At 60.6% G+C, this 55,959-nt stretch carries 53 protein-coding genes and 1 riboswitch (2 of these 54 cut by a window edge); of the genes, 29 read left to right on the forward strand and 24 right to left on the reverse strand.

Features of this window, described 5'->3' with window-relative positions; all coding sequences use genetic code 11:
* On the reverse strand, window positions 1-489 hold the 5' portion of the coding sequence (locus Q1K31_RS13685) for a flagellar hook-length control protein FliK (RefSeq protein ID WP_300380645.1). Its footprint begins 1,107 nt before the window's first position; the window shows 489 of its 1,596 coding nt (coding positions 1-489); the start codon lies at window positions 487-489; its stop codon lies off the left edge, out of view.
* Window positions 490-601: 112 nt separating this feature from the next.
* Between Q1K31_RS13685 and Q1K31_RS13690 the strand changes: the two genes are divergently transcribed.
* The 6 genes from Q1K31_RS13690 (at window position 602) to Q1K31_RS13715 (ending at window position 4,406) form a co-directional block, all read left to right on the forward strand.
* On the forward strand, window positions 602-919 hold the full coding sequence (locus Q1K31_RS13690) for a hypothetical protein (RefSeq protein ID WP_300380648.1): 318 nt from the start codon (window positions 602-604) through the stop codon (window positions 917-919).
* Window positions 916-1,299, forward strand: a complete 384-nt coding sequence (locus Q1K31_RS13695; RefSeq protein WP_300380651.1) for a hypothetical protein — start codon at window positions 916-918, stop codon at window positions 1,297-1,299. The genes Q1K31_RS13690 and Q1K31_RS13695 overlap by 4 nt, the downstream gene beginning before the upstream one ends.
* Window positions 1,300-1,443: 144 nt before the next feature.
* Complete coding sequence (locus Q1K31_RS13700) at window positions 1,444-2,691, forward strand: flagellin (protein ID WP_300380653.1); 1,248 nt, start codon at window positions 1,444-1,446, stop codon at window positions 2,689-2,691.
* Window positions 2,692-2,757: 66 nt separating this feature from the next.
* Window positions 2,758-3,132, forward strand: a complete 375-nt coding sequence (locus Q1K31_RS13705) for a flagellar biosynthesis regulator FlaF (RefSeq protein ID WP_300380656.1) — start codon at window positions 2,758-2,760, stop codon at window positions 3,130-3,132.
* Window positions 3,132-3,566 carry a flagellar biosynthesis repressor FlbT gene (locus Q1K31_RS13710; protein ID WP_300380659.1) on the forward strand — a complete coding sequence of 145 codons (435 nt, stop codon included), beginning with the start codon at window positions 3,132-3,134 and terminating at the stop codon, window positions 3,564-3,566. The genes Q1K31_RS13705 and Q1K31_RS13710 overlap by 1 nt, the downstream gene beginning before the upstream one ends.
* 3 nt (window positions 3,567-3,569) lie before the next feature.
* Window positions 3,570-4,406, forward strand: a complete 837-nt coding sequence (locus Q1K31_RS13715; RefSeq protein WP_300380662.1) for a DUF1217 domain-containing protein — start codon at window positions 3,570-3,572, stop codon at window positions 4,404-4,406.
* Window positions 4,407-4,412: 6 nt separating this feature from the next.
* On the opposite strand, the gene Q1K31_RS13720 is transcribed toward Q1K31_RS13715, so the two are convergent.
* The gene (locus tag Q1K31_RS13720) at window positions 4,413-5,714 is read right to left on the reverse strand and encodes a FliI/YscN family ATPase (RefSeq protein WP_300380665.1); all 1,302 of its coding nucleotides are present in this window, start codon (window positions 5,712-5,714) and stop codon (window positions 4,413-4,415) included.
* A 76-nt stretch (window positions 5,715-5,790) separates the two neighbouring features.
* On the opposite strand from Q1K31_RS13720, the gene Q1K31_RS13725 reads away from it, so the two are divergent.
* Genes Q1K31_RS13725 through Q1K31_RS13760 form a run of 8 tightly spaced genes read left to right on the forward strand, consistent with a single transcriptional unit; the run spans window position 5,791 to window position 11,441 of the window.
* Complete coding sequence (locus Q1K31_RS13725) at window positions 5,791-6,162, forward strand: flagellar biosynthesis protein FlgB (RefSeq protein ID WP_300380668.1); 372 nt, start codon at window positions 5,791-5,793, stop codon at window positions 6,160-6,162.
* An 11-nt stretch (window positions 6,163-6,173) separates the two neighbouring features.
* Window positions 6,174-6,557, forward strand: a complete 384-nt coding sequence (locus Q1K31_RS13730; RefSeq protein ID WP_300380671.1) for a flagellar basal body rod C-terminal domain-containing protein — start codon at window positions 6,174-6,176, stop codon at window positions 6,555-6,557.
* Between the two features lie 16 nt (window positions 6,558-6,573).
* On the forward strand, window positions 6,574-6,867 hold the full coding sequence (locus Q1K31_RS13735; RefSeq protein ID WP_300380674.1) for a flagellar hook-basal body complex protein FliE: 294 nt from the start codon (window positions 6,574-6,576) through the stop codon (window positions 6,865-6,867).
* A gap of 9 nt (window positions 6,868-6,876) precedes the next feature.
* Window positions 6,877-7,140, forward strand: coding sequence for a flagellar biosynthetic protein FliQ (locus Q1K31_RS13740; RefSeq protein WP_300380676.1), 264 nt, complete (start codon window positions 6,877-6,879; stop codon window positions 7,138-7,140).
* Window positions 7,141-7,148: 8 nt separating this feature from the next.
* A complete protein-coding gene (locus Q1K31_RS13745; protein ID WP_300380678.1) occupies window positions 7,149-9,230 on the forward strand; it encodes a flagellar biosynthesis protein FlhA in 2,082 nt (693 codons plus the stop codon).
* Between the two features lie 18 nt (window positions 9,231-9,248).
* Complete coding sequence (locus tag Q1K31_RS13750) at window positions 9,249-10,004, forward strand: flagellar biosynthetic protein FliR (protein ID WP_300380681.1); 756 nt, start codon at window positions 9,249-9,251, stop codon at window positions 10,002-10,004.
* A gap of 9 nt (window positions 10,005-10,013) precedes the next feature.
* Window positions 10,014-11,087 carry an EscU/YscU/HrcU family type III secretion system export apparatus switch protein gene (locus Q1K31_RS13755; RefSeq protein WP_300380684.1) on the forward strand — a complete coding sequence of 358 codons (1,074 nt, stop codon included), beginning with the start codon at window positions 10,014-10,016 and terminating at the stop codon, window positions 11,085-11,087.
* Window positions 11,088-11,096: 9 nt separating this feature from the next.
* On the forward strand, window positions 11,097-11,441 hold the full coding sequence (locus Q1K31_RS13760; protein ID WP_300380686.1) for a hypothetical protein: 345 nt from the start codon (window positions 11,097-11,099) through the stop codon (window positions 11,439-11,441).
* A gap of 18 nt (window positions 11,442-11,459) precedes the next feature.
* Here the strand turns inward: Q1K31_RS13760 and Q1K31_RS13765 are convergent, their stop codons facing one another.
* Complete coding sequence (locus tag Q1K31_RS13765) at window positions 11,460-12,521, reverse strand: diguanylate cyclase (RefSeq protein ID WP_300380689.1); 1,062 nt, start codon at window positions 12,519-12,521, stop codon at window positions 11,460-11,462.
* Between the two features lie 120 nt (window positions 12,522-12,641).
* Window positions 12,642-13,715: a GNAT family N-acetyltransferase gene (locus Q1K31_RS13770; protein WP_300380692.1), complete on the reverse strand. Its 1,074-nt coding sequence runs from the start codon at window positions 13,713-13,715 to the stop codon at window positions 12,642-12,644.
* A gap of 63 nt (window positions 13,716-13,778) precedes the next feature.
* Here Q1K31_RS13770 and Q1K31_RS13775 point away from each other — a divergent pair, with 63 nt between their 5' ends.
* Together Q1K31_RS13775 and Q1K31_RS13780 are read left to right on the forward strand one after the other, a co-directional pair.
* A complete protein-coding gene (locus Q1K31_RS13775; RefSeq protein WP_300380695.1) occupies window positions 13,779-14,561 on the forward strand; it encodes a polysaccharide deacetylase family protein in 783 nt (260 codons plus the stop codon).
* 103 nt (window positions 14,562-14,664) lie between these two features.
* Window positions 14,665-15,156: a flavin reductase gene (locus tag Q1K31_RS13780; protein WP_300380698.1), complete on the forward strand. Its 492-nt coding sequence runs from the start codon at window positions 14,665-14,667 to the stop codon at window positions 15,154-15,156.
* A gap of 9 nt (window positions 15,157-15,165) precedes the next feature.
* On the opposite strand, the gene Q1K31_RS13785 is transcribed toward Q1K31_RS13780, so the two are convergent.
* Window positions 15,166-16,602 (reverse strand): efflux transporter outer membrane subunit, encoded by a 1,437-nt coding sequence (locus tag Q1K31_RS13785; RefSeq protein ID WP_367187588.1) that lies wholly within the window; start codon window positions 16,600-16,602, stop codon window positions 15,166-15,168.
* A 64-nt stretch (window positions 16,603-16,666) separates the two neighbouring features.
* Between Q1K31_RS13785 and Q1K31_RS13790 the strand changes: the two genes are divergently transcribed.
* From Q1K31_RS13790 to arsH, 6 genes are all read left to right on the forward strand, one after another.
* Entirely contained in the window at window positions 16,667-17,902 is a 1,236-nt protein-coding gene (locus Q1K31_RS13790; RefSeq protein WP_300380700.1) for an efflux RND transporter periplasmic adaptor subunit, read from the forward strand.
* A complete protein-coding gene (locus tag Q1K31_RS13795; protein ID WP_300380703.1) occupies window positions 17,899-21,063 on the forward strand; it encodes an efflux RND transporter permease subunit in 3,165 nt (1,054 codons plus the stop codon). The genes Q1K31_RS13790 and Q1K31_RS13795 overlap by 4 nt, the downstream gene beginning before the upstream one ends.
* Window positions 21,064-21,328: 265 nt before the next feature.
* The gene (locus tag Q1K31_RS13800) at window positions 21,329-21,724 is read left to right on the forward strand and encodes a helix-turn-helix transcriptional regulator (protein ID WP_300380705.1); all 396 of its coding nucleotides are present in this window, start codon (window positions 21,329-21,331) and stop codon (window positions 21,722-21,724) included.
* Entirely contained in the window at window positions 21,725-22,780 is a 1,056-nt protein-coding gene (arsB, locus tag Q1K31_RS13805) for an ACR3 family arsenite efflux transporter (protein ID WP_300380707.1), read from the forward strand.
* The gene (locus Q1K31_RS13810; protein ID WP_300380710.1) at window positions 22,777-23,196 is read left to right on the forward strand and encodes an arsenate reductase family protein; all 420 of its coding nucleotides are present in this window, start codon (window positions 22,777-22,779) and stop codon (window positions 23,194-23,196) included. Before arsB ends, Q1K31_RS13810 begins: the two co-directional genes overlap by 4 nt.
* Window positions 23,189-23,911, forward strand: coding sequence for an arsenical resistance protein ArsH (gene arsH / locus Q1K31_RS13815; protein ID WP_300380713.1), 723 nt, complete (start codon window positions 23,189-23,191; stop codon window positions 23,909-23,911). The genes Q1K31_RS13810 and arsH overlap by 8 nt, the downstream gene beginning before the upstream one ends.
* Here arsH and Q1K31_RS13820 read toward each other — a convergent pair whose 3' ends face one another.
* Window positions 23,912-25,180, reverse strand: a complete 1,269-nt coding sequence (locus Q1K31_RS13820; RefSeq protein ID WP_300380715.1) for an adenosylmethionine--8-amino-7-oxononanoate transaminase — start codon at window positions 25,178-25,180, stop codon at window positions 23,912-23,914.
* 93 nt (window positions 25,181-25,273) lie between these two features.
* On the opposite strand from Q1K31_RS13820, the gene Q1K31_RS13825 reads away from it, so the two are divergent.
* From Q1K31_RS13825 to cobU, 3 genes are read left to right on the forward strand one after another with little or no spacing between them, the layout of a single operon-like run.
* Entirely contained in the window at window positions 25,274-26,404 is a 1,131-nt protein-coding gene (locus Q1K31_RS13825) for an 8-amino-7-oxononanoate synthase (protein ID WP_300380718.1), read from the forward strand.
* Window positions 26,401-27,048 (forward strand): dethiobiotin synthase, encoded by a 648-nt coding sequence (gene bioD, locus Q1K31_RS13830; protein ID WP_300380721.1) that lies wholly within the window; start codon window positions 26,401-26,403, stop codon window positions 27,046-27,048. The genes Q1K31_RS13825 and bioD overlap by 4 nt, the downstream gene beginning before the upstream one ends.
* Before the next feature lie 41 nt (window positions 27,049-27,089).
* The gene (cobU, locus tag Q1K31_RS13835) at window positions 27,090-27,599 is read left to right on the forward strand and encodes a bifunctional adenosylcobinamide kinase/adenosylcobinamide-phosphate guanylyltransferase (protein ID WP_300380723.1); all 510 of its coding nucleotides are present in this window, start codon (window positions 27,090-27,092) and stop codon (window positions 27,597-27,599) included.
* Here cobU and cobD read toward each other — a convergent pair.
* The 15 genes from cobD to Q1K31_RS13910 form a co-directional block, all read right to left on the reverse strand.
* A complete protein-coding gene (gene cobD / locus Q1K31_RS13840) occupies window positions 27,589-28,581 on the reverse strand; it encodes a threonine-phosphate decarboxylase CobD (protein ID WP_300380726.1) in 993 nt (330 codons plus the stop codon). The genes cobU and cobD overlap by 11 nt on opposite strands.
* Window positions 28,578-29,528, reverse strand: coding sequence for an adenosylcobinamide-phosphate synthase CbiB (gene cbiB, locus Q1K31_RS13845; protein ID WP_367187590.1), 951 nt, complete (start codon window positions 29,526-29,528; stop codon window positions 28,578-28,580). Before cbiB ends, cobD begins: the two co-directional genes overlap by 4 nt.
* Window positions 29,528-31,012, reverse strand: coding sequence for a cobyric acid synthase (locus tag Q1K31_RS13850; protein ID WP_300380732.1), 1,485 nt, complete (start codon window positions 31,010-31,012; stop codon window positions 29,528-29,530). The genes cbiB and Q1K31_RS13850 overlap by 1 nt, the downstream gene beginning before the upstream one ends.
* Entirely contained in the window at window positions 31,009-31,770 is a 762-nt protein-coding gene (locus Q1K31_RS13855) for an ABC transporter ATP-binding protein (RefSeq protein WP_300380734.1), read from the reverse strand. Before Q1K31_RS13855 ends, Q1K31_RS13850 begins: the two co-directional genes overlap by 4 nt.
* A complete protein-coding gene (locus Q1K31_RS13860) occupies window positions 31,763-32,755 on the reverse strand; it encodes an iron ABC transporter permease (RefSeq protein WP_300380737.1) in 993 nt (330 codons plus the stop codon). The genes Q1K31_RS13855 and Q1K31_RS13860 overlap by 8 nt, the downstream gene beginning before the upstream one ends.
* Window positions 32,752-33,615, reverse strand: a complete 864-nt coding sequence (locus Q1K31_RS13865; RefSeq protein ID WP_300380740.1) for an ABC transporter substrate-binding protein — start codon at window positions 33,613-33,615, stop codon at window positions 32,752-32,754. Before Q1K31_RS13865 ends, Q1K31_RS13860 begins: the two co-directional genes overlap by 4 nt.
* Window positions 33,616-33,629: 14 nt before the next feature.
* The gene (locus Q1K31_RS13870) at window positions 33,630-35,474 is read right to left on the reverse strand and encodes a TonB-dependent siderophore receptor (protein WP_300380743.1); all 1,845 of its coding nucleotides are present in this window, start codon (window positions 35,472-35,474) and stop codon (window positions 33,630-33,632) included.
* 162 nt (window positions 35,475-35,636) lie between these two features.
* A riboswitch (cobalamin riboswitch) is annotated at window positions 35,637-35,828 on the reverse strand.
* 58 nt (window positions 35,829-35,886) lie between these two features.
* On the reverse strand, window positions 35,887-36,489 hold the full coding sequence (gene cobO, locus Q1K31_RS13875) for a cob(I)yrinic acid a,c-diamide adenosyltransferase (RefSeq protein WP_300380746.1): 603 nt from the start codon (window positions 36,487-36,489) through the stop codon (window positions 35,887-35,889).
* A complete protein-coding gene (cobC, locus tag Q1K31_RS13880) occupies window positions 36,476-37,024 on the reverse strand; it encodes an alpha-ribazole phosphatase (protein ID WP_300380748.1) in 549 nt (182 codons plus the stop codon). Before cobC ends, cobO begins: the two co-directional genes overlap by 14 nt.
* Window positions 37,015-37,773 carry an adenosylcobinamide-GDP ribazoletransferase gene (cobS, locus tag Q1K31_RS13885; protein WP_300380751.1) on the reverse strand — a complete coding sequence of 253 codons (759 nt, stop codon included), beginning with the start codon at window positions 37,771-37,773 and terminating at the stop codon, window positions 37,015-37,017. The genes cobC and cobS overlap by 10 nt, the downstream gene beginning before the upstream one ends.
* Entirely contained in the window at window positions 37,770-38,783 is a 1,014-nt protein-coding gene (cobT, locus tag Q1K31_RS13890; protein WP_300380754.1) for a nicotinate-nucleotide--dimethylbenzimidazole phosphoribosyltransferase, read from the reverse strand. The genes cobS and cobT overlap by 4 nt, the downstream gene beginning before the upstream one ends.
* Before the next feature lie 43 nt (window positions 38,784-38,826).
* Entirely contained in the window at window positions 38,827-40,728 is a 1,902-nt protein-coding gene (locus Q1K31_RS13895) for an acetyl-CoA hydrolase/transferase C-terminal domain-containing protein (protein ID WP_300380757.1), read from the reverse strand.
* Window positions 40,729-40,740: 12 nt separating this feature from the next.
* The gene (locus tag Q1K31_RS13900; protein WP_300380760.1) at window positions 40,741-42,741 is read right to left on the reverse strand and encodes a 3-hydroxyacyl-CoA dehydrogenase NAD-binding domain-containing protein; all 2,001 of its coding nucleotides are present in this window, start codon (window positions 42,739-42,741) and stop codon (window positions 40,741-40,743) included.
* Entirely contained in the window at window positions 42,741-44,069 is a 1,329-nt protein-coding gene (locus Q1K31_RS13905; protein WP_300380763.1) for an acetyl-CoA C-acetyltransferase, read from the reverse strand. Before Q1K31_RS13905 ends, Q1K31_RS13900 begins: the two co-directional genes overlap by 1 nt.
* Complete coding sequence (locus tag Q1K31_RS13910; RefSeq protein WP_300380765.1) at window positions 44,066-46,327, reverse strand: acyl-CoA dehydrogenase; 2,262 nt, start codon at window positions 46,325-46,327, stop codon at window positions 44,066-44,068. The genes Q1K31_RS13905 and Q1K31_RS13910 overlap by 4 nt, the downstream gene beginning before the upstream one ends.
* 139 nt (window positions 46,328-46,466) lie before the next feature.
* Here Q1K31_RS13910 and Q1K31_RS13915 point away from each other — a divergent pair, with 139 nt between their 5' ends.
* From Q1K31_RS13915 to Q1K31_RS13930, 4 genes are all read left to right on the forward strand, one after another.
* Window positions 46,467-47,789, forward strand: coding sequence for an OmpP1/FadL family transporter (locus Q1K31_RS13915; protein WP_300380767.1), 1,323 nt, complete (start codon window positions 46,467-46,469; stop codon window positions 47,787-47,789).
* Window positions 47,790-47,944: 155 nt separating this feature from the next.
* Window positions 47,945-49,408 carry a phospholipase D-like domain-containing protein gene (locus Q1K31_RS13920; RefSeq protein WP_300380769.1) on the forward strand — a complete coding sequence of 488 codons (1,464 nt, stop codon included), beginning with the start codon at window positions 47,945-47,947 and terminating at the stop codon, window positions 49,406-49,408.
* 386 nt (window positions 49,409-49,794) lie between these two features.
* Entirely contained in the window at window positions 49,795-51,927 is a 2,133-nt protein-coding gene (locus Q1K31_RS13925; RefSeq protein WP_367187591.1) for a malate synthase G, read from the forward strand.
* A 12-nt stretch (window positions 51,928-51,939) separates the two neighbouring features.
* The gene (locus tag Q1K31_RS13930; RefSeq protein WP_300380775.1) at window positions 51,940-53,334 is read left to right on the forward strand and encodes a short-chain fatty acyl-CoA regulator family protein; all 1,395 of its coding nucleotides are present in this window, start codon (window positions 51,940-51,942) and stop codon (window positions 53,332-53,334) included.
* Between the two features lie 97 nt (window positions 53,335-53,431).
* Here Q1K31_RS13930 and Q1K31_RS13935 read toward each other — a convergent pair whose 3' ends face one another.
* The 3 genes from Q1K31_RS13935 to Q1K31_RS13945 form a co-directional block, all read right to left on the reverse strand.
* Window positions 53,432-53,662: a hypothetical protein gene (locus Q1K31_RS13935; RefSeq protein WP_300380777.1), complete on the reverse strand. Its 231-nt coding sequence runs from the start codon at window positions 53,660-53,662 to the stop codon at window positions 53,432-53,434.
* A gap of 98 nt (window positions 53,663-53,760) precedes the next feature.
* Complete coding sequence (locus tag Q1K31_RS13940; RefSeq protein WP_300380779.1) at window positions 53,761-55,350, reverse strand: isocitrate lyase; 1,590 nt, start codon at window positions 55,348-55,350, stop codon at window positions 53,761-53,763.
* A 152-nt stretch (window positions 55,351-55,502) separates the two neighbouring features.
* Window positions 55,503-55,959, reverse strand: the 3' portion of a protein-coding gene (locus Q1K31_RS13945; RefSeq protein WP_300380781.1) for an aldose 1-epimerase. It continues 449 nt past the right edge of the window; the window shows 457 of its 906 coding nt (coding positions 450-906); its start codon lies beyond the right edge, outside the window — the gene reads right to left on this strand; its stop codon occupies window positions 55,503-55,505.

Here is a 55,959-nt window from a genome sequence, read left to right on the forward strand (position 1 = left end):
CGCTTGATGGAGGGCTGTTGCTGAATCGTTAGCCCCGGCAATGTTCCTGAGGTCCGCAGGTGATGCAGGTTTCCGGGTTAAAGTCTCACCTGTCTTGGCGGGAGGCTGTATTTCCGTCTGGGACTGTTTCGCGTTTTCGGCCGTTGATTGCGTTCGCCGGTTTTCAGCCTCGGGCAGCGTTTCAGGCGGTTGTCCTGCCTCGGCTGCCAGTGTGTTTACGTCACCTTTCAGATCAGTAGACGCTCCAGCATCGCTCGCTTTGCCTGCCTTGTCCGGGATTGGCGCTTTGGATTGTGCCTTCCCCTGCTCCGGAAGCACAGACGCTGTTTCGTCTGTTGCGGCTTCCTTGCCTGTTTCAGGAGTCGTGCGGCGTTCGAGCGTCTGGCGGAATGCTTCACCCTGATTGCCTGAAGCGGCACCCTGACGCTTCGGCGAAATGGCCGGGTCATCATTCAGCCTGGTCATTGCTGGATGGAAAACGTGCGTCATTCAGCGTCCACAATTAGGGCTCCTTTAACCGAAACTGCCTCACGTCGGTAAAATATCATTTAACGCCAACTCCTTGTGAGGCGGCAGACAGGCGAGCGGACGGAGAGTTGTAATGTCTGATATCTCTAGCCCGGCCATGATTCCGGGCCAGCTTCAGGTGAAAGCGGGAACCTTCGGCAAGACCGATAGCGCTGCAGACAAGGATCTTGGTCTGCGCTTCGAAAAGATGCTCTGGGCAGAAATGCTGCGGCATTCAGGTCTGGAGAAGGCTTTTACCCAGTCCGGTGGTCAGGCCGCGTCCGCGTTTTCACAATATATGGTCGAGGCGATTGCTGAAGATATTGCCGCGCGTCACCCGCTTGGGCTCGATCCTGCAGGCAGTGCAGCAGAGCCCACCAAACAGATGCTCGATACGAAAGGCGATGAATGATGTCTGGAACACAGCTGGATAGCGCGCTCGACACGATGGAGGAAATCCTGGTGAAGGAACGTGATCTTCTTCTCACCGGACGGGCGGCTGAGACGGCGGACCTCGTAAAGGAGAAGATGTCCGCGCTCCAGGTTTTCGACTCCATGTTGATTGGCCAGTCCCAGGAAAACCTGGCGGCTGGGCAGCGGAACCGTATTGAAAAGGTTGTCTCGCTGGCGCGGGAAAACAGCCTGCATTTCTCCGCGGTGCGCAATGGCCTCAAGAGTGCGATTGGCCGGCTCGAGTCACTAACCGAGAATGCCTATGTCGGATCTTACCGCTTAGACGGCGAGCGGACTCCCTTTCCGAAAGCGACCGGCGGTTACCTGAAGAAAATGTAAGGCGATTAACCCATTATACACCCGCCACCAGTACAGCTACAGCCAACCAAGAAGGTGCTTGCCGGGGTTTCCCGGTGTCAGGATGACATGAGTTGAAAATCGGGCCGCTCAGAATAGCAGGCCTGAATATGAAGGAATAAACTGATGTCCAGTATTCTTACGAACAATAGTGCAATGGTCGCCCTCGAGACGCTGCGTGGTATCAACCGCAACCTCGAGTCTGTTCAATCTGAAATCTCCACCGGTAAGAAGATCGCGTCCGCCAAGGACAACGCTGCGATCTGGGCGATTTCAACCACAATGAAAACCGACGTCGACAGCTTCAAGCAGATCTCCGACTCGCTTAACCTCGGTGCGTCGACAGTTGGCCTGGCCAGCAAGTCTGCCGAGCAGATCACGGGCCTTGTCCAGGACGTGCAGAACCTGATTGTCTCGGCCCAGGAAGAAAACGTCGACCGTTCCAAGATCCAGAATGACATCGATACGAAAATCGACCGTATCAAGTCCATCGTCGGCGGGTCCCAGTTCAATGGCCTGAACCTCATCAACGGTTCCAGCACTGAAGATGTTTCGATCCTTGCTTCACTGGACCGTAACGCCTCAGGCGACGTCAACCCGTCCTACATCAACGTTGAGCGTCAGGATCTCTCGCTGTCGAATTCTGCGACGGCTGCGACATTCGGCGGTACCGCTGTCACCGACACGACCATCATCGACAATGGTGGCACGAACGCCGGTACAGCTGACTCCGTGGCGGCTTCTGGTACGCAGGATATCACGATCGCTTCAGTTGCTGACGGCAACAGCTATCGCATCACGCTCGACGACACGGCCGGCGACAATGCCCTCGGCAGCCGCACTTTTGAGTATGTCGCCAACGCTGATGACAGTGTGAACTCGGTTGCTGCCAACCTGTCGAACCAGATCCAGACCTACCTGGATGCAACGGGTGACGAGAACTATTCGGTCACACGTGATGGCGATACGCTGACGGTCACCAACGGTTCGGGCGGCGCCCTGAGCATTCAGGCCGATTCCGCAACAGGCGGTACGGCTGGCGTGAGTGCTGGCGGCCTGGGTAACCTGAACCTCATCGACGTTACCACGAATGATGGTGCCACGTCGGCACTGACGACCATTCAGGGTGTACTGGATACCGCCATCAGCGCAGCAGCTGAACTGGGTTCTGCCCAGAAAGGTATCGAAGACCAGGCTGAATTCGTTCAGACCATTACCGACTCGCTGACAAGCGGTGTGGGTGCACTGGTCGACTCCGATATCGAAGCGGCTTCGGCCAAACTGCAGGCCCTCCAGGTCCAGCAGCAGCTTGGTACGCAGGCACTCTCGATTGCCAACTCGGCACCGCAGCAGCTGCTGGCGCTGTTCCGGTAGTACCATAACCACGGACCGGGCGCTTTCGGGCGCCCGGCCCAATTATTAGAGTTCAAGTGAGGGGAAATGCATCAACTGGCTTTCAAGGCGTATGGCGACGTCACCCACCGCACAGCGAGTGATCAGCAGATAGAGTACGCCCTGTTTCGCGAGATAACGCACGCCCTCCAGAATGTTGCCCAGGATGATGATCCGCCTCCGGCGGTCTGGGCAGATGCGATTGACCGCAACCTCCAGCTCTGGACGCTCCTGTCTGTCGACCTGATGAATGATGAAAATCAGCTCGATGCAGGTCTCAGGGTATCTTTCATCAATCTGGCCGAATCCGTTCGTCGTATTAGCTACAGCGTACTTGGCGGGCGCGCTGAGATATCCGAGCTTGTCGATATCAATGAGACAATCATGGAAGGCCTTTCTGCCCAGCAAGGGGAGGCCGCCTGATGTCAGGCCTGGTTCTCAAACTCGCCGCGGGTGAACGTGTCGTCGTGAATGGCGCCCTTCTGGAAAACGGTGACAAGCCTTCCAGTCTCCGTGTCGCAGATACGAATGCCCGCGTCCTGCGCTGCCGCGACGCGCTCAGGCCGGAAGAGGTCGATACACCCGTCAAGCAGGTCTATTATGCGATCCAGCTTCTTATCACGGGCGATCTCGAGGAAGAGGCTGTCATACCGGCCATCCTGAAAGAGTGCGATGCACTGGAAGATGCTTTCAGGACGATTGATCCGAACCTGATCCACGTCCTGCGCTCGATGATCGACCGCAGCAATTATTACTCGGCCCTGTGCCACCTTCGCCAGGTCATGGACCTGGAAGCTGAGCTGTTGAAGCACAGCCGCCTGCGTGGCCAATACAGCGAAGAGCTCAAGGTAGCCTGAGCGATGTTCCAGCCCGCCATACCCCTGTCTGGCTATGGTGGCTGGAAAGTTCTGCAATCCACCTATTCCAGCCAGCTGGAAACCTTCGCCAACAGCCCGAGCGTCAGCAACGACCGCGAATATTTTGCCGAGAAATTTTCCAAGCCTGTCGCGCTTGAAGATTTCCTGTCGGACAGGCGCCTGTTGCGCGTTTCCCTGACCGCCTTCGATCTTGGCGGAGAGGAATGGAAAGGTGGCTTCATCAGGAAGGTCGTCGAAGAGGCTGCCGATCCTGAAAGCACCTTTCTCAAACGCCTGAACAATACTGAGTACACGAACTTTTCGAAGGCGTTTCCGCTGCAGGACGGCAAGATTGCGCTGAGCGCCCAGGCCGTCACAGAGATAGGTGACAAGTTTGAAACCGCCTCCTTCCGCGAAGCTGTTGGCGATGTCGATGAGAGTATGCGCATTAGCCTGAACTATCAGGCCAAGATCGGTAACATCGCTTCAAGCGGGGCAAGCGAAGAGGCAATCCTCTACCGCATTCTTGGAAATGTCCCGGTCAAGACAATGCTGGAAACCGCGCTCAACCTGCCCGGGGAAATGGGCAAACTGCCGGTAGAGCGTCAGGCCAGTGTCCTGAAAGAGCAGCTCCAGTCGAAGCTGGGTATCAACGATGTTTCGGAGCTGGCCAATCCCGACAAGATCGATGAAGCTATCCAGCGCTTTCATGCAATGGAATCGATCAATAACGGCCCATCGCCGACGACACCCGGTTATGCCGCGCTGACCCTGCTGAGGGGGGGCGATGGATTTGGTGCACAGGCCAGTGAGAATCTGTTCCTGAGCCTTCTCAGATAGGCTTCATCATTCTGGGTGAAGCAGCTTCCTGAGCTGCTCGAAGGCTGCGCTGATAGCTTCCGGATTCCGCATCGATACATAGCCGTCCAGATGGGGGAACAGGTCAATCGCCCGATCGCCCGCAGCGTCGTGGCCCTTTTCGTAAAGATTGGCGCGCAACATCGGCGCGATTTCCTCGTAGAGGGCAACGGTGCGTCTGTATTCACGGATCAGTTCGTTCTCTTCATGCGTGGCTGCAGCCGGCAGGCTGCGCGAGACACTGCGCAATACGTCGATAGCTGGATAGCGTCCTCGCTCGGCGATGTTCCGTGAAAGGATGAAATGGCCGTCGAGGATGCCCCGCACCATGTCTGCGACCGGTTCTTCCATGTCGGAACCAGCGACAAGGACTGAAAATATGGCCGTGATGTCACCCTGATTGTCAGTGCCCGGCCCGGCGCGTTCGGCAAGCTCTGCGATGGTGCGGACCGTGGAAGGCGGAAATGCATTGAGCGCCGGGGCTTCGCCCGCCATCAGCGCTGTTTCCCTGTGGGCCTCGGCAAAGCGGGTTATGGAATCAAACAGCAGCAGGACCTGGTGGCCTTCATCGCGGAAGTGCTCTGCGGTGGCCATGGCACAATAGGCGGCGCGCTTTTTCGCCCCCGGGGGCTCGCTGGCCGTAGCGGCCACAACCACCGTACGTGCGAGCGTTTCAGCCGGCAGGGTGCGGGTCACGAATTCATTCACTTCTCGCGAGCGTTCACCGACCAGTGCGATGACAACGCGGTCCGCCTCGATACCGTCAGCCAGCGAGCCGAGAAAGGTCGACTTGCCGACACCGGATCCGGCAAACAGTCCGAGGCGCTGGCCCCGGCTGACCGGCAGCATCGTATCCGTAATCATCCAGCCTGTATTGAGACGGTCGCCCAGGCCCTTGCGCGCCTGGCTGGCGGGCGGGGCGGCGTGCAGCCGGCGGGAGGGTAGGCCGGCTGGTTCGGGGATACTGGCATTCCCGGCAATCTCGCCGCGATAGTTGACGATCCGTCCAAGCCAGTGATCTCCCGGCTTCACACGTGCATCCTGGTCAATTTCGACCCGGTCTCCGATACGGATGGCATCAGAGTCGCGAAAAAGCAGGGCCGTGACGCGTTCATCGGCAATCGAAAGAATCTCGCCGTGGACGGGGCCCTCCGAAGTCATCAGGCGAACTTCGTTTCCCAGCCCGGCCACATGGCTGATACCGGCGATCCGGATCAGCCCCGGGGCGACATCCGTGACGGTGCCCCAGAGGCTGAACAGCCGGTCGGCCTGTATTTGTGCGGACTGCAACAAGTAAACAACTCCCGCCGATTCATTAACCTTTTGTTCAAATTACAAAGGCAGCTTTTCCAAAGAGTTAACCAGGGTGATTCTTGCGGTGATTTCGGACCTCGACATCTTCAGGATTTACAGCGCGATGGCCCGCCACTCGGCGGAAAGCCAGCGCGTCAGCGCAACGAATATTTCGCGTGCGGACCAGCCGGGCTTCAAGGCGACCGAGATCGAATCGTTTCAGGATTACCTGACGCGTACGGCCTCGACCCAGCCGACAGAGGGCATGACGGAGGGTTTCCGGATGCGTGAAGTGCTCGGTGAGGCCAAGCCGAATGGCAATACGGTCAATCTGGAAGAGCAAGTCTTCAAGGCGTCTGAAGCCGCCGGCAAGCATGAAATGGCGCTTCGCGTCTACACCAAGTCACTCGACCTCATGCGGGCCGCGCTTGGCCGGGGTGTTTAAGGGGAAGGATCATGGATTCACTTAAAGCCACAATGATGCAGGCGCTTTCGGGCATGAAATTCCAGTCCGAGCGCCTGGATGTGACGTCGCAGAATATCTCGAACGCAGACACGCCCGGCTATCAACGCAAGATGATGATGCTGGACGGCGCACAGACCGGGGCGGAGGCTTTCAAGTCGGCGCGGATGATGCTCGACCAGACCGAGGGGGAGCAGAAATATGACCCCTCACACCCAATGGCAAACGATGAGGGATACGTGACGATGTCGAATGTCTCAATCGTAACCGAAATGGCCGACATGCGCGAAGCCAATCGCAGCTATGAAGCCAATCTCAATTCATACCAGCAGGCCCGCAGCATGTACAAATCGCTGCTGGACATCCTGAGACGCTAGGGAGATGGGGACCTAAATGGCCGATGTCAGTTTCAATGCCTATGCCGCGCTGAATTCCGTCAAGTCCGCCCAGGCGAATGGGCCGGCAAAGGCGGAAGGCGACAAGAACGAGGTCGCGGAGTCCTTCGCGAACTTCAAGGATGCCATCGAGAGTGCTGAGCAGACGGCCATCGACACCGCCGTTTCCGGTGCAGATCCGCATGCCATGGTCGAGGCGCTTGCCAATGCAGAGCTTGTCCTGGATGCGGCTGTGACGATCCGCAACAAGGTTGTCGAAGCCTATCAGGAACTCCTGCGGATGCCGGTCTGACGGGCCGCCATGACCGAGCTTGCCATCTTCGAGGTCTTGCGTAGCGCACTCTGGGCGGCGGTCATGATGAGCATGCCGATCCTGAGCGTGACGCTTGTGCTGGGGCTCATGGTTGGCCTGTTCCAGGCGCTCACTTCGATCCAGGAGCTGACGCTTACCTTCGTGCCAAAGATCTTCGCGGTCGTAGTCGTGCTGTTCCTGACCCTCGGCTACATGACGCGAATCGCGCTCGACCTGTTCAATAATTCCATCCTTCCGCTCGTGGCCGCATAGGCTGACCCATGCCGAACTCGAAATACTTCGACCTTTCCAAGCCGACAGCGCTTCTGGCCATCGGCCTGATGCTGGTCATCCTGGTGATGGTGCTTCCGGTTCCGGCCTGGGTGATGGATGTCGGCCTGACGCTATCCTTTGCATTTGCCATCCTGATTTTCACCACGGCAATTTTTATTGAGCGGCCCCTGGATTTCTCGTCCTTCCCGAGTGTGCTGCTGGCGTCGCTCATCATGCGGCTGGCCCTCAACGTCTCGTCGACAAAGCTGATCATCAGTGAGGGCCATACCGGTACTGATGCCGCGGGCGGGGTGATCGAAGGCTTCGCCATGTTCATCATGGGCGGCAACCTGTTCGTCGGCCTCGTCGTCTTCGGCGTGCTCGTAATCGTCAACTTCATGGTCATCACCAAGGGTGCCGGCCGTATGGCGGAAGTCGGCGCGCGGTTTGCCCTGGACGCGATGCCGGGCAAGCAACTGGCCATCGACTCCGACCTTGCTGTCGGTGCGATCAGCCATGAGGAAGCCAAGCAGCGCCGACAGAAGGAACAGGAAGAGGCATCCTTCCTCGGCTCGCTCGATGGTGCATCCAAGTTTGTGAAGGGCGATGCGATTGCCGGGCTGCTGATTACCGCGCTCAACCTCGTGGCGGGCATCGGCTTCGGCATGTTCACCCACCAGCTCTCGTTCACTGAGGCGTTGAGCAACTACTCCATTCTGACTGTTGGTGACGGTCTCGTCTCCCAGATCCCGGCGGTCATCGTCTCCGTGTCTGCCGCGCTGCTTCTCTCCAAGGGCAAGGAAGACGGCGCCATCGACATGGCGCTCGGCAAACAACTCGCCGGGAACGCCACGACCCTGATGATTGTTGCGGGGATCCTCGCGGTCTTTGCGCTCATGCCGGGCCTGCCTTTCGTGCCGTTCATGCTGGCTGCGGCCGGCTTTGCCGTCTCATCGGTAATGATCCGCAGGGCGGCGGATGAAAAGGCGGTCAAGGACGAACAGACCGGAGAGGAAGAGGAAGCACCCAAGGGGGCGGTTATCGGCGATTCCATCTACGCGGATGAAATCCACTTGGAAGTTGCGCCAGACCTGGTCGGTCTCGTCCTGCAGGGAGCGGGCGGTTTTGAGGGCCGGATCGACAAGATCCGGCGCTATATTGCCGAGGAGTATGGCTTCGTCCTGCCGTCGATCCGCATGACGGACAATCCGACGCTGAAGAAGAATGATTACCGCATCCGTATCCAGGGTGTGAATATCGACAGCGGCACGCTGAGGCCCGGTTATGTGCTGGCCCTGCTGGAGGATGACCAGCTGCCGCATCTGCAGGGCGAGAAGGTCAAGGAACCGGTCTACAAGGCCTCTGCACGGTGGCTCCCCAACAGCAAGAAGCAGGAACTGGCGGCCTCTGGCGCCCCGGCTGTCGAAGCCACCGAAGTGCTTGCCACGCACATGCTGGAGGTCATTCAGTCGAACTTCTCGCTCGTCTTTACGCGCATGGTCATGCTCGACACACTCGATGCGCTGACCCGGATAAGTGACAGCGAGCGGGCCGCCGCCAATCAGCGCTTCCTGGATGAGTATATTCCCGGAAAGGTGTCGCCGGAACTGTTGCTTTCTGTTCTGCGCCTGCTGCTGGAGGAGCGTGTCTCGATCCGCAACCTCTTCCTGATCATCGAAACGGTGGCCGAGGTGAAAGCTCAGTCGAACTCTCCGTCGCGTATTGTCGAGATGGTTCGCCAGCGCCTCGGTTTCCAGATTGTCGACCGGTTGCAGGATGGGGAGGGCCGCCTGCCCCTGTTGCAGCTTTCGGCCAATTGGGAACAGAAATTCAGCGAGCATGAAGTGGCCAAGGATGACGGCCAGTCGGATATTGCCCTGCCACCGGATCTGTTTGGAGAATTGACCACCTCGGTTCAGTCCAAACTGAACGAGGCAGCCCAGAAGGGGATCGTTGCCGCTGTGGCGACATCATCCCGCCGGCGCCGCTTCCTCCAGACCGTGCTGGCCAGCAAGGGTATCCGCAACTCGGTTCTTGCCTACGAAGAGATTGGCGCGAAAAGCAAGCCATATATCGTCGGCGTAGTCTGATGGCCGGGGTGGGGCGCAATGCCTGACAGCAGTCTGCTCATGGCCGAACTGTCAGGGTGGATTGCCCTTTTCATGGTAATCGTCGCCCGGCTGTCCTTCGTGGTCTTCCTGATGCCGGGTATCGGTGCGCAGACAGTGCCCGCGCGTGTTCGGATTTCACTCATTCTTGCCGTTACGACCGCCTTCGCGGCTTCCGGTATTGTCCCACAGCCGGATGCTGAAGAACTGAGCGCTCTGGTCGGCCTTATCATCAGCGAAGGCGTCATCGGACTTTTCCTGGGCGTGCTGCTCCGCCTTTCGATCTGGATGCTGAGTATTGCGGGTACACTGATTGCCCAGGTTATCGGGCTCGCCCAGTTGCTCGGTATCGCGCTGGAATCGGAAGCGCAGACGATCACCGCCAACATGCTCTCACTCGCAGGTGCGGCCCTCCTGCTGACTGCTGATTATCATATTGGAGTGGTCGTGCGCCTTTCGGAACTTTACAGCGAAATTCCGGTCGGGGCGCTGTCGGATATCGATTTCACCTTTGTCGTGAAAAAAGGCTATGACGCTTTCGCTTTCGCCATACTGCTGGCCTGGCCCTTCGTAGCGATCAATCTGCTTTACAACATCTGCCTCGGCTTCATTAACAAGGCGCTGCCGTCACTGATGGTTGCCTTTGTCGGTGCGCCATTCATGATCGGTGCCGGGCTCTTGCTCCTGACGCTTTCCATCGTCACCATGCTAACGGTCTGGCAGGACAGGGTTCCGGGCCTTATCGGCTGGCTTTGAGGACAGGCAATGGCTGAAGACAACGAACAGAGTGGCGAGAAGGAGTTTGAAGCCACCGAGCAGCGCCTCCGGCAGGCGCGTCAGGAAGGCGATGTCCCGCAGTCGAAAGAGGCGAATACCTTTGCCCTTGTCGGCGGTATGATCCTCGCTGCATTTGCGTTCAGCAGCGCACTTGCCGTGCCCTTTTACAACCAGCTCTCGGGCATGTTCTATCACGCCGACAGCTACGCCAATGATATTTTCGCCGGCAGCGCGAAACAGACGACCAATACGATGTTCAACCTTGTCATCACGGTTGCCCCGGTCTTTCTGCTCGTGGTGACAGTGGTGCTGCTGGCACTGATCATCCAGCGCGCCATCGCGTTTTCGGCCAAGAAGATCAAGCCGGACATGAAAAAGCTCAACCCGGCCGAAAATCTGAAGAAGAAGTATGGGCCTAAGGGCCTGCTCGATTTCCTGAAGGACACGGCAAAGATGCTGTTTGCCGGGGTCATTGCGAGCGTTTTTCTCTACTCGTTCGCGCAGAATTATTATGCCAGCAGTGCTGTCCATGAAGGGCAGTTCTTCCAGTTCACTTTTAGCCAGGTGATGATGCTTTTCACTGTATTCGGCATCTTCTATTTCGTGCTTGCTGCCATTGACCTGCCCATCCAGAAACAGCTCCACGCCAACAAGCTGCGCATGACGCGGGAGGATATGAAGAAGGAACAGAAGCAGAGCGAGGGAGATCCGCAATTCAAGCAGACACGGCGCCAGAAAGCCCAGAAGATCACGCGCAACGAGATGCTGGGCAACGTGAAATCCTCCACCGTCGTAATGGTCAATCCGGAGCATTACGCAGTCGCGCTGAAATGGGATCCGAATGACAGCAAGGCACCGGTCTGCGTTGCCAAAGGCGTGGACCATCTCGCCGCCAAGATACGCGAGGTGGCGCTGGCCAATGATGTGCCGATACACAGGGACCCGCCTGCGACGCGTTCAATCTACCGGCTCGTCGAGATTGACGAGGAAATCCATGCTGAGCACTTCGCCGCGGTTGCGGCGGCGATCAGCTTCGCAGAACGCCTTGGCGAGCATATGTAGGAGGCTGCCATGAGTAAGTCGCATCTGGCGCTGGAAAAGCTCGTCGCCCTCCGCCAGCAGAAAGCCGAACAGGCCCTTGCCATGATCAAGGCTGAAATCAGGGAAAGTGAAGAAGCAATCTCCGCGCTTGAAGCCCAGCTTGGTGAGCTGGATGCTTCAGCTGGTGATTATGAGAGTTTCAGCCTGTCCATACGCTTCGGCGCACCGGGACGTATATCTGAACAGATCGAAGCCGCCAGAAAGGCTTTGAAGCTGAAACAGGACAGGCTTGCTGCAGCCCAGTTGGAATTGAAGAAAGCGATTCACTCGCGTCGCCAGCTGAAAACGGAATCTGCCGGGGGTCCATCGTCCTGAACGCTCAGGCCTGAACGCTCAGGCCTGAACGCGGTTGCGGCCCAGATCCTTCGCCTGATAAAGCTTTTGGTCGGCGATCTCGATCAATTCCTTCGGGTTGACACCCGGCGCGCAGGCGGCAATGCCAAAGGATGCGGTGATCCTGCCCAGGTTTTTCCCGGATTTCTTGATAACGAAACTGGTTTTCGCAAACTTGTCGCGGATCTTCTCGATGAGCAGCCGGGCACCCTCTATGTCCGTGCGCGGCAGTATGATCGCGAATTCCTCTCCGCCATAGCGCGCCACCATGTCCTGGCCCTTGATGTTCTCGGTGATGATGTTGGCGAAGATCTTCAGCACTTCATCGCCGATGCCGTGACCATGTGTGTCATTTACCTTCTTGAAGTGGTCGAGATCAGCAAGCACGAGACACATGTCGGAGTCTGCGGGTGAGAAAGCATTGATTTCGACGGCAAGTCTCGCGTCGAAGGCCCGCCTGTTTGCTACAGACGTCAAAGGGTCCTTCATGCTTTGACTGCGGACTTCCTCAAGTTCCTGATTCAGTTGTTCAATCTGTTTCTGGGAATTCTTGAGGCCGTTATTGAGCTGCTGGCTTTGCTCGCTCATGCGGCGGTTTTCCACCAGCAGGCGTGAGATAATGACGTCGATCCTGTCGGTGGTCGCCGTTTCAGGCAGGTCGTCCCCGATCTGGTCAAGTGTTTCCTGAAACCGGTCGCTATCGCTGACGCTCTGCTCGATCATCGCCAGGACTTTTGCAACCTGGGCTTCGAACTGCTGTCCGATCTTCTGTCGGGAGTCCATGGCCTGCGTTTCGCTCAGGTGCTGTCGCGAGACTTCCCTGATCTCGTAGTCGCTGGGACTGCTGCGCCGCTCGAGCAGGTCATCGACAGCTGTCGTAAGGTCGGCATCCGTACCGGAGACGTAGGCGTACCAGAGAGCATAGGTGCTAGGATAAGGGGGCGTGCCGTGCTCGCGGATCAGCTTGAAGGCCTGATCTGCGAATTCATAGACATCATGTTCCGGGTTTTCCGGAGGCCGTTGAAATGCGCGATCTGTCTTATGTGTGGCAATTGCGGTCATACTGATAGCTCACGTCCCCTTGTTTCCCTCGGGAGAGGGTATCCCCCAAGACTTTCGACATTTTGTTAATGCGCATAAGGCAATCTGTTCGGTAAGACGGAAAGTTGCTAAGGCCGAGGCTCAGGCACTTAACTTTCCGCTCATCGCCACGCGTTCGATTTTCCGGGCAACCCTGGCCGAGAATGCACCCGCACCGCGGCCTTCGGCTTCCCACCGCGCACTCCAGGCATGAAATCCAGCCAGGGCCTTTTGAGGAAGGGCGATCGCCAGCGTGCCTTGCCGGACAGGTGCCGCGAAGCTTGCCATCTGCCGCTTGTACTGCACGTTCCCCAGGCCAAGGTGAACTTCCTTGATGCCTTGGGCCCCGGCCCAGTCGAGGAGGCTGAACAGCATGGCATGGCCGGGTTTCTGGTCAGCGAACCGGTCTTCATAGCCGGGAAACCAGTAGTGGAGAACCGAAGCGGAACGCATGCAGAAACATGCTGCGACGAGTTCGCCCTCAAGACGCATGACCGAAAGGACGCCTTTGACCTCACCGCAATCGTTCTGTGCGAGTTGATGCAGCAAATGCTCAGGCCAGCCCAGCTGGAAGATGTCGAAGTGACCCGCCCGGCCATAGCCTTGTTGTTTGAGTTCAATCAGGCGCCTGAAAGCTTTCACATCGAACGTATCATGCTCGACGCTTAGCGCGGGATTGTCCAGAAAGGCGAGGACTTTCCGGTGTGTGCGCCTGAAGGAGCTGTTATAGTTGTAGCGTTCCTGGAGATAGGCTTCATAACCCTGGCTCAGGTCCACCACCTGATTGCCGTCTCCATTGCTGCCCCGGAAACCATGCCGGACCTGTTGATATGGAAGGGCTGAGAAAGCATAGCCGCCAATGCCTGCGGCTTTCAGGGCGCTTGTCATGTCGAGCCGGGTGCCCGGCATCGCTATGACCCCATGCAGGTCGCCCAGAAAACCATCGGCCGGCCGGGCAGTACCAAGCATATCGCTTCTGTAGGGCAGGAAGCCGGCCGGCGCATCGGCAGGCCCGAGTTTGAGAACCCGTATTCCCGGATAGACCGTTTCGAGCACTCCCAGATAGTCCAGAGAGAAGTACGGGCTGGCCAGCGCAGGATCGGACGCCTGAAAGCTGCGCCAGGCAGCAGCATCGGCATCGCTCAGATCAGGAAGTCGAAGTATAGTTGCGTTCATTGGCATGGTTGGCCGCTGTTTTGCATGTTAAAAACCTGCCTCTGGCGGCATTCGGGACCCATAATGGCTGATCTTGGTAATTTTTTACAAAACCCGGTCGAAAAAATTCGCAAGAGCCTTCCCCGCTTCCTGGCGAAGGATATCTCGCCATTGCCGGAGGGGCGGTATGTGTCGATCTGTTTCGACGACTTTCCCAAGTCGGCCGCGATACGTGCCAAGCACGAACTCGACAGGCGCGACTGGAAGGCCACCTGGTATGCCGTCGGAAGCCAGATGGGAACCGAGCATCCCGGATTCGGCCCGATGTATGATGCGGAGGATCTTCAGGCGCTTGTGCGGGACGGTCATGAAGTCGGCTGTCATACCTACAGCCATATAGACTGCAGGCAGGTCGACAATGGCGCTATCCTTGAAGACGTGCAGGAGAATATAGCCTTTTTTGCAAATCAGGGTCTGCCGCCCGCCAGGAGTTTTGCCTTTCCGTTCGGCAGCGTTGATGTCTCCTCCAAACGTCTTCTCATGTCTCATATGCCCGTATTGCGCGGGGTCCGGCCCGGCTTGCATCAGGGCATGGTCGATCGCGGCCTTCTGATGGCGACGGGTATTGAGGATTATAATGGTGGAACACGGCTGGCACTCCAGCAGCTGGAGCAGCTCAAGCGCGAGTCCGGCTGGCTTGTCATCTTCACGCACGATGTCCGGGAGCAGCCCGGACCATGGGGATGCAGTCCTGAGGACTTCGTTTCGCTGCTCGATGCCGTCGATGAGGCCGGTGCGGAAGTTGTCACAGTGGCGGATATGTTCGACCGCATTGCGGGTAAACAGGCGGCGTCATCCATACGGTAAGGGCCCTATTCTGTGAGCGCAGTAATTTCCGCTTCGGTGCTCGCAATTTGCGTGAGCTCTAATATCTATTGTGTATGACGTTTCCACCGGAGCAGCCGCGCCCATGACCGATGACAGCCAGACTTTCCGGGCCGCGATGGCCCAGCTCGGTTCGGCCGTATGTGTCCTGAGTACGGATGGTGAAGCCGGGCGCTATGGCATTACCGCCTCAGCCGTGACAGGCGTGTCTGACAATCCACCATCGCTGATTATCTGTGTGAACCGTTCCTCCGGTGCCAATGCCGTGATCAAGGGCAACGGCCATGTCTGTGTGAATGTCCTGTCCTGTGAGCAGGAGGCCATCAGCGCCGCATTCTCAGACAAGGAGATCATGCCTGAACAGCGCTTCGAAACCGGAAACTGGTATGTCAGCGGCCTTGGTAATCCCAAGCTCGCCGAGACCGCAGCGAGCTTCGATTGCGTGATCGACAAGACGGTCGAGTATGGCACGCATTCAGTTTTTTTCTGCCAGGTGCGCGAAATCAATCTCAGTGAAAACGAGAACTGCCTGATCTATCACGGGCGGGCCTACCACAAGATCGAGGCGTTCGGCTAAGCCAGTCTGCTAGCCACCGAACGCCCTGTAGACATCCACGCGGCGGCGCAGCGCCTCATGACGGGCCTGCACTTCTGAATCCCGCGCAGACAGTGTCTGTCTCTGGGCGTCAATCAGGCTCAGAAGGCTTTCAGCGCCTTCCTTGTATCGTATTTCAACCAGTTTCAGTGCGCGTTCTGCGGCCCCCAGCGCCTTCGCCCGTAAAGCGGCTTCTTCCACCGAGTAGTTATAGGCCTGCAATGCCGCGTCCGTTTCCGTGAGGGCCGTCAGGACGGTGCGTTCAAAGCCAGCACGCGCGGCACGGGCTTCCGCTTCGGCCTGGTCGATCTGTGCCTGTGTGAGCGGCCAGTTGAAAATCCCCCATTGAAGGCGCGGGCCGAAGCTGTAGCCAAGCGCTTCCTGACTGAACAGGTTGCCCGGCTCATTGGCGGTAAATGAGGCCTGACCGGTCAGGCTCAGGCTTGGATAGAGGTCAGCGGTTTCGACGCCGACGGCATAGGTCGCTGCGGCGAGCTGGCGTTCAGCCGCACGCACGTCGGGGCGCCGCCGCAACAGGTTTACAGGTGAACTGACCTTGATGGGAGCAAAGGCTGTGACAGGCGCCAGCTCATTGCTTTCGAAAGGTGCTAGGGCTGGATAGGCATCGATGAGTTGCGGGGCCGTCCTGCCCGTGAGCCGGGCCAGCCCGGAAAGTGTCTCGGCCCGCGTGCGCTTGACGGCAACAATGCCGGCGCGGGTCGACTCCACCAGGTTTGCCTGTCGCTCGACGTCTATGTCGGCCACCTCGCCTGCATCACGCAACTGCCGTGTCAGCTCAAGGACGTCGACCTGACGCTCAAGCGTTGCCTGGTTGACGCTGATACGTGTGTCGAGTTCACGCAATGTCAGATAGGTGCTGGCAGTCTGCGCAATGACCGCGCGGGCGGTATCTTCCGCTATGGCCTGTCGCCCGCCCAGAGAGGCTTCGGCCTGGGCGATGCTGTTGGCGACCCGTCCGAAAAGGTCCGCTTCCCAGCTGACTTCAGCGCCGGTGGAATACTGGGTCTGGGCAGGAAATTCGAAAGGGACATCGGCCCCGAAGGACGCGCTGGACTGTTTCTGGCGCGTTACGCCTGCCGACAGCGCGCCCATGGGAAAACCGCTGGCATTTGCGCTTTTGACGGTGGCCCTGGCAGCGTCGATATTGGCTTGTGCCTCAACGATGTCGAGATTGGCCGATGCCGCGTCATTGACCAACGATGCAAGCAGCTCGTCATCAAAGGCTTGCCACCATTGCTGCGTCTCCATCGCACCGGGAGACAGGACGTCACTGTCGCCTGCCAGCCACTCATCCTGATAGGATGCAAAACCGGGTTGCTCATAGTCGGGGCCTGTTGTCATGCAAGCAGAAAGCGTGATGCTGGCTAGAGCAAGAATTGATTTTTTTGCACTGGAGATTGGCATCATGAAGGTTCCGGAGTGGCGACTCGTATAAGACTTACCATGTTCAGTTCAGGCAGAGGCAGGCGATATGCCTGCTCGTATCATAACGTTCAGGAATGCCATGTCCTCTGATTCAGTAAAAGACGAAGAGACCGGTTCACGTCAGGCGCGGCCGTCACGTGCCTGGCTACTGGTCGGGTTGCTTGTCGCTGCCGTGGGTATTGTCATCATGGTCATTGCCGGATCCGGTGGCGGCGTAAGTGAAGACGCGCAGGCACGCGAAGACAGTGTGCCGCTGGTCGAGACAGCCGGGGTACAACGCGCTGAAGAAAGCTATGAAGTCCGCGCGCCGGGCCGGTTACGGGCACGGGAGCAGCTTGAAGTCGTCAGCGAGGTGTCAGGCAAGGTCACCACGATAAATCCCGACCTCGAGCTTGGCGGTCGTATTGGCAAGGGGGAGGTCATCCTTCAGGTCGATGATGGCGACCTGCAGGATGAAGTGGCACGGGCTGAGGCCCAGCTTTCGACGGCAAAGGCCCGCAGGGAACAGGCCCGGGCCGAACGCGACCGCCAGCTTCGTCTTGCCGAAATCGGTGCAGCGCCCGAAAAGGCAGCCGAGCAGGCCGTTGCGTCCTTCGAGGATGCACAGGCAGCCTTCGAACAGGCGGAAGCCCAGCTTCAGACGGCCCGCCGACGACTCGAGAAGGCAGTCATTACGGCCCCCTTCGATGCGATTGTGACGTCGGAGAATGTGGCTCCTGGCACGTTTGTCTCGCCCAGCCAGCCTCTGGCGACCCTTATTAGCGCTGGGCCGGGCGAAATACAGGCCGGGTTACCGTCTGAAGACGTTTCTGCTGTGCGTGCGGCAATCCGTGCGGCCCCGGATGGCCGTGTCGAAGTGCGTGCGGTGCCCAATAACAGCTCTCTTAGCAGCGCGACGCTGACAGGCTATCTCGCTGAGTTCTCTCCTGTTATCGATCAAAATTCCCGTACGGCTACCGTCATTGGCGTGTTTCCCGAGGCCTTCGCGCCCGAAAATGAAGGCGATGTCTTTTCTGACGACTTCATGGATATCGTGATACCCGGCCTGTCCGAGACACCTGTCTGGCAAGTGCCGGCAGGGGCTGTGCGTCAGGATTCCTTTATCTGGGTGATCGACGAGAATGAGGAAACACACCGCATCAGCGTCGCGCCTATAGACCGTAGCGGGAATACCGTCCTGCTGCACGCGCCAGACCTCTCTGGCGGGGAGCGCGTGATGACGACCGTACTTGCCGAAGAGATCGAGGGAATGCGCGTCCATGTCTCGGAGACTTCGCCTTGACGAAGATCATTGAGGGCATCCTTGCCAACCGGGTGGCGGCCAACCTGTTGATGGTGTTCATCGTCATTTCGGGAATTGCATCGCTCTCTGCGCTCAACGTGCGTGTGTTCCCGCCAATCGAGACGGGCCAGATCTCGGTAAGCGTGCCTTATCCGGGGGCCACGCCTGAAGATGTCGAAACATCAATTGTCCGCCCCATAGAGGAGCGCCTTGAAGGGCTCGAAGGCGTCGACAAGGTGACAAGCCTGGCCGCCTCCAGCGTGGGAAGCGTCATCGTCGATATCCCCGAGAGTGAAGACATGTCGGAGATGCTCGACGAGGTTAAGAACGAGATCGGCCGCATCACTGTCTTCCCGCAGGCGGCTGAAGCGCCGCAGATCAGCGAGATCGAGCCGGATGAACTTGTTACCCAGATTGTCCTGTACGGTGATGTCGAGCGTCGCGTCCTGAAGCGGGCAGCTGACCGTGTGCGACGGGAACTGGCCGGGAAGGACGGGCTGTCGCTGGTCGAGATCGGCGGCGTTCCGGACTATCTCATCAACATTGCGATCCCCGAGCAGGAACTACGCGCTCGTGACCTCAGCCTGACGGCCGTGGCGAATGTGATTTCCCAGCAGAGCCTGGACCTGTCAGCAGGTGAAATCGAGGATGACCGCCAGCTTCTCAGGGTGCGCGCCGTGGGGGAGCGCCGCAGCGGGGTGGAATTTGGCAACATCGTTGTCGGTGCGGGTGAGAATGGCTCCCCCATCTATCTGAGAGATATTGCAGACATTGATGACGGCCTTGCGGAAGATCCGATCAAGGCTGTCTACGATGGCAAGCCAGCATCGATTGTCACGGTTTACCGGGTGGGCAGCGAAAAGACGCTGGGCAATGCCGAGATTGTCCGCAAATACCTCGACACCGAAATCCGGTCCGCGCTGCCAGCCGGGATTTCCTACGATCTCTGGCGCGACGAGTCCGTGAATTTGAGCTCGCGGATCAATCTGCTTGTCAGGAATGCCGTGCTTGGCCTCTGCCTGGTGACATTGCTCCTGCTTCTGTTCCTCGACCTTCGCATCGCCTTCTGGGTCGCGCTTGGCGTCGGTGTCAGCTTCATAGGGGCATTCTTCCCGATGTTCCTGTTCGGGATCACCATCAACCAGCTCTCCCTGTTCGGCTTCATCCTCGCCATCGGGATTATTGTCGATGACGCCATCGTGGTGGGCGAGAACATCCACGCCAACTGGCGCAAGGGCTACGAACAGATGGAAGCTGCCCGGCTTGGTGCGACGCGGGTGGCGCGTCCGGTACTGTTCTCTGTTTCCACGACGATCACCGCATTCGTGCCCATCCTGCTGGTGCCGGGCCTGTTCGGCCAGTTTTTGGGGCAGGTCTCGGCAGTTGTGATCATCCTTCTCTTCCTGTCGCTGGTCGAGAGCTTTTTCGTGCTGCCGCGACATCTCTCGCATCTGACCAACAAGCCCCCTGGACGCTGGTCCCCCCGCCGGCTTGCCGATCCGGTCCGTGACAGGGTGGCGGCCCAGCTGCGCAGGTTTACCGAAGGGCCGCTGCGCAAGGTAATGAACTTCGTCGTCGTCCGCCCCCTCATGATTATCCTGATCGGTGTGGGTATCTTCTTTGCCGCCCAGTCGCTGACGGCGAGCGGCTATGTGAAGTTCATCTTCTTCCCGGCTGTGGAAGGCGATTATGTCACCGCCGAACTGGAGTTGTCCGAAGGCACATCGCAGGCCCAGACAGAGCGGTTTGCAAAACAGATAGCCGCAACCGCCGAAACGGCCGGGGGCGAGGTCTCCACCGATAAAGATGCGCTGGCGGGGGTCCTTTACCAGATCGGCTCACCGCTCGCCAGCAATGACGGCAACCCGGCCGCAGCCCCCGGCGGCGGCGCATCCGGCAACCGTGCCTTCATTGTCGCCCAGCTCCAGGAAGCCAGCACGCGGGATTTCAGCGCGGGGGAATTCGAACGCGCCTGGCGCCAGGCAGTGGGACAAATACCAGGCGCGGAAAAGCTGACATTTACCTCCGATCTCGTCAGCCCCGGCGCGCCGATCCAGTTGCAGGTCTCGGCCCGCACCGATGAAGCCACGCGTGAAGCGGTGCTGGAACTGCGCCGGGAGCTTGAGGCCCAGCCCGGTGTCTATGATGTCCGCGATGACCGCTTTCGCACCACCGAGGAAGTCCAGATCCGGCTCAAACCGCTGGCGCGCAATTATGGCGTCACCCAGAATGACATCGCCCGTGAGGTCCGCGCGGCCTTCTTCGGGGCGGAGGCTGTGCGTATCCAACGCGACCGGGAAGAGATCCCGGTCCGGGTGCGCCTGCCGGAAGATGAGCGGGAATCGCTGGAGACGCTGAAGCGCCTGCGGGTAAAGGTCGGCGAGGGCTATGTGCCGATGCACAATCTCGCCGAGCTGACGATTGCCCCGGCGCCCGCCGCGATCAACAGGGTGAATGGCCGGCGGATCTATTCGCTGAACGCCTTTGTCGACGAGGATGTCACCACTGCCGACATCGTCTCAAACCATATGTTCAACACTGTCCTGCCGCGCCTGCAGGAAGACTATGAGGGCCTGAGCATGCGGGTCTCTGGCGATCAGGAGGATCAGGCTGAGGCGCAGCCTGTACTGGCGCGTAACTTCTTCCTCGCCATGATTGTGATCTACTCGCTGCTGGCGCTCAATTTCCGCTCCTACAGCCAGCCGTTGGTCATCATGGCGGCGATCCCGTTCGGCTTTGTCGGCGCGTTGATCGGCCACGGCATCATGGGGGCGGACCTGACATTGCTCTCCTTCTTCGGGATCATCGGGCTGTCGGGCGTGATCATCAACACATCCCTGATGGTGACGGACTTCCTGAACGAGCGGCTGGAGAGCGGCGAAAGCCCCGCCAGCGCGGTCACGGAAGCGATGCTCGACCGGTTCCGCGCGATCATGCTGACGACGCTGACGACCTTTCTCGGGGTCACGCCGATCATCCTCGAGACCAGTCTGCAGGCGCAGTTCCTGATCCCGACAGCGATCTCGCTCGGCTTCGGTATCCTGTTCGGCACCTCCATGCTGATCTTCCTGCTGCCGGCCTTCCTGATGATCCACCTGAAAATCTTTGGCGTGCCCAAGCCGGACAGGGTGGAGGTGAACCGGGAAGTCTCGCCGGGGTGAGCCTCGCCTGAAGCTTGCAGCACCTTTATCCGCTGAATCGGCTCGATCAGCGGCAGGGAAACTCAATTCGGGAAAGGGGCCGCGTCAGGGTGGTTCGAGCGGGGGACGGGCATGGTGTGCCGGCGGTGTGAGGATGGTGTAGCCACGGTGTGAGAGCGGTGCACCGGGAGTCCGGCGCGAAAGACCACCGCCGAGCATGGCCCAGAGGGCGGACCCGGCCAGCGGCTATGTTGACTCATTTCCATATTTCAGCGAATATCGAAATATGAAAGCAAACAATGCCATCCTGAAATTTTCCGCGCTGGCGAATGAACGCCGGCTTGAGGTGTTCCGGTTGCTGGTGAAGGCCGGGCCATCAGGGCTGGCGGCTGGCCGGATTTCTGACGAGACCGGCATCGCACCGAACACGCTGTCGGCGCAGCTGCACCTGCTCTCGCAGGCCGGGCTGGTCACGAGTGAGCGCAAGGGCCGCTCCATCATCTATGCGGCGCGCTTCGACGCGGTCAGCGATCTCATCGTCTACCTGATGGAGGATTGCTGCGGCGGGGAGCCTTGCGTGGCAGATGATGTGCAGGCCGCATTAGCGCGGATGGAGTGTTGTGCGCCGGAGGGGCGGCAGGCCATATCCGCCCCGGCACACGGGACCGGGGAGACGGGCTAGATGGGCAATTTCGAACGGTTTCTATCGCTCTGGGTGGCGCTCGCCATCATTGCCGGGATCGGGCTGGGGCAGGTGTTTCCCGGTGTCTTCGGGGCGCTGGCGGAGCTTGAATATGCCAGTGTGAATTTCGCCGTCGCCATCCTGATCTGGGCGATGGTCTGGCCGATGATGATCGGGGTGGATTTTGGCAGTATCGCGCGCGTGGGCGAGAAGCCGAAGGGCCTCATCATCACGCTGGTGGTGAACTGGCTGATCAAGCCCTTCACCATGGCCGCGCTTGGCGTTGTCTTCTTCCGTTATGTGTTTGCCGGGCTGATCCCGCCTGCCGATGCGGAAGGGTATCTTGCGGGCCTGATCCTGCTGGGCGCAGCGCCCTGCACAGCTATGGTGTTTATCTGGGCGCAGCTCACGCGCGGGGATGCGAACTATACGCTGGTACAGGTGAGCGTGAACGATGCGATCATGGTGGTCGCCTTCGCGCCGATCGTCGCCTTCCTGCTGGGCGTGACCGAGATTTCCGTGCCGTGGGAAACGCTGCTTCTCTCTGTCGGACTTTATGTCGTGGTGCCGCTGGCGGCTGGGATCGCGGCGCGGGCTCTCCTGAAGCGCCGGGGCGGGGAGCAGGCCGTCGACGGTTTCATCGAACGGGTAAAGCCGGCGTCGATTCTTGGGCTGTTGCTGACCGTGGTGCTGCTGTTCGGCTTCCAGGGCGAGGTGATCCTGGCGCGCCCGCTGGTGATCGCGCTGATTGCGGTGCCGATCCTGATCCAGTCCTATGGCATCTTCATCATCGCCTATGGCGCGGCGTATGCGCTGAAGGTGCCGCACCGGATTGCTGCGCCCTGCGCCCTGATTGGCACGTCGAACTTCTTCGAGCTTGCCGTGGCGGTTGCGATCAGCCTGTTCGGGCTGAACTCCGGCGCGGCGCTGGCGACGGTGGTCGGCGTGCTGGTGGAGGTGCCGGTGATGCTGTCGCTGGTCGCCATCGCCAATCGCACGCGCGGGGCGTTCGCAGACAGTGAAGAGGCAAGGCCGCTGGAACAGGAAACGTCATGATCGTCATCCACCACAATCCCGCTTGCGGAACATCGCGCAATGTATTGCGCCTGATCGAGGCGAGCGGGACCGGCCATGTCGTGATCAACTATCTCGATACAGGCTGGACGCGGGCGCAACTGCTCGGCCTGTTTGCGGCCGCCGGGCTTACGCCGAGGACCGCGCTGCGCGAGACGAAATCGCCGGCCGCGGAGCTGGGCCTGCTGGAGGCGGGGGTGAGCGAGGAGACGATCCTGGAGGCGATGCTGGAGCACCCTGTGCTGGTGAACCGGCCGATCGTGTGTTCGCCCAGGGGCGTGCGTCTGTGCCGGCCGAGCGAGACCGTGCTCGAGCTGCTGGAGGCCCTGCCGCCCGGCCCGGTCTACAAGGAGGACGGGGAGTTGCTGATTGATGAAAGAGGAGAACGGGTTGGCTGAAACAGAAGACACGTTCCCGGCATTGCATACTGAAAGCTTTCGCCAGATCGACCGAGAGAGCCTGCTCTCACCAGAACCCGGTCAGCACAGGCCGCGCATCCTGCTGCTGCATGGCTCGCTGCGTGAGCGCTCCTATTCGCGGCTGCTCAATGAGGAAGCTGCGCGCATCCTGCGGGCGCTCGGCTGCGAGACGCGGGTCTACGATCCCAAGGGCCTGCCGCTGGCAGATGGCGAGGAGGCCAGTCACCCCAAGGTCGCGGAACTGCGCGAAGCGGTGATCTGGAGCGAGGGCATGGTGTGGTGCTCGCCGGAGCGCCACGGGGCGATGTCCGGCGTGATGAAGACGCAGATCGACTGGATCCCGCTGGCGCTTGGCGGGGTACGCCCGACACAGGGAAAGACGCTGGCCGTGATGCAGGTGAGCGGCGGCTCGCAGAGCTTCAATGCGGTCAACCAGCTGCGTATTCTCGGGCGCTGGATGCGCCTCATCACCATCCCCAACCAGTCGTCGGTGCCCAAGGCGTTCACCGAGTTCGAGGAGGATGGACGGATGATGGCCTCCCCGCTCTATGACCGCGTGGTCGACGTGATGGAGGAGCTGGTGAAGTTCACCCTGCTGACGCGCGACCGGGCGGACTACCTCGTCGACCGCTACAGCGAACGTAAGGAAAGCCCGGAGCAACTATCGAAACGGGTGAACCAGAAATCCATCTGATCAGGCGGGCATTTCCCCGGCAAAGCGCGTGATGGCACCTGTGAGCGTTGAGAGATCATGCGGCGCGATGGTGTAGGCGGGCGTGAGATAGACGACCGGTCCGAGCGGACGGATGAAGGTGCCCTGCTCGATGAACCAGGCGCGCGCGGCGTCCACACTGAAGCTCTCGGCGAATTCGACGGCGGCAACCGCACCGCAAACGCGGACATCCTTCACCTGCAGAAGCTCTGCGAGGGGTGTGAGCTCGTCCTTTAGCTGGGCCTCGACGGTACGGACCTGCTCAAGCCGAGGCTCGCTCTCGAAGAGGTCGAGCCCGGCATTGGCGACCGCGCAGGCGAGTGCATGGCCGGTAAAGGTCGGCCCGTGCATCAGGGCATCGTCGGCAGAGTCTGTGTGGAAGGCGGCGTAGACGCGCTTGCTGGCGATGGTGGCGGCCAGCGGGGTGACACCGCCGGTGAGGGCCTTGCCGAGGCACATGATGTCCGGCGTCACACCGGCGCGGGTGGCGGCGAACATCTCGCCCGTGCGCCCGAAGCCGGTGAAGATCTCGTCGAAGATGAGCAGGACGCCGTGGCGGTCGCAGGCTGCACGGAGGGCCTGTAGCGTTTCCGGCGTGTGCATTTTCATGCCGCCTGCGCCCTGTATGAGCGGCTCGACGAGAACCGCGGCGATGTCGTCATGGCTGGCGACGGTCTCTTCCAGAGCGGCAAGGCGCTCATCCGTGTCCGGCAGGTCGACGACATATTGTTCGGGCACAACGCCGGAGAAGAGGCTGTGCATGCCTTCTTCCGGGTCGCAGACCGACATGGTGGCGAACGTGTCGCCATGATAGCCGCCAGTGAACGAGACGAAGCGTGTCTTGCGCGCGCCGGTTTTGTTCATCGCATACTGGACGGCGACCTTCATCGCGACCTCGACGGCGACCGAGCCGGACTCGGTGAAGAAGACTTTCGAGAGGTCGCTGGGCGTGACGTCTGCGAGGCGTGCGGCAAGGCGGTAGGCCTGCTCATGGGCGATGCCGCCGAGCATGATGTGGGCCATCGTGTCGAGCTGGTCATGCGCGGCCTTCAGGAGGGCGGGGTGGTTGTAGCCGTGAACGTTGGTCCACCAGCTGCCGACTCCATCGACCAGGGAAGTGCCATCAGCCATCTTCAGGCGGGTCCCGGCGGTCGCGGCGATAGGGGCAGGCGAGGGCTGCGTTTTCATCTGCGCGTAGGGCAGCCAGATATGTTCCAGCCCTGTGGTGAACCATTCACTGTGCTCGGCCATGTGTTTTTAGCCCTCCTGATGATGGGTGTGACTTGCAGGTGCGCTGGGTGTCAGTAGGACGGGCGGCGAGCAAGGTCGAGGACTGCCAACTGCATGACGTCTTTAGAGCGACTGACAGCCTATGCCGGGGCGCGGCTGGAGAAACTGCATGCGCGCGGCCAGCACCGCACTTTAAAGCCGACCCGGCGTATGGACGGCGCACGGGCAGAGCGGGCCGGGCGGGCCGGACGCGATCTCGTCTCTTTCTGCGATAATGATTACCTGTCGCTTTCCTGTGACCCGCGGCTGGTGGCGGCCTCGCAGGAGACAGCTGCGCGCTATGGTGTGGGGGCCGGGGCTTCGCGGCTGATCACGGGTGACTGTCCGCTGAATGGACAGCTGGAACAGACACTGGCGCAGATGAAGGGACAGGAAGCGTGCCTGGTCTTCGGGTCAGGCTATCTCGCCAATGTCGGCACCATCCCTGCACTGGTGGGCAAGGGCGATACGATCCTGATGGATGCGCTTTCCCATTCCTGCATGCATGCGGGGGCGCGGCTGTCCGGTGCGGAGATCCGTGTGTTTCGCCATAATGACATGGACCATGCAGCTGAACTTATAGCGGAGGCACCGGGGCAGGTACTCGTCCTGACCGAGACAGTGTTCTCGATGGACGGCGACCTGGCGCCGCTGGAAGAACTGGGCGCGCTGTGTGAAGCACATGGTGCGTGGCTGATGACAGATGACGCGCACGGGCTCGGCATTGTCGAACAGGCTAATCCGGCGCTGGTGCAGATGGGCACACTTTCCAAGGCCGCCGGGGCGTATGGCGGCTATGTCTGCGGGCCCGCACCTGTCATCGACATGCTGGTGAGCCGGGCGCGCAGCCTCGTCTATACGACCGGGCTGCCGCCAACTGTACTCGCCTCGGCGCTGGCAGCGCTGGAGGTGATGCAAGACGAGCCGGAGCGAGCTGCCCGTGCCCGTGGCAACGCGGTGCTCTTTTGTGAACTGATGGATCTGCCATCGCCGGATAGCGTGATCGTGCCTGTGGTGATCGGAGAGGAAGCCCGCGCACTGGCCATGTCCACCGCGCTTGAAGAGGCGGGGTATCTGGTCACGGCGATCCGCCCACCGACGGTGCCGGAGGGCACATCGCGCCTTCGGATCACTTTCGCGGCCGGGCACTCGCAAGCAGATGTGCGCGGGCTGGCGGCCGCACTCAAGGAGGCTTATCGGGGATGACAGGTTATTTCGTGACAGCCATCGGCACCGAAATCGGCAAGACCTATATCAGCGCGCAGCTGCTTGAGGGCTGGCGCGCGGCTGGCAGGACGGTGCAGGCCATAAAGCCGGTAATGAGCGGCTTTGGCGAGGATGCGCTGGATGCCTCGGATGCCGGGCAGTTGCTTGCCGCCTGTGGGCGGGACGTAGCGCCGGAAACCGTTTCCGAAATCTGCCTGCATCGTTTCGAGGCTCCGCTCGCCCCGAATGTTGCCATGCGGAAGGCTGGCGTCGTGCAGGACTATGGAGCAATCCTGTCATTCGTCAGGGGCCGGATGGAAGCAGCGGGCGCGGACATCAACCTGGTCGAAGGCGCGGGCGGGGTGATGTCACCGCTGACAGACGACCGGTTACAGATCGACTTGATGGCCGACCTTGGCCTGCCCGTCATCCTGGTGGCAGCGCCTTATCTCGGCGCGGTCTCGCATACGCTGAGTGCCATCGATGTGCTGCGTGGGCGCGGGCTGGAGATAGCCCAGCTGATTATTTCGCAGCCTGACCCTGATAGCCCGCCCCCTGAGAGCCTTGGTCATGAGGTTGACCTGTTCAGGCAGGTGCCATGGCAGGGCGTTGCGCATGGCGTGAAGGTGGGACTCCTGAAATAAGGGGAATGGATACGGGGCGGCTGCTGGGTTATGCCGGGCCCATGGCAATTACCCTCATTCTCGGTGGCGCGCGTTCCGGCAAAAGCCGCCGCGCCCAGGCCCTGGCCGAAGCGGCCGGCCCGGCCCGTGTCTATATGGCGACCGCAGAAGCGCTGGATTCGGAAATGGCAGACCGCATAGCGCGTCACCAGCAGGAGAGGGGCGAGGGCTGGCGCACGATCGAGGCGCGGCTGGACCTGGCCTTTCCGCTTGAGAAGGAGATCAGGCCCGGCGAGATCGTCCTGGTCGATTGCCTGACACTCTGGCTCTCTAACCTGATGCATCATGAACGGGATGTGGAAGCCGAGGTGCAGGCATTGTGCGAGAGACTTCAGTGCACAGGCCATGACATCATATTGGTGTCGAACGAGGTTGGCCTCGGCCTTGTCCCGGAAACGCCGCTGGGCCGGGCGTTCAGGGATGCGCAGGGGCGGCTGAACCAGCAGTTGGCTGAGGTGTCAGACAGGGTGGAGTTTATTGCTGCCGGGCTGCCCCTGACACTCAAGGACTGAGCGCGGCGGCAAGCCGGGCTTCAGCGTCCGCATCCGGGGGCAGGCCGATGCGCAGGTGGCGGGCTGACCAGTCAAAGCGGCGGACATAAATTCCGGCGCGGGCGAGTTTTTCCCATAGCCCTGTGGCGTCTTCTGTCTCGATAAAACGAAAGAGATCGGTGCCGCCTGCAAGCGCAAGTCCAGCATTCTCAAGAATGATGTCGAGGCGTTGGCGAGCGGCGGCCAGCCGTGCGCGGGTTTCGGCCTGCCAGGCGAGGTCGCCATAGCAACGAGCGCCGACATCGAGGGCGGGGCCATTCACGGGCCAGACGCCGAGTTTCTCCTGCATGCCGGTCAGTATGGCGGTCGGGGCGAGCAGTGCGCCGAGACGCAGGCCTGCCAGTCCGAAGAACTTGCCGAAGGAACGCAGGACAATCAGCCCGTCACGCCCTGTGCGTGATGCAAGGCTCAGGGCGGGGTCGAGATCGGCATAGGCCTCATCCACGATCAGCCAGCCGCCGCGTACAGCGAGCCTGTCACAGGCCGCAAGAAGGTCGTCCAGGGCAAAGGTGCGCCCATCCGGATTGTTGGGCTGGCAGAGGACGATGGCGTCGGCTTCGTCTGCCGTGTCGAGCGGGTCAGCTGTCTCGATGAGTTCACATCCAGCAGCGCGCCAGACACGCGCATGATCGCCATAGGATGGCGACAGGGTGGCAACGCGCCGCGGGGCGATGATGGTGGGTAGGAGGCGAATAAGAAGCTCGCTGCCCGGCGCGATCAGGAGATGGTCCTGCGGGGCGTTGAAGGCGTGCGCCATCGCGGTGTGGCAGGCATGGTAGGCTGCCTGTGTGGGCAGGTGTTCGAAGGCTTCGGCCGGTATTGGGTCAACGGGACAGGGCCACGGATTTATACCGGTGGAAAGGTCGAGCCACGGCGCGGGAGCATCGGGAAAGTGAGCGCGCATCCGGTCCAGCGCGCCGCCATGTAACAGGTCGTCCTTCATGCGACCTCCAGCAGGAGAGCGATGGCGACGAGGAGGCAAGCACCGAGCGCCAAGGCCCGCACGTAAAGCTTGAGCCCCTGTCTTATATGCTCCGGCGCTGGATCGCCCGCGCCTTGATTGAGCCAGGGTTCGTGGCTGGTCGTCTCGCCATAGCTGCGGGGGCCGGAGAGGCGCACACCGAGGGCGCCAGCCATGGCGGCTTCCGGCCAGCCGGCATTGGGCGAGCGGTGTTTGCGGGCATCCCGCCACATAATCTTGAAGGCGGAAAGCTTTCCGGAAGCAGCCGCGACCAGCAGGCCGGTGAGGCGGGCAGGGATGAGATTGGCCGCATCGTCCAGGCGTGCAGCGAAACCGCCAAAGGCACTGTAGCGCTCATTCCGATGTCCTATCATGGAGTCGAGCGTATTCACTGCCTTGTAGGCGGCAAGTCCCGGCAGGCCGAAAATGGCCCCCCAGAACAGCGGTGCTGTGACGCCATCCGACGCGTTCTCGGCGAGGCTTTCAAGGGAGGCGCGGGACATGCCGGGGGTGTCGAGCCGGGACGGGTCGCGCCCGACAATGGCCGAAACAGCGCTGCGGGCAGCTTCCATGTCGCCTGTGGTAAGGGGATAGGCGACGCGAGCGACATGGGCGTAGAGGCTCCGCGAGGCGATGAGGCTGGAGGCAATCAGGGCTTCGACGGTAAAGCCTGCGGGTGTGTCCGGCAGTGTGAATGCGATGCAGGCGGCGAGAAGGATTGCGAGGGTGATGGCGGTGAGGCTGGCGGTGGCGCCTGCGATATAGCGCCATGTGTGTGGCCAGGTGGAGCGGTTGAGGGTGTCATCAAGCCAGCGGATGACCCAGCCGAACCAGACAACCGGATGGCGTATCAGCCTGTAGAGCCAGTCCGGCCAGCCGAAGAGGGCTTCGATGGCCCAGGCTGCAAGCATGAGGGCCGGCGCGGACATCATGGTGCAGGCTGCCAGCCGGGGGGCTGGGCCGTGGCGAAAAGGGCGTCGATGTCGACAGCCGCCTCAACCCCGTTAGCGAGTGCATCGAGCGCTTTTTCGACGGCGGCCCCATAGTCGAGCGTGGTGTGTCCGTTCCCGCCGGCGGCGGCGAGCCAGGCACGGCGGAAGCTGTCGCTTGTAAAAGCGCCGTGCAGATAGGTGCCCTGTATGCGCCCGTCCGGGCTTTGCGCGCCGTCGGTTTCGCCGCCGAGGGTGAAAAGCGGGCGGGACGTATCCGGCCCGGTGGTGCGCCCGGTGTGGATCTCGTAGCCGGAGACGGCTTCGCCCGTGCGTGTACAGGTACCACTGGCCGGGGCGACATGCTTGTCCGGGGTCATCACGGTGTCGACATCAAGCAGGCCGAGGCCATGGGCGCTTCCAGCCTCGCCATCAATGCCGTTTGGGTCGGCGATATGCCGTCCGAGCATCTGGTAGCCGCCGCAGATGCCGAGTACGTGCCCGCCTGCGCGGGCATGGGCGATGATGTCATGGTCCCAGCCTTGTGCGCGCAGGAAGGCGAGATCACCGAGTGTCGACTTGGTGCCGAACAGGATGATCATGTCGGTGTCGCGCGAAATGGGGCGGCCTGGCGGAATCCATTCGAAGTCCACGTCACTCTCAAATCTGAGCGGGTCGGCATCATCGAAATTGGCCATGCGCGAGAGCATGGGCGCGGCGACCTTCAGGCCGCTGCCGGAGCGTGTGGCTGGCTGGTCAAGGATGACGGCGTCCTCTGCGGGCAGCTGGCTCGTGGCGCTGAGCCAGGGGATGACGCCGAAACAGGGCCAGCCTGTATGGGCTTCGATGGCATCTACGCCAGCGTCGAACAGGGCCGGATCGCCGCGGAACTTGTTGATGAGGAAGCCGCCAATCATTGCGGCGTCTTCCGGCGCGAGGACGGTCTTCGTTCCGGCGAGGCTCGCGATGACGCCGCCTTTCTCGATGTCGCCAATGAGGCAGACGGGCACGCCGGCCCGGCAGGCAAAGCCCATATTCGCGATGTCGCGGTCACGCAGATTGATTTCCGAGGGGCTCCCCGCGCCTTCGACGAGGACAAGGTCATGCGCCGCTGAAAGACGCTCGAAACTCTCCATGACAGGCGCCATGAGCCGGGCGCGGCGGGACATGTAGTCTGCCGCTTCCAATGCTTCGACGGCCTGGCCATGCACGACGATCTGGGCACGGCGGTCTGTTTCCGGCTTGAGGAGGACAGGGTTGAAATCGGTGTGCGGTTCAAGCCCGCAGGCAAGGGCCTGAAGCGCTTGTGCGCGCCCGATCTCTCCTCCGTCCGGACAGGCAGCGGCATTGTTCGACATGTTCTGCGGTTTGAACGGGGCGACGCTGAGACCCCGGCGTCTGGCGATGCGGCAGAGGGCAGCGGTGAGCACGGACTTACCGACATCCGAGCCGGTGCCCTGAAGCATCAGCGCACGTGCGCTCATATCGCGCCCTCTATCTCGATATTAAGCCCGCCGATGCGGGCTTTCACGCCGTAGACGTCGGCCATGCGCTGTTCGGTCAGGGTTTCAGCGGGCGGGCCATCGGCGATGATCCGGCCTTCTTTCATCCAGACCAGACGGCTGGCATAGCGGGCTGCGAGCGGGATGTCGTGAAGGACAACGAGGGCGCCGCCGCCCCGGTCAACGAACTGGCGGACCATGTCCATGACGCGGAACTGGTGGCGCGGGTCGAGCGCGGCGACGGGCTCATCCGCGATAAGTAGCGGCGCTTCGGCGGCGAAGGCGCGTGCGCAGTGAACACGGGCGAGTTCGCCGCCGGAGAGCGTGTCGGTACGCCGATGCGAGAGGCCTGCAAGGTCACAGATGGTGATGGCGCGGTCGATGGCAGCGGCGTCTTCCTTGCTGAGCCGGCCAGGGGCTGCGCCATAGGCAAACCGGCCGAGGGCCACGACATCGCGCACCGTGTTCGGCCAGGCGAGCGGGCGCAGTTGCGGCAGATAGGCGATCTGGCGGGCGCGCTGCATAGGGGAAAGGCGTGTGCTTTCAGTGCCGCCAAGCGTTGCGTTGCCGGAGTCGGGTTTGACGAGGCCGAGCGCGGCGCGCAGGAGACTGGTTTTGCCCGCGCCGTTTGGCCCGAGAAGGGCAACCAGTTCGCCAGGGGCGAGGCGCAGTTCTGCGCCTTCGACGAGCGTGGCGTCCCCGGCTTTGGCGGTGAGGCTGGTGGTGACGAGTTCAGTCATTGACCGTGCGCCTTCGCATCGCGATCCAGACAAAGGCCGGTGCGCCGATCAGGGCAGCCACCACGCCGAGCTTGAGTTCGTTGGACGTTGGCAGGAGCCTTACCCCGATATCCGCGACAACCAGTATGAGCCCGGCGAGCAGGGCGGATGGTATGAGCGAGCGGGCCGGATCATGCCCGGTGAAGGGCCGGATCATGTGCGGGGCGACGATGCCGACAAAGCCAATGGCCCCGGCGAGCGCCACTGATCCCCCCGTGGCCAGCCCTGCGCCAAGCACCGTCCAGATGCGCTGGTTGCGCAGGTTGAGCCCGACCCCGCTCGCGGCTTCCTCGCCCAGGGTGAGTGCGGACAGCCCGCGCCGGGTAAAAAGCAGGATGGCTGCACCAGACGCGATGAAAGGTATGGCGAGGCCGACTTCCTGGAAGCTGCGATTGGCGACAGAGCCGAGCATCCAGTTGATCATGTCCGACAGGGAAAACGGGTTCGGCGCGAGATTCATGAGCAGGCTCATCGCCGCGCCTGCAAAACTGGACAGGCCAACCCCGATCAGGATGAGGGTGACGACAGATCGTGTCTGTATGGCGGCGAGCGCGATGAGGGCGGTTGCGGCCAGCGCGCCGAGGATCGCGGCGACCGGAAGGACCCAGATGGAGATTGCGGCGAGGCCGTAATAAAGCGAGAAGGTGGCTGCCAGAGAAGCCGAGGCGGAAACCCCCAGAACGCCGGGTTCGGCCAGCGGGTTACGCAAGAGGCCCTGCAATGCGGCACCACTTATGCCCAGCGCCGCACCTGTAAGGAAGGCAGCCAAGGCGCGCGGCAGGCGAATCTGCCAGATAACGAGCTGGTCGGCTGTATCGCCCGTGCCAAGAAAGGCCATCAGCACGCGGTCTGCCGGCATTGGCGTGGAACCGAGCAGGCAGGCGGCAAAGAGCGCGGCGAGTGTACTGGCCACAAGAACGGGCAGGAGGAGGGTGTTCGAATTCATGGACGGCTGTCTTCGCTGTTTGCGCCACCCACAAGCGCCTCGATGGCATCCAGGATGAACCAGCCGCCGCAAGCGGTCCATGATCCTTCCAGCTGAACGACAGTCTTGTCTTCAAGCAGGTTGCTGGCAACGGGGTGTTTCATAGGTGTCCAGGCATCGGGATGGTTTGTCAGCGTGCCAAAGAAGGCCGCAGCTATAAGGTCCGGCTGGTCATATGCCAGGGCCTCCAGCGGGATGGAGCGCCAGCCGGGTTCGGTCTGGAAGTTTTCAAGACCGGCAGCGAGCAGCATTTCATGCACCATCGAACCCGGTCCGGAGGTGACGCCGGCGGGTGTCATGTAGAGCGCGCTCTTGCCGTCCGTGCGGGCCTGGAGTTCGGTCAGGCGCGTACGGAATTCCGCGACCAGCTTGCGCCCGCGTCCAGGGTGGCCAAGCCCGTCGGCCATGTGCCGGATGATGTTCGGGATGGAGCCGACTTCTTCGCTATCGACGTTCGAGGCCCAGCCGACATTCAGGACGGGAATACCGGCGCGCTCGAAGAAGGCGGTTGCATTCGGACCGCCGCCATAGGCACGGACCACAAGATCAGGCTTCAGGATAAGCACGTCCTCTGCGACCGGGCGCACAGTGGGCAGGCCCTGGGCATGATCGCGCATATACGAGAAATCACGCGTCGCGTCCGGCGAAAGGGCGAGCACCTGTTCGCGATCAGCGAGTTTGAGGACATACTGGTCAGCACAGTAGTCGAGACTGACAATCCGCATGGGCCTGTCCGGGCCGGACACATCCTGCGACGTGCGAGGAGGGCCGCCGCAGGCAGCCAGGATGAAGGCCAGAAGGAGAATTACCAGTCTCGACATGGGCTGTGGTCTTCCTAGTAGCGGAGCCTCAGCCCAACCGAGCCGGAGAGGCCCGGTGTGCCGTAACCGAGGATCTGCTGATATTCCTCATCGAACAGGTTTTCGACCCGGCCATAAAGCTCGACGCTTTCAGAAAGCGCATAGCTTCCCGTCAGGTCCACACGCGTCCAGCCGTCCAGCGTTGTGCCGTCAGTATTGGTTTCATCTCCATTGTAACGCACAAGGACATTGCCCGAGAATGGGCCATCAGGATCGACCGAGACGGTGATATCGCCGGACTGTTCCGGCAGGCGGGTGAGTGCGTTCCCGTCCCCGTCGGTCGCGTCGATATAGGCATAGTTCGCCGATACGTTCAGCCAATCGGTAAACTGGTAAGCCCCCATGAGTTCTACGCCCTGCGAGTCCACGAATGCGATGTTGTCGTAGCCTTCGGTGAACGAGAAATCGATCATGTTCTCGGTTTCCTGGTCGAAGAAGGTGATTCCGGCTGTGGCGCGGCCATCCGTAGATCGCCATTCCACGCCGACATCGAAGGCTTCGGAGGTTTCCGGTTGCAGGTCCGAATTGGGTTCGGTGAGGCCGCAGAAAGTGCAGACATAAGTCGTCTGGAAAATGCTCGGTGCCTTGAAGCCCTGTCCCCAGCTTGACCGGATCGTGACCTGATCGGTGAGGCTCCAGGCGGCGGCGAGGCGGGCGGTGGTTTCCGATCCGAACGAGTCATGATCGTCCATACGCACACCACCTGTCAGGGTCAGCTCACTGACGGGCTTGAATTCATAGAGGGCGAACAGGCCGTCAATCGTTGCCTCTGCGTCGCCGGAGGAGGTGTCTTCGCGCTCGGCCCCGAAAGCGAAGGTGTTCATATCATTGATGTTGAGTGTGCCCTGATAGCGATAGAGCTTCCGGTCGCCCTCGGCATAGTAACTCTGGTTGCCATCGGTGAAGTTCTCGCGGGTGATATCGGAATAGCCGAGCACCAGAAGGTTCTCGAGACGGCCGTCGAAGAGCGGAGCCTTCAGGGAGAGGTTGCCGTTCAGGGTTTCGGTCTGGTTGACCTCATCGCCGTCCGCGACGCTGCCCTGTGCGCCACCGCTGAAGCTGTCGAATTCGGACTCGGTGTCATTCCACAGGACATTGGCGTCGAGACGAATGTCCTTCGGCAGGTTCAGCCCGCCCTTGGCCGATAGGGTCGTGGAGTCGTAGCCATCATCCTCTGTGTTGCCATTGGCTTCGTCTGCTTTTGAGATGCCGTCGGTCGAGATGCCATTGGCGGCAAGACGGAAGTCACCGAAATCATTGGCGTTCTCGATCGAGGCCCCGCCACGGAACGTGTTGAAGGAGCCATAATCGGCAAACACGCTGCCGCCGAGGCCGGGATCGGGCTGCTTGGTCGTGATGGAGACGACCCCGCCGATAGCATCTGTGCCCCAGAGGGTCGATTGCGGGCCTTTCAGCACTTCGATGCGGGCGATGTTGGCGGTGTCGAGGCGGGCGAAATTGTAGCCGCCACCTGTGCCCGTCGGATCGTTGACAGGCACGCCGTCGATCAGGACGAGTGTCTGGTCGCTGGAGGCACCGCGGATGCGGACGCTGGCCGAGCCGCCGAACGCGCCGTTGGAGTTGATGGTGACGCCGGGCGCCGATGCGATGGCGTCGAGCGCGAAGTCGAAGTCCAGCTTTTCGAGGTCTTCCTCTGAGATGATGCTGACGCTGGAGCCGACTTCGGTGGCCGTCTGGCCGAGGCGTGAGCCTTCGACAACAATCGGGCCGAGGCGTGTGTCTTCGGTGGTGTCCTGCGCGATGACTGGCGTGGCAAGGCCGATCGCACCTGCGCAAAGTAGGGCCGTCTTATACGACATGTGGGTTTCCCCTCGTGCACCCCGCCGCCCGGAAAGACAGGTGCGCTTCATAACGACATGCTGGCCTCATGGGTTTGCCATGCGGGCGGCCAGGCCTTTTGCGAGTGCCGTTACGAAGGAGAGGCTTGGTGCCTTCCCGCCCGCTGAGACTTTTCCCGGTCTCCGGGCGAACGACGCGATGGCAGGTCTCCTGGCTCGCCGATCTCTGCTTTCGGGCCGCCTTCCCGGAGCGGTTGGGCTCCAGTGGCATAATGGCCTTCAGCTCCTGGCTGACAGTTGCGGGTACAGCGCCGGACTTTCACCGGCTTCCCTCTTGGCCTCCGGTTGGGAGGCACCATCTGGTGGCGTCTAATGTTGCAAGTGCGAAAAAGTGTCAACAGCGTGCGGACGGAATTGGCGCGACGGGAGGGGTTCAGAAGTCGATCCCGCGCTGCGCCTTAATGCCGGCCTTGAAGGGGTGCTTCACCTCGCGCATTTCGCTGACGAGATCGGCATAGTCGCAGAGTTCCGGCTTCGCATCGCGGCCCGTGAGGACAACACTTGTGTGTTCTGAACGCGCTTTGAGGCCGTCGATCACGGCGTTGATATCGAGATAGTCATAGCGTAGCGCGATGTTGATCTCGTCCAGGACGACGAGGTCATGCTCACCGTCGCTCATCATTTCGCAGGCGCGCGCAAAGGCGGCTTCGGCCGCGGCAATGTCACGGTCGCGGTCTTGCGTGTCCCAGGTAAAGCCCTCGCCCATCGTGTGCCAGTCTACCTGGTCGGGGAAATTGGCGAAAAACTGGCGTTCGCCGGTGATCCATTTGCCCTTGATGAACTGGACAATGCCGACTTTCTGTTTCCAGCCAAGTGCGCGGCAAATGACGCCGAAGGCCGAGCTCGACTTGCCCTTGCCGTCGCCGGTGTGGACGAGAATCAGACCGCGTCCGGCATCGCGGGCTTCTGAGGTTTTCTTGCGCTGTTCGGTCTGCAGCGCCTTCATCTTCTCGCTGTGGCTTTCATCGGTGCTCATGAGAGGCTCCTTGGCGGTTGGGGATCAGGGTGACGTAACAGCCGAAACCGATTGCGGCGGAATGACTGGCAGCGGTTTCGGCGGCGGCAAGGGCGGCCTTGATGACGCCGGCATGCGTGACGATCAAGGTCTCCTGCTGGCGGTTTTCAAGCTCTGCAATGGCCTCGAGCGTACGGGCGCGCAGCATGGCGACGCTTTCCCCACCATGCGGGCGGGCATGCATGAAGTCAGATACCCATGCATTGATTTCAGCACGCGGAATATCGGCCCAGGCGCGGCCTTCCCATGTGCCGAAATCCATTTCACGCAGACGGCAATCAGTCGTGACGGGCACAGACAGTCGCTTTGACATGAAGTCCGCGAGCTGCTGGCAGCGCGTGAGTGGGCTGGTCACGATCTGCTCGACCGGGGGCAGGCCCGACAGAATGTTTTCGGCCTCCTCTGCAAAACTTTCCGCCAGGCCAAGATCCGTCATGCCGTAGCAGGTGCCGGGCGCGACAAGCGGCGTGGTATGGCGCAGCAGGCTTACAGCCATGCCAGAAGCCCCAGATAGAAGCCGGTCTCGCTGACCTGCTGGACAGCGCCCAGCGTGTCGCCTGTATAGCCGCCGAGTTTTCGTTCAAAAAAGAGGCGCATCAGGGCGTGGCCAAGGGCCAGCCCCGCCAGCGCGTAAAGCAGGGCGAAGGCGGGCTGGAACAGCAGCCAGAGGGCAATGAGCGCGCCACCTGACATGCCGGCGACCACCAAGCTCGTCACCGAGACGCCTGAGGCGACCGGCTTGCCGGTGCCTTCGTCGCGGACATAACGGCTGGTCGCGATGACCAATACCGCGGACAGACGTGACAGGCCGTGCGCGACTGGGAAAGCGAGACAGGCAATCACGACGGGCAGGGAGACCAGGGCTGCAAGTTTCAGGGCGAAGATGGCGGCGAGTCCGAGAACGCCATAGGTGCCGACACGGCTGTCCTTCATGATGGTCAGCGAGGCTTCACGCGTCAGCCCGCCGCCAATGCCGTCAAACGTGTCGGCCAGCCCGTCTTCGTGGAACGCGCCGGTCAGGATCGCGCCGAAGACAAGTGCGAGCAGGACGGCGACAATTGCCGGGAAGGCGAGTGTCGCGCTCCAATAAATACTCGCGCACAGACTGCCGATCAGCAGGCCCGTGAGCGGGTAGTAGCGCACCGATGCGGCCATGCGTTCAGGCGTGTAGGTAAACCAGTCCGGCACGGGCAGGCGGGTCAGGAACTGGATGGCGAGAGCCAGTTTTGCCAGTTCGTCCTTCATGACGGCCCGCTGACGCCTGCGCTTTCGAAACTTGCCATGTCCCGCAACATTGCCGCGGCAGCCTTGACCAGCGGCCACGCCAGCAGGGCACCTGTGCCTTCGCCGAGGCGCATGTTGAGATTGAGCAGGGGCCGAGCCTCAAGTGCTTCGAGCACGCGGCCATGCCCGGCCTCAGCCGAGCGGTGAGCGTAGATGAAGTTCTGGGCAGTTTCCGGCTTGAGCGCGCGGGCGCTGAGGGTGGCGACCCCAGCGATAAAACCGTCCACGAGGATAATCTTTCCAGCAGCTGCTGCGCCTATCATGGCTCCGGCCATGGTGACGATTTCGAAGCCGCCATACTCCATCAGGGCTGTCTGGGGTTCAAGCTGATCCGGCGTGCGGCCAGCTGCCTTTTCCAGGAGGGCAGCCTTCGCGCGCAGGCCCGCATCGTCGAGCCCGGTGCCGCGTCCGATCAGCTCTGTCACGGGAAGGCCAAGCAGCTTGGCGGCGATGAGACTGGCTGAGGAGGTATTGCCGATGCCCATTTCGCCAAAACAGGCGACCGGATGGCTGCCCTCCGCGCCGATCTTGCGGCCATTCTCAAGCGCACGGTTACATTCGGCTCCACTCATGGCCGGGCCTTCGATGGCGTTTGCCGTACCGGGCGCGATGCGGCGCGAGATGAGATTGGGGGCTTCGACAGGTTCGCCTGCGACCCCGCAATCGACGACCTGGACGTCTGCACCGAGAGACCTGGCGAAGACGTTTGCCGCCGCGCCGCCTGCGAGGAAGTTGGCCAGCATCTGGCGTGTGACATCCTGCGGATAAGCGGACACGCCGGCCCCGGCCATGCCGTGATCGCCGGCGAATATGGTCAGCCGGCAGGTGTCGGCGACCGGGTTTAGGGAATGCTGGATACGCGCGATCTGTGCGGCCAGTGTTTCGACCTCCCCAAGCGAGCCGACGGGCTTTGTCTTGAGATCGATGGCGCGGCGTAGCGTGGCCTCGAAGTCGGTGGGCTGTTGCGTCATGGCGGCTCCCCTACAGCAGGCAAGTGCCATTTGCGAAGGCTTTTTATGCCTCAACGTCGCGCAGGCTTGTGAGGACGAGGCGCCGCCACATACGTTCCTGAAAGCTTTCGGGCTTTTCCAGCCCAAGACGCTTCATATGCGCTTCATACTGAGTAACGGCCTGTTTTGACGGCCCTTTCAGGATTGCGCTTAGGAGGTAGCTGATCCGTCTCCAGCGCGTAGAGGTCCTGTCCTGGAGATGCTCAAGCGCAAGTGCCAGATCCTGTTCGGTCTCGCTGAGTTCCGTGCCGAACGGATACGCGGGCAGCGCAGTGGTGTGCGGGGCCAGCGCAGCTTTTATGACGTCGGGTGTGTTCAGGCGCCAGGCTTCCGGCACCTTGAAACCAGGTGACAGTTTACCTGCTGCGACCGCTTCTTCGACCAGCCCGTCAATGAAGCGGGCATCGGTGATCGCGAGCATCCGCTTGACGCATTCTTCATCCGGCTGGCCACGCAGGTCAGCCACGCCATATTCTGTGACAACGATGTCGCGAAGGTGACGCGGCACTGTGGTATGACCGTAGGACCAGACGATATTCGATTCCGCTTTGCCTTTGCTCTCGCGCACGGCCTTCAGCAGGATGATGGAGCGGGCGTTCTCAAGTTCATGCGCCTGAGCGACGAAATTGTATTGCCCGCCGACGCCGCTGACGACGCGGCCATCTTCCAGCGCATCTGAAGTGACCGCACCAAGGCATGTGGCCTTCATGGCGATGTTGATGAAACGGGCATGCTGGCGTTCCTTGCGGCGCACAGCCTCGTTGCCGAACAGGGCGTTCACATCATCAACGCTGGTCATGTTAATCAGGCCAAGGGTTTCGTCCGAGGCTTCGCGAAGGCCGCGATAGAAAGTCTGCGGGCCGAGGAAGAAACCCCCATCTATGGTGATGTTACGGCCTTCATGCGCGGCACGGGAAAAGACATCCGCACGCAGGAGCTCGTACATGCCGAGCGTGAACATTTCCGTGCAGCCATAGAGCCCTCGCTTGAAAGCATCATAGCCGCCTTCCTCATCTGCCGGACCTGGGGGACCGGGCAGGGCCGTGACAGCCTTCCGGAACTGGTCGGGCGCCTGGTGGCGCAGGCGTACCGACTGGGCGGCCCCATCCCCGAGCGACCCGATACCGATCTGTAAAGTCCCGCTATCCTTCACCAGACGGGCCGCGCGCAAGCCGATGGAATAGCTGGTTGTGTCCACCCGCGGGGCGGGCGGTCCGGCCAGGTCATAGGGGCCGGCATCGAGCAGCATGTCGAATTCGCCAGCCGGGACTTCGGCATCGTTCGGCATGAAGGGCAGTCGTTCGTTAAGCTCGCCGACGACGATGAAGTTTTTCCGTCCTACCTTTTCGCGCATGAGCGGGATGAGATCGAGACTGAGGTCTGAATTGCAGGACAGGCTGTAGCGTCCTTCACGGGATGAAATCATCTGGCCGAGGACGTTGGCCCGCTCGGCAATAATGCGGCGCATCGCATGGGTGTAGTTCACGCTGTTATAGTTGCGCTGGGCATAGCTGTTGGAGAGGAGTGTGCCTGTGGCGAGGAAAAACTCCTCGATCTCGATATTTGCCGGCAGCCTGCCTGCGGCCCGCGCCTTTGCGTAGGCAAGATCCGGGTAATCCCCGAACAGCTTGTCGAGCACGGGTGCGCCGAACCGTTCCTGCAATCCGCCCCCGAGAGACGGGCGCACAATGGAGAGCGCGGTGTAGATTTTCAGCGAGATGCTGCTGTCAGCCTCTGCCAGACCATAGAGCGCATTGGTGAACCGGTTCGCCTTGCCAAGACCGAGAGGCAGGGCAAGACGAATATCCTTGCCGAGCCTGTCGATGACAGCCTCTGCGCATTTTTCAGCCGTATCAAAGGCCTGCGGTCTGAAGGTCGGGTGGCCGCCAGCTTGCCCCTCTGACATTGCGTCCTCCATTCAGGCTTCACTGTTCTCAGTCGACTCGGGTGCAGGTTCAGTCGAAACCTCTTCCTGCTGGCGGCTATAGGTGCACGGGCCGCCCCGGAAGGGCGCAAAGCCTGAACCGAAGACCGCTCCGAGGTCGAGATGGTCGTGTGAGGCGACAATTTTCTCATCGAGAACCCGGCGGACCTCGTCGATAAGTGGTGTGAGGAGACGGGCCTGTAGTGTCTCCAGGGTCTGCGCATCGGGATCGACATCATCTTTCTGCGGTTTGCCGTCCTGCCATGTGTAGAAACCCTCACCGGTTTTCTTGCCGAGGTTTCCAGCGTCAGTCTTTGCAATCAGCCGTTCTGGTGGTTCCGGCACATGCTCCAGCGCTTGCGACAGGACGCGGCCAACTTCGAGGCAGATGTCGAGCCCCACAGTGTCGGCAACTTCTACAGGGCCCTGCTGCATCCCGAATGCTTCAGCGGCGGCATCGACCTCTTCCGGCTTGTAGCCCTCATCGATCAGGGTGATGGCAGCGAGCAGGTAAGGCGTCAGGATGCGGTTCACGAGGAAGCCGGGCGCGCTTTTGACTGGCAGCGGGAGCTTGTCGATCGCCTCGATGAAAGCCAGTGCGCGTTCGCGGGTTTTCTTCGATGTTTTCTCGCCGCTGACGATTTCAACAAGTGGCATCTTCGTGACGGGGTTGAAAAAGTGCAGGCCGACAAAGCAGGCCGGGTCGGGAAGTTTTTCGGCTAGTGTTTCCAGCCTGATGCTGGATGTGTTCGTTGCCAGCAGCGCATCGGGCTTCATCCGGTCAGTGAGGCCCTCATAAATCTTCTGCTTGATCTCTTCCTTTTCCGGACCGGCCTCGATGATGAGATCTGCAGACCGGATGCCATCGCCCTTCGGATCGGGGATCAGGCGGTCCATGGGATCACGGATGTCATCAGACCGGTCGTGCTTGCCGTCCATCCATTCATGGGCGCGGCCCATGGCTTTCGCGATGACGGAGGTGTCGATGTCCTGCAGGGTGACGCTAAATCCCTGCATCGCTGTCCACATGGCGATGTCGGCGCCCATCGTGCCCGCGCCGATGACATGGACGTGGGATATGCCATGGCCGTCGCTGAGACGCGCCTGACGTTTGAGGGCTTCCTGACGGGTGAAGAGGCCGATCAGGTTTCGTGCAGTTCTGGTCTGGCTAAGTTCCACAAAGGAACGCGCTTCGGCAGCAAGCACCTTTTCCTTCTCGGACTCATCCTCGAACAGGTCGATCAGGGCATAGGGAGCCGGATAATGCGCTTCGCTAAAGCGCTTGGCTGTTTCCTTGCGCGCCCGGCTGGCGATGTACTGACGACCGGGACCGGACATTTCGAGCGTGCGTCTGATGCCTGCGATAAAGCCGCGTTCCTTTTGTGCCTTTCCGGTTTCAGCAGCGGCATGGGCCGCGGCCTCAAGGTGGCGTTGGGGCACGGCATCACGTACAAGCCCCATCTCATTTGCCTTGCGGGCATTGATCGTGCGTCCGGTCAGCATCAGCTGGAGTGCGCCAGAAGGCTCAATGGCCTGCGGCAGTCTGAACGTGCCGCCGAGGCCGGGATGCAAACCGAGCTGGATTTCTGGGAAACCGAAACTGGCCGAGGTGTCTGCCACGCGATGATCGCAGGCAAGCGCGACCTCCAGCCCACCGCCGAGACATGTGCCATGAATGATTGCAACGGTCGGGCAGGACAGGGCTTCCAGCCGGTTCAACGCGGCGTGGCCCTGATCAATCAGGGACTTGAGGTCTTCTGGATCGGTTCTCGAAATTTCTTCGATGTCAGCTCCCGCCATGAACCCCGACGGTTTGCCCGAGCGCAGGAAAAGTGCTTTCGGCGGTGCCTTCTCGATCTCGTCCAGAAAGGCCGAGAACTGGTCGAGGACGGCGCGGCCAAGTGTGTTCTGCGCCTGTCCTGGCACATTGAGCGTCAGGGTTGCGTAACCGCCCGCCTGTTTTTTCAGGTGCCAGATACTTCCACTACGCGCCATCAGGCCGCCTCCGTTTTATCAGTTTCGGTGCGCGACGGGGGTGTCGATGCTGCAAGGGCTTCCAGAAGCATGCCGCCTCCCTGGCCCCCGCCAATGCACTCTGTGGCAATGCCGGTTCTGTTGCCGCGCCGGCGCATGGCATTAAGCGCGTGCAGGATGATACGGGCACCGCTGGTGCCTACGGGATGGCCAAGGCTGATCGCACCGCCATCGACATTGAGGCGCTCACGGTCAATCTCACCCATCGCGCCCTCAAGGCCGAGCTCCTCCTTGCAGAACGTGTCGCTTTCCCAGGCTTTCAGGCAGGCCAGGACCTGATGGGCGAAAGCCTCGTTTAGTTCCCAGAGATCAATGTCACCCAGACCGAGCTGATGTCGTTTGAGAATGGGAGTCACGGCATGGACCGGGCCGAGCCCCATGCATGCGGGGGAGAGGGCCGCCCAATGACTGTCGCGGATTTCGCCCAGGGGTTCCAGACCGTGCTTGTCCACAAAGCGTTCCGACGCCACCAGCATCCAGCAGGCGCCATCCGTGATCTGTGAGGAGTTACCTGCCGTGACATGCCCATAAGGACGCTCGAAGACGGGGTTCAACGTGTCCAGCTTCTCGACATTCGAGTCCGGGCGCACACCGTCATCCTTTTCGAAAACTTCGCCATCCTGACTGAAGACCGGGTCAACCTCATTGTCGAGCCAGCCATTCTCCTGCGCTCGGGCAAGGCGCTTGTGGCTCTCCACGGCGTAGGCATCAGCTTCCTTGCGCTTGATATTCCACTCGTGACGGAGGATTTCAGCGGTCTGTCCCATGCCGAGGTCGACCACGGTGTCGGTAAGCCCCTTTTCGACGCCGATAACGGGTTCGAGCATGGAAAAGCGGAACTTGCTGACGGCTTCGACGCGGTCGAGCAGGGACCTGGACGTGTTCAGGCCGGCAAACCAGTCGACCGCCTGTTCATTCAGGAGCAGGGGCGCGTGGCTGAGGCTTTCAGTGCCGCCAACCATGAGACAGTCATAATCACCTGCGCGGATATAACGAAAGGCGCTATCGACCGATTGCATGCCGGAGCCACAGTTGCGCTGTACCGTCCAGCCCGGCATGTCCTTGCCGAGGCCCATGCGCAGGGCTGCGACACGGGCCGGATTAGTCGCCTCTGCACCGGGCGAGCCGCACCCCAGAATGACTTCCTCGACCTGACTGGCGATTTCCGGGTGACGCAGCAGGAGCGTACGCCCGGCCTGCACTGCGAGATCAACGGCCGTGAACGGACCGGGTTTGCCGCGGGCCTTTATGAAAGGTGTGCGATTTCCATCGACAACATAGACCTTCATGCTGACGCCTTTTCGGGATGTTCTGTTTCGGGGTTCAGGCCGTTTTTCGAGACACGCGAGGGATCAAAGGAATCAACCTCGATGACTTCGCGGACGGCTCGATAGAGGTCGCCCAGCTGTGCATGTTCCTCAGCGGTGATAAGACCGGCCTCACGGGCTGCCTCCGGCATCTCCATGTCCTTTTCCCGCATCCGCTTGCGTAAAGGAGCGCAGGCTATGGTCAGCGCAAGCGCCCGCTCGAGCGCAGCAAGAGGGTCTGCGCCGGTGCCGGTATAGACGCCTTCGCCCAGGCGTTCGCGTGTCTCGCCGGGCTCCTGGAGAAGTTCGGCGACGGCTTTGGTCATTTTATCGGTCGGGCCGCGCCGGCGTTTCCCGCCGGTCTGGGTCAGCATCTTGATGGTCCAGCCCCAGAAACCGCTCGGGAAATTGTCGCCAACTTCGGCAAGCCGGGCGTGCATACGGGCGATGCCATCTGCGAAGACCCAGTCGAGCAGGGGTTTGTCTGCAGCAGGCTGTCCGTCGGCCTCAAAGCGTTTCAGGGCTGCGCTCAGCAGGAAAAGTTCGGCGAGGACATCGCCAAGCCGTGCAGACAGGCTCTCCTTGAACTTCAGCTTGCCGCCAAGAATGCCGAGTGAAATTTCTGAAGCTACGGCAAGGTTGGCGCTGTAACGCGATAGTTCGCGATAATACGGCTTGAGCGTTTCATCTTCCGGAACAGATGTGAACTTGCCGCCGGTCAGGCCATGGAACCAGCTGCGCCAGATATTTGCGAAATCATGCCCGACATGGCGCCAGATGAGGTCGTCAAACTTGCGCAGGGCTTCCTTGCGATCTTTCAGTGCGACGGCCTGCATCTCTTCCAGGATGTATGGGTGGCAACGGATCGAGCCCTGACCAAAAATGATCAGACTGCGCGTCATGATATTTGCGCCTTCGACGGTGATGCCGATAGGGATCGCCCTGTAGGGGGTCTCGAGATAGTTCTTCGGGCCGACGCAAATGCTCTTGCCGCCGTGAATGTCCATGGCGTAGTTCACGGTTTCGCGCATCCGTTCGGTCGCGTGATACTTCATGATGCCAGAGGCCACACCCGGATGGTGGCCATTATCCAGCCCTATCGTGATGAAGCGGCGCGCGGCCTCCAGCTGATAGGCGATGGCCCCGATGGGCGCGAGCTTTTCCTGTACGCCTTCGAACTGGCCGATCGGTATGCCAAATTGCTCTCGAATACGGGCATAGGCCCCGGTCGTCTGGGCGGATACCTGTGCGGCAGCTGTGGAAAGAGAGGGCAGCGAAATACCGCGCCCGGCCGCGAGCGCGCCCATAAGCATTTTCCAGCCCTGGCCTGTCTGTTCCTGCCCACCGAGAATCTGGTTGACCGGAATGAAGACATCGCGGCCCCAGCTGGGGCCATTCTGGAAAGCAAGACCAGCCGGGATGTGACGGTCGCCCGTATCGACGCCTGGCAGGTCTGTCGGGACGAGGGCAACAGTGATGCCGAGATCTTCCTCGCCGCCGAGAAGGCCGTCCGGGTCCTTCAGCTTGAAGGCAAGCCCGATCAGGTTCGCGACCGGGCCAAGCGTGGTATAGCGCTTTTCCCAGTCGAGCTTGATGCCGAGTGTCTTTTCACCCTCCCACTCGCCTTCGCAGACGGTCCCGGTTGCTGTCATGGCGGAGGCGTCTGAGCCGGCTTCAACGCCGGTCAGGGCGAAGCAGGGAACTTCTTCGCCGCGGGCAAGGCGGGGAAGATAGTATTTTTTCTGTTCATCTGTGCCATAGAGCATCAGGAGCTCCCCCGGGCCGAGGGAGTTTGGCACCATAACTGTCACAGCCGCTGAGACATTGCGTGTCGCGATACGTTTGACGACTTCGGAGTGTGCGGAAGCAGAAAAGCCGAGGCCGTCATACTCCTTCGGAATGATCATGCCGAAGAATTTGTTCTGTTTCATATAGGCCCAGGCCGCTTCAGGCAGGTCCATATGCTCGTGCTCGATCTCGAAGTCGTCCAGCATGGCGCAGAACTCTGCGACGGGGCCGTCAAGGAATGCCTGTTCTTCCTCGGTAAAGCCGTGGCTCTCGAAGCTCCTGAACCTTTCCCAGTCTGGTTTGCCGGAAAAGAGATCGGCTTCCCACCAGGTGTCACCGGCCTCGAGGGCCTGGGCTTCTGTGTCTGAAAGACCCGGCAGTACGCTTTTGTACCAGCCCATTAGCGGCCTGCTGATGAGGTTCCGCCTAAGCGACTTGAAGGGGTTGGCCATGAGTCGGATGCCTCTTGATAACAGAAATATAATTGGAAAGCGTCTGGGGAAGGCTTCAGGTTCCCATCAAAACCTGCGACGCGCGAACGTCCGGGGGAGCGTTCGTTTCGTGTGAAAAATGCAAGAAGGCTTTCCTCCCATGTACATAATCCGCACACTTACAATGACTCTCCTCGCCAGCTCTGCGGTGGGTCTGGCGAATGCTGACAGTTTCGCCGTGAATGAATATTCCGCATCAGACCTCGGACGGGCCAATACAGGACGGGTCACGCAGACGGACGACCCGGCTGCAGCCTTTGGTAACCCGGCACTTCTGACGGCGTTCGAGCGTCCGGAAGTGTCGCTGGGTGTAAGCGGGATATTTGGCAATGCCGAGTATGATGACAGAGGGTCTGCCGATGCGCTGGGTAATCCACTCGGAGGCGACACGAATGGGTTCCTGTTTGACGAAGCCGTCCCGTATGGCCATGCAGTATATCCCTTGAGCGAGGATGTTGCGCTCGGCCTGTCAGTAACAGTGCCGTTCGGCCTCTCGACCGACTATGAAAAGGACTGGCCGGGCCGCTATCAGGCGCTGACGTCCGAATTGCAGACGATCAACATCAATCCGAGCCTCGCCTATCAGGTCAGCGATACAGTTTCCCTGGGGATCGGTATCAATGCCCAGCGCGTCGATGCGCGGCTGACCAGCGCAATTGATTTCGGTGCTGTGTGTTTCAATCAGGCCGACCCGGCCACATGCACGGCGGCAGGTGTCGTTCCGCAAGGCGCTGACGGGGTAACGGAAATTGAAGGTGATGACTGGAGTTATGGCTGGAATGCAGGCATTTCCTGGATGCCGCATCAGGATGTCACGGTTGGGCTGCACTATCGCTCACAGATCGACCACATGGTCGAGGGCGATGCCAGTTTCACGGTTCCCGAGAATGCAGACTTTCTGACGGCAGGCGGGGCGTTCACGGATACGGGTGGCGGTGCCGCACTTGACCTGCCCGCGTCGACGGAACTGGGGATCAAGTGGGCCGCGACGGACCGCGCCACGCTTTATGCCAATGCGATGTGGACCGAGTGGTCCAGTATACAGGAGTTACGGGTCCAGTTTGAAAATCCTGTCCAGCCGGACTCGGTCGAAGAGCTGAAGTATGAGGATGCCGGCCGTTATGGCTTCGGTGGCGATTATGAACTGTCACCGGATTGGACGGTGCGTGCAGGGTATGCGTTTGATGAAACTCCGGCCCAGCCCGCTTTCCGCACCGCGCGAATTCCCGACAATGACCGCCATATCCTGGCTGTCGGCACGAGCTGGTCTCCAAACCCGGCGTGGACGGTCGATGCAGCCTATAACCGGGTCACTATTGAGGACGCTGATTTCGACAGGACGGGCAGTTTCGGCGACCGTGTGACTGGGAAGTTCAGCGGACATGCTGATGTGGTTTCGGTGAGCGCGACACGACAGTTCTGAGACGTCACTTTCACCAAGGGCCGTTCCGCGCTCCATAAACTGGGCCTTCTGCGGAACGTTGCCCGGGGCTGAGCGTCTTTCACGAGGTGGATCTGACATTTGCCAGTCGGACGAATGCAGGTTGCAGAGACAAACGTTGCGCCCGGGGGCAGCCATTGGACGAGACTCAATTCCTTGTGCCAGGCGATACATGCTGGCGGCGCGAACAGGCGGATTGTGTGCGCATCATTATCGATGGCGCGGATTATTTTCCCGCGGTCAAGCGCGCCATGCTGAACGCGCAGCATACGATCATGATGATTGGCTGGGATTTCGATACCCGCATTGAATTCGAGCCTGACGGTGCAACACTTGAGGGACCCAATACGCTCGGTGAATTCCTTTCATGGTTTACTGAAAACCGTGAGGACACCCGGCTCTATATGCTGAAATGGGACCTGGGGACATTGCAGTCACTCGGGCGTGGTATGGTGCCAATGGCCGTGCGTCCCATGCGAATGTCGGAAAACTTCCACTTCAAGCTCGACACTTCGCATCCTGCGGGCGCAGCGCATCACTCAAAGATCATTGTAATTGATGACCAGATTGCCTTCTGTGGCGGTATCGACATGACAGCAGGGCGCTGGGACACGCGTGACCACGATGATAACCAGCCGTACCGTAAAATGCCCGGAGATGGCGAGCCTCTGAAACCCTGGCACGATGTTACAACGGCGGTTTCTGGCCCGCTTGCCAAGGCCCTGGGCGACGTGGCGCGCCAGCGCTGGTTCAGGGCAACGGGGCAGAGGATCAACCCGCCCGGTCTTGATGGCAGGCCAGTATGGCCAGGGCTCGAAACGACCTTCGAGCGTCTGCCCGTCGCAATTGCGCGAACCTATCCGGATTATGACGGCTTTCCGGAAGCCCGCGAGATTGAGGCGCTATATCTCAGGGCAATCGCCGAAGTGCGGCAGACCTTCTATGTCGAGACGCAGTATCTTGCATCTGCCCGTATCGCACGTGCGATTGCCGAGCGCCTGGCTGAAGCGGATGGACCTGAATTCGTGATCGTGCTGCCGCAGAAGGCTGAAGGATGGCTGCGACAGAAGGCGATGGATGGCGCGCGTGAGCGGCTGTTGAATTATCTCTGGGCGAATGACCCGCATGGCCGTCTGGCGGCATATTATCCGGTCACTCAGGAAGGGGCCGCGATATATGTCCATGCCAAGGTTCTTATCGTAGATGACTGGCTTATCCGCGTCGGGTCTTCGAACCTCAACAATCGCTCAATGGGGTTTGACACCGAATGTGACCTGGCCATTGATGCGCGTGATTGTGCCGAGCCTGACGCTGTCGGGGCCAGGATTCTCGAGCTGCGTCACGATCTTGTCTGCGAGCATCTGGGCGTAGGTGAAAGCGCCTTTGCCGAGCAGCTGGAAGCATCAGAAAGCCTCATAAGTGCCATAGAGGGCCTGCGGGGCGATGGGCGCTCCCTTCGGCCCTTCACGCGGGGCGAGGTGAAAGAGGATGCCAATATCCTCGCAGAAAATGAGCTTGCCGATCCCGAAGCGGTTGGCGATGGCCTTGCCGACCGCTTGATGGACGGCATTCGTGACCTGGTGGGACGGGTCAAGTCCTGACACTTGCCAGACGAGGCGTAGGCCTGCGCCGCCCAGCAGGCAGATGTCACCCGGCTGGCAATGTTATTTTTGTAAGAATATTACAAATATTTGACAAAAATATTACCACATATACTTTCAGGGTGGTTGGCGGTCATCTCGCATGAGCGCCGAAAATGAGCGTGCATAACTGAACGGGTTGGTTTTGCTTGGATTTACGGCTAATTTGAGCTCTTTCTGGCCTATTTTGTCTTTCTTTTGGTGGGATTGAGGGGCGCGTACCCTTTTTGACAAAAGGGTAGACACATTCTGTCAAAAGCGGCAGGAAAACCCGGAATTTATAATGGCCAACTAAGGACGTGACGATGAGCAAGCGGACGCAGACAGGAAGTGCAGGAAGCAGCCAGATGAAAGACTGTCATGGCCTGAGCGTGGACCAGCAGCTTGTTGATTTTGTTGAGACCGATGTTCTGCCTGGATTGTCTGTCGGCACTGATGCCTTCTGGAAGGGCATGGCCAATATTTTTGAGCGTTTCTCCGGCCGGAATGCAGACCTCCTGAAGACGCGTGAAGACTTGCAGGCGAAGATTGATGCCTGGTGCAAGGACCCGGCTAATCAGAAATCCGGCCCGGGTGCGGGTAAGTCGTTCCTTGAAGAGATCGGTTATCTGGTGCCTGAGCCCGAGCCGAAGCCCATCGCGACGGGAAATACAGATCCCGAGCTTGCCTTGCTGGCTGGGCCCCAGCTCGTCGTGCCTGTCCTCAATGCGCGCTATGTCCTGAACGCTGCGAATGCGCGCTGGGGCAATCTTTATGATGCGCTGTATGGCACCGATGCAATCGCACGTGATGGCACGGAAAAGCCTGGCTATGATCCCGAACGCGGGGCCAAGGTCATTGCCTGGGCGAAAGGCTTCCTGGACAAAGCGGTTCCGCTGGCGGACGGCTCGCATGCTGACGTTGCGGCTTACACGGTTGAGGGCGGCGCGCTTGTGCCTGCGCTTGCTGATCCGGGTGCCTTTGCCGGGTATCAGGGCGCGCAGGAAGCGCCATCGGCGATCCTGCTGAAACACAATGGCCTGCATATTGAGCTGGCCATCGACCGGGAGTCGCAGGTCGGCCAGCAGGATAATGCCGGGGTCAGTGGAGTTGAGCTCGAGGCGGCCTTGTCGACGATTGTCGACTTCGAGGACTCGGTTGCCGCAGTCGATGCGGAAGACAAGGTCGAGGCTTATCGCAACTGGCTCGGCCTGATGCGGGGGGATCTGGAATCAAGTTTCGAGAAGGGCGGCCGGACGCTTTCGCGTACCCTTAATGAGGACCGGAACTATACCGCACCCGATGGCGGTAAAGTGACCCTGAAGGGGCGCTCACTGCTGCTCGTGCGTAATGTCGGTCATCTTATGACTACGCCAGCCGTGCGCTTGCCAGATGGTTCGGAGGCGCCGGAAGGCATTCTTGATGGTATCCTGACAAGCCTGATTGCCTGTCATGATCTGAAGCGTCCGGGAGAGGGGAATTCGCGCAAGGGCTCCATCTACATCGTGAAGCCGAAGATGCACGGGCCGGAAGAATGCGCATTCACCAATGATCTCTTCGATGCGGTGGAAGACATGCTCGGTCTGGACCGCCACACGATCAAGGTTGGCGTGATGGATGAGGAGCGGCGCACCTCGGCCAATCTCGGCGCCTGTATCAATGCCGTGAAAGACCGGATCGTCTTTATCAATACCGGCTTCCTGGATCGCACGGGCGACGAGATCCACACGAGTATGCAGGCTGGCGCGATGGTGCGCAAAGGCGACATGAAAGCGTGTGACTGGATCGGCGCCTATGAGGCCCGCAATGTCGCGATTGGGCTGCAATGGGGTTTCTCCGGCAAGGCCCAGATCGGCAAGGGCATGTGGGCAGCGCCCGACCGGATGGCGGATATGCTGGAGCAGAAAATCGGTCATCCGAAGACGGGCGCGAACACGGCCTGGGTGCCGAGCCCGACGGCGGCGGTCCTGCATGCGGTGCACTATCACGAGGTCGACGTCGCCGCACGTCAGGCTGAAGTTGCGAAGGAGCCTGTCCCCGCCCTCGACAAGCTGCTGACCATCCCGCTTTCTGAAGGCAAGAACTGGTCCGGAGAAGAGATCGAGGCCGAGCTCGAGAACAATGCGCAGGGCATTCTCGGCTACGTTGTGCGCTGGGTCGATCAGGGCGTCGGCTGCTCGAAGGTGCCGGACATCAACGATATCGGACTAATGGAAGACCGCGCGACACTGCGTATCTCCTCCCAGCATATCGCGAACTGGCTGATGCATGGCGTCTGCACGCGCGAGCAGGTCGAGACGGCTTTCCAGCGTATGGCGGCCAAGGTCGACAAGCAGAATGAGGGCGACCCGCTCTACCATCCGATGGCGCCGGGATTTGATGGGGTTGCCTATAAAGCTGCATGTGCGCTTGTCTTCGAGGGGGCGAATCAGCCGAGCGGTTATACTGAACCTCTGCTTCACCGTTATCGTGCAGAGGCCAAGGCGCAGCAGGGAGCGTAAGGGGAGAAACATATGGCCGGTGAAAAGGCTGTCTTTGTCGGGCCGAGGTTGCGCCGGTTGCGCCGCGATCTTGGTCTCACCCAGACGGTCATGGCCGAGGATCTCGGTATCTCCCCGTCCTATATTGCGCTTATCGAGCGCAACCAGCGTCCGCTGACAGCGAAGGTTTTGCTCAAGCTCGCCCAGATCTACAAGGTGGACCTTTCCCAGTTCGCTGGTGATGGTGGCACAGGCGTATCGCGCCGGTTGGAGGATCTTCTCAAGGACCCGCTGTTCAGCGATCTAGACCTTGCACCGGGAGAGGTCTCCGACCTTGCCACTGGCCATCCCGGTCTCGCCGAAGCACTGGTGCGGACCTATCGCGCCTATCGGGACGGGCAGATGGCGTTGGCCGATCATGCGGGGGCCGAGGCCACAGCCGATCCGTTGGAGGAGACGCGCGCCTTCCTGGCGACACACCGGAATTTCTTTGCCGATCTCGACCATGCCGCCGAACTCATCGGGCGCGATCATGATGACATCAACAGCCTGATCGAGAGGGTGAAGAGCCGTCACGGCTTCAGGACACGGCGTATGCCGCGCGACATCATGGCCGGGGCTGTGCGCCGGTTCGAATATCACCGCCGGGAGCTTCTTCTCGATGAAAGCCTGGATGCTGCGGCAACGGCGTTCCAGATTGCCTTGCAGCTTGTCTATCTTGAGCTCGGCGACGCTATTGATGCCATCATGAAAGCGGCGCACTTCAAGACTGAGGATGCCCGCCGGATGACACGCCGCGCCCTTGCAGGCTACGGGGCAGGCGCAATCCTGATGCCCTATACCTCATTCTACCGGGAGGCGGAGGCGCGCCGCTACGATATCGAGGCGCTGTCCCGGCGTTTCCGGGTGAGTTTCGAGCAGGTCGCCCACCGGTTGACCAGTCTCCAGAAGCCCGGACAGGAGGGCGTCCCCTTCTTTTTCATCCGGGTCGATCCGGCGGGTAATGTCTCGAAGCGGTTTGACGGCAGCGATTATCCTTTTGCCCGTCAGGGCGGATCGTGCCCTCTCTGGTCACTGCATGCCACATTCCAGACACCGGGCCGTATCCTGACGCAGATTGTCGAGCTGCCGGACGGTGCGCAGTTCTTTTCTGTCTCACGCACCGTCACAGCCGGAGGGGGTGCCTACGGCGCGCCCCGGGCCGAGCGGGCCGTAGCGCTTGGGTGCTCAATCGAGGATGCGGCGCGGCTGGTCTATTCAGACGGGATGGATATCGAGGACCCGGACGCCACGCCGATCGGTATCGCCTGTCGGTTGTGCCAGCGTACGAACTGCGTGGCGCGCGCTGAGCCCCCGCTGGGCCGGCAGCTGCTGGGTGACGAGAACCGGCGCATGGCGGCCCCCTTCCTTTTCGGGGATGAGGGATAGACGCGTTTTTGCGTTTTTCCCGGCGCGCTCTGAACGGAAAAGGGCCAGCCGAAAGAATATCCGGCTGGCCCTCTGGTGATGTGATGGTCCCGACAGGTTATTCGGACTTGGCCTGCTCGCGCTTGACGAAGCTCACCGAGAACATCGTCTTGCCCTCGAACATGTCCTTGGCCGGTTCGACGCCTTCAGAAAGCATGAACTTGCGCTCGAGAATCGGGCCGTCCATGAGGTAGCCGCGGGCAGACATGCGTCCACGGTGGTGTTCAAGCGCGGCGGCCGAGAAGCTCGACGCGATAATGGTAATACGTTCTGGTTCCTGGTCGCTCATTTCTATGATCCTTCAGGGTAATCGGGGTGAGTGGGCTGGCTCCCGCTGCGCAGGTATCAGGCTGCGGAAGCCGCCCCGTTCAGGCGCGGGGGATGGCGCTAGAACTGGTTCATCGTGTTGTCCTTGCCGCCAGCCTTGAGGGCTGCTTCGCCGGCAAAATACTCCTTGTGGTCGTCGCCGATATCGGAGCCGGCCATGTTCTGGTGCTTCACGCAGGCGATGTTCTGGCGGATTTCCTCGCGCTGGACGTTGAGGACGTAGCCGAGCATGGCTTCCTCGCCGAAGTACCGCTTGGCCAGATTGTCCGTGGACAGGGCGGCGGTGTGATAGGTCGGCAGCGTGATCAGGTGGTGGAAGATGCCTGCACGCTTGGCGCCATCGGCCTGGAAGCTCTGGATGCGGCGGTCGGCCTCTTCGCTGAGCTCGGTGCCATCATACTTGACGTCCATCAGGTTCGCGCGGTCATAAGCGGACAGGTCGCGGCCTTCGGCTTCCCAGGCATCATAGACCTGCTGGCGGAAGTTGAGCGTCCAGTTGAAGGACGGCGAGTTATTGTAGACGAGCTTGGCGTTCGGCACCGCTTCACGGATGCGGTCCACCATGCCGCCGATCTGGTCGACGTGCGGCTTCTCGGTCTCGATCCAGAGCAGGTCTGCGCCGTTCTGGAGCGAGGTGATGCAGTCAAGGACGACGCGGTCTTCGCCTGTGCCCTGGCGGAACTGGAACAGGTTGGATGGCAGGCGCTTGGGGCGCAGCAGTTTGCCGTTCCGTGTGATCAGTACGTCACCATTGGAGGTGTCGTTCGGGCTGAACTCATCGCAGTCCAGGAATGAATTGTACTGGTCGCCGAGATCGCCCGGCTCGCTGGAGTAGGCGATCTGCTTGGTCAGGCCTGCGCCGAGCGAGTCGGTGCGGGCAACGATCACGCCATCTTCGACGCCAAGTTCGAGGAAGGCGTAGCGCACTGCGCGAATTTTGGCGAGGAAGTCCTCGTGGGGGACCGTAACCTTGCCGTCCTGGTGGCCGCACTGCTTTTCGTCGGAGACCTGGTTCTCGATCTGGATGGCGCAGGCACCAGCCTCGATCATCTTCTTGGCGAGCAGGTAGGTCGCCTCATGGTTGCCGAAGCCGGCATCGATGTCGGCAATGATCGGCACGACATGAGTTTCGAAATTGTCGACCTTGGACTGGAGTTTGGCTTCAAGATCCTTGTCACCGGCTTCGCGGGCTTCATCAATCTGGCGATAGAGCATGCCAAGTTCGCGCGCATCGGCCTGCTTGAGGAAGGTGTAGAGTTCCTCGATCAGGGCCGGAACGGCAGTCTTCTCATGCATGGACTGGTCTGGCAGCGGGCCGAATTCCGAGCGCAGGGCGGCGACCATCCAGCCTGAAAGGTAGAGGTATTTGCCTTTTGTCGTCTCGAAATGCTTCTTGATTGAAATCATCTTCTGCTGGCCGACAAAGCCATGCCAGCAGCCGAGCGACTGGGTGTAGTTTGCCGGATCAGCGTCATAGGCTTCCATATCCTCACGCATGATGCGTGCCGTATATTTTGCGATGTCGAGCCCGGTCTTGAACCGGTTCTGGCTGCGCATGCGTGTGACGAATTCCGGCTGGATGGAGTCCCAGCTTCCGCCATGGCTGGCGATGAGGTCGCTGATGGTTTGTTCGTGTTCCGAATACGGCATGGGTCAAATCCCTTTTTCTCATTGGCGGGAGGCAGCCCGAACGGCTGCAGCTCATGCCGGAAGAAATAGAGAAGGCCCGAGATATGCGCGAGAGGGAGTCCGGTCAGCTTGTCAATTCTTACAAATTATAGAGGTAACAATGTAAAGTGTGGTCAGAAAAGCTCACGAATGCCTATGCTCATGGTAAAATCAAGTCGCTCCCAAGGCTCAAGACAGGCAAGTCCTGTGCGTGATCTGTCCTTGAGTTCGAAGGCGCCCGTCAGGTGAGAAACCGGCTCGAAACAGAAAAAGTCAGGCCCGTCAGGGACATATAGCATGCAGAAACCAGGCGCTCCCTGAGCTGTAAGTTGAAGTGCCAGCCCATGATCTGGCTGGAGAATGGTTGCAGGGCCACGCCAGCCCTCGAAACAGTGGTCCAGCACCAGCCCATCCAGCTGTTTCGGCTCAGAAAACCTGGTCGCGCCGGAAATGTCTTGCGCGTGCAAGGGGCCATCACTCATCGGAGGCCATACGGCCTCTGCCGCAAAGCTGATCTGTGTGTTGCCGGTGCGCGGAAAATATGGATGAAATCCGAGCCCTGCAGGCATTGATTGTGTGTCCCGGTTGGTG

Origin of the sequence: Henriciella sp. (assembly GCF_029936995.1) — a bacterium.
Taxonomy (GTDB): Bacteria; Pseudomonadota; Alphaproteobacteria; order Caulobacterales; family Hyphomonadaceae; genus Henriciella.

What these genes read in the sequence shown, in the direction of transcription:
- Q1K31_RS13855 (WP_300380734.1), bottom strand. Translation starts at nt 31,770, where the DNA reads ATGACTGAACTCGTCACCACCAGCCTCACCGCCAAAGCCGGGGACGCC.
- Q1K31_RS13740 (WP_300380676.1), top strand. Translation starts at nt 6,877, where the DNA reads ATGACCGAGCTTGCCATCTTCGAGGTCTTGCGTAGCGCACTCTGGGCG.
- Q1K31_RS13700 (WP_300380653.1), top strand. Translation starts at nt 1,444, where the DNA reads ATGTCCAGTATTCTTACGAACAATAGTGCAATGGTCGCCCTCGAGACG.
- Q1K31_RS13695 (WP_300380651.1), top strand. Translation starts at nt 916, where the DNA reads ATGATGTCTGGAACACAGCTGGATAGCGCGCTCGACACGATGGAGGAA.
- bioD (WP_300380721.1), top strand. Translation starts at nt 26,401, where the DNA reads ATGACAGGTTATTTCGTGACAGCCATCGGCACCGAAATCGGCAAGACC.
- Q1K31_RS13850 (WP_300380732.1), bottom strand. Translation starts at nt 31,012, where the DNA reads ATGAGCGCACGTGCGCTGATGCTTCAGGGCACCGGCTCGGATGTCGGT.
- Q1K31_RS13810 (WP_300380710.1), top strand. Translation starts at nt 22,777, where the DNA reads ATGATCGTCATCCACCACAATCCCGCTTGCGGAACATCGCGCAATGTA.
- Q1K31_RS13715 (WP_300380662.1), top strand. Translation starts at nt 3,570, where the DNA reads ATGTTCCAGCCCGCCATACCCCTGTCTGGCTATGGTGGCTGGAAAGTT.
- Q1K31_RS13800 (WP_300380705.1), top strand. Translation starts at nt 21,329, where the DNA reads ATGAAAGCAAACAATGCCATCCTGAAATTTTCCGCGCTGGCGAATGAA.
- Q1K31_RS13750 (WP_300380681.1), top strand. Translation starts at nt 9,249, where the DNA reads ATGCCTGACAGCAGTCTGCTCATGGCCGAACTGTCAGGGTGGATTGCC.
- Q1K31_RS13825 (WP_300380718.1), top strand. Translation starts at nt 25,274, where the DNA reads ATGACGTCTTTAGAGCGACTGACAGCCTATGCCGGGGCGCGGCTGGAG.
- Q1K31_RS13925 (WP_367187591.1), top strand. Translation starts at nt 49,795, where the DNA reads ATGAAAGACTGTCATGGCCTGAGCGTGGACCAGCAGCTTGTTGATTTT.
- cbiB (WP_367187590.1), bottom strand. Translation starts at nt 29,528, where the DNA reads ATGTCCGCGCCGGCCCTCATGCTTGCAGCCTGGGCCATCGAAGCCCTC.
- cobO (WP_300380746.1), bottom strand. Translation starts at nt 36,489, where the DNA reads ATGAGCACCGATGAAAGCCACAGCGAGAAGATGAAGGCGCTGCAGACC.
- Q1K31_RS13860 (WP_300380737.1), bottom strand. Translation starts at nt 32,755, where the DNA reads ATGAATTCGAACACCCTCCTCCTGCCCGTTCTTGTGGCCAGTACACTC.
- Q1K31_RS13760 (WP_300380686.1), top strand. Translation starts at nt 11,097, where the DNA reads ATGAGTAAGTCGCATCTGGCGCTGGAAAAGCTCGTCGCCCTCCGCCAG.
- Q1K31_RS13730 (WP_300380671.1), top strand. Translation starts at nt 6,174, where the DNA reads ATGGATTCACTTAAAGCCACAATGATGCAGGCGCTTTCGGGCATGAAA.
- Q1K31_RS13785 (WP_367187588.1), bottom strand. Translation starts at nt 16,602, where the DNA reads ATGATGCCAATCTCCAGTGCAAAAAAATCAATTCTTGCTCTAGCCAGC.
- Q1K31_RS13790 (WP_300380700.1), top strand. Translation starts at nt 16,667, where the DNA reads ATGCCTGCTCGTATCATAACGTTCAGGAATGCCATGTCCTCTGATTCA.
- Q1K31_RS13745 (WP_300380678.1), top strand. Translation starts at nt 7,149, where the DNA reads ATGCCGAACTCGAAATACTTCGACCTTTCCAAGCCGACAGCGCTTCTG.
- Q1K31_RS13930 (WP_300380775.1), top strand. Translation starts at nt 51,940, where the DNA reads ATGGCCGGTGAAAAGGCTGTCTTTGTCGGGCCGAGGTTGCGCCGGTTG.
- cobD (WP_300380726.1), bottom strand. Translation starts at nt 28,581, where the DNA reads ATGAAGGACGACCTGTTACATGGCGGCGCGCTGGACCGGATGCGCGCT.
- cobS (WP_300380751.1), bottom strand. Translation starts at nt 37,773, where the DNA reads ATGAAGGACGAACTGGCAAAACTGGCTCTCGCCATCCAGTTCCTGACC.
- Q1K31_RS13775 (WP_300380695.1), top strand. Translation starts at nt 13,779, where the DNA reads ATGGCTGATCTTGGTAATTTTTTACAAAACCCGGTCGAAAAAATTCGC.
- cobT (WP_300380754.1), bottom strand. Translation starts at nt 38,783, where the DNA reads ATGACGCAACAGCCCACCGACTTCGAGGCCACGCTACGCCGCGCCATC.
- Q1K31_RS13915 (WP_300380767.1), top strand. Translation starts at nt 46,467, where the DNA reads ATGTACATAATCCGCACACTTACAATGACTCTCCTCGCCAGCTCTGCG.
- Q1K31_RS13705 (WP_300380656.1), top strand. Translation starts at nt 2,758, where the DNA reads ATGCATCAACTGGCTTTCAAGGCGTATGGCGACGTCACCCACCGCACA.
- Q1K31_RS13865 (WP_300380740.1), bottom strand. Translation starts at nt 33,615, where the DNA reads ATGTCGAGACTGGTAATTCTCCTTCTGGCCTTCATCCTGGCTGCCTGC.
- Q1K31_RS13820 (WP_300380715.1), bottom strand. Translation starts at nt 25,180, where the DNA reads ATGGCCGAGCACAGTGAATGGTTCACCACAGGGCTGGAACATATCTGG.
- Q1K31_RS13710 (WP_300380659.1), top strand. Translation starts at nt 3,132, where the DNA reads ATGTCAGGCCTGGTTCTCAAACTCGCCGCGGGTGAACGTGTCGTCGTG.
- Q1K31_RS13690 (WP_300380648.1), top strand. Translation starts at nt 602, where the DNA reads ATGTCTGATATCTCTAGCCCGGCCATGATTCCGGGCCAGCTTCAGGTG.
- cobU (WP_300380723.1), top strand. Translation starts at nt 27,090, where the DNA reads ATGGCAATTACCCTCATTCTCGGTGGCGCGCGTTCCGGCAAAAGCCGC.
- Q1K31_RS13910 (WP_300380765.1), bottom strand. Translation starts at nt 46,327, where the DNA reads ATGGCCAACCCCTTCAAGTCGCTTAGGCGGAACCTCATCAGCAGGCCG.
- Q1K31_RS13780 (WP_300380698.1), top strand. Translation starts at nt 14,665, where the DNA reads ATGACCGATGACAGCCAGACTTTCCGGGCCGCGATGGCCCAGCTCGGT.
- arsB (WP_300380707.1), top strand. Translation starts at nt 21,725, where the DNA reads ATGGGCAATTTCGAACGGTTTCTATCGCTCTGGGTGGCGCTCGCCATC.
- Q1K31_RS13940 (WP_300380779.1), bottom strand. Translation starts at nt 55,350, where the DNA reads ATGCCGTATTCGGAACACGAACAAACCATCAGCGACCTCATCGCCAGC.
- cobC (WP_300380748.1), bottom strand. Translation starts at nt 37,024, where the DNA reads ATGGCTGTAAGCCTGCTGCGCCATACCACGCCGCTTGTCGCGCCCGGC.
- Q1K31_RS13905 (WP_300380763.1), bottom strand. Translation starts at nt 44,069, where the DNA reads ATGAAGGTCTATGTTGTCGATGGAAATCGCACACCTTTCATAAAGGCC.
- Q1K31_RS13895 (WP_300380757.1), bottom strand. Translation starts at nt 40,728, where the DNA reads ATGTCAGAGGGGCAAGCTGGCGGCCACCCGACCTTCAGACCGCAGGCC.
- Q1K31_RS13900 (WP_300380760.1), bottom strand. Translation starts at nt 42,741, where the DNA reads ATGGCGCGTAGTGGAAGTATCTGGCACCTGAAAAAACAGGCGGGCGGT.
- Q1K31_RS13870 (WP_300380743.1), bottom strand. Translation starts at nt 35,474, where the DNA reads ATGTCGTATAAGACGGCCCTACTTTGCGCAGGTGCGATCGGCCTTGCC.
- Q1K31_RS13770 (WP_300380692.1), bottom strand. Translation starts at nt 13,715, where the DNA reads ATGAACGCAACTATACTTCGACTTCCTGATCTGAGCGATGCCGATGCT.
- Q1K31_RS13735 (WP_300380674.1), top strand. Translation starts at nt 6,574, where the DNA reads ATGGCCGATGTCAGTTTCAATGCCTATGCCGCGCTGAATTCCGTCAAG.
- Q1K31_RS13935 (WP_300380777.1), bottom strand. Translation starts at nt 53,662, where the DNA reads ATGAGCGACCAGGAACCAGAACGTATTACCATTATCGCGTCGAGCTTC.
- Q1K31_RS13755 (WP_300380684.1), top strand. Translation starts at nt 10,014, where the DNA reads ATGGCTGAAGACAACGAACAGAGTGGCGAGAAGGAGTTTGAAGCCACC.
- Q1K31_RS13765 (WP_300380689.1), bottom strand. Translation starts at nt 12,521, where the DNA reads ATGACCGCAATTGCCACACATAAGACAGATCGCGCATTTCAACGGCCT.